Origin of the sequence: Undibacterium sp. WLHG33 (assembly GCF_049544815.1) — a bacterium.
GTDB lineage: Bacteria > Pseudomonadota > Gammaproteobacteria > Burkholderiales > Burkholderiaceae_D > Undibacterium.
On record NZ_CP186697.1, the window covers coordinates 400,127 to 457,797 of the forward strand.

Here is a 57,671-nt window from a genome sequence, read left to right on the forward strand (position 1 = left end):
TGCCTTTTCACACTGTGTCGGAAGAATATGAACTGGAATACGGCAGCGCAACCGTCGAGCTGCATGCCGACGCCTGCAAAAAAGGTGAGCGCGTGGTGCTGATCGACGATCTGATCGCGACGGGTGGCACCATGATGGCAGGTAAAAAATTGCTGGAGCGTCTCGGTGCGATCGTGGTCGAGGGCGCGGTGATCGTTGATCTGCCTGAACTGGGCGGCTCTAAGCTGATTAAAGACAGTGGCTTGCCGCTGTTTACCGTGTGTAATTTCGACGGACATTAATGCCGGAAAATTGATTCGCTGCTGAACGCTGTGCTGAATTGATGGCGTGATGACCGCGTTAAAAAATATATGAAAAGAAGAACTGACTGGTTCTTCTGGCTCTGAAAAAGCTGATACGCTGATTGCGATCAGCTTTTTTTATGCCGAAATTGTGGGGATAAAGTATGCGTGTTTTAGAAATGCAGGGCGCTGCGCTGCCGGCGTATGCGGCGCAGTTGAATCAGCTGTTACGGCAATGTGTTGCCGCTGGTGCCAGCATCGGTTTTATTGCGCCGCTCAGCGACGATAAAGCGGCGGCTTTCTGGGCAAATATTCATCAGTCCGTACAGTCTGGCGAACGCCGCATGGCGCTGGCGCTTGATGACGACGGCCGGGTGCTCGGCACTGTGCAGCTTGTGCTGGATATGCCGCAAAACGGCCAGCATCGTGCGGAAATCGCCAAACTGATGGTGACACCGGACGCACGGCGGCGTGGTATTGCGCGCAGCTTAATGCAGTGGGCTGAAGATGTCTGCCGCGCGGAACAGCGCAGTCTGATCGTGCTCGATACCCGAACCGGTGATGCCGCAGAACCTTTGTATTTGTCGCTGGGTTTTCAGTTGGCGGGGATCATTCCCGCTTATGCCATGTCCGATGCGGGAACGCTGGACAGCACCAGTATTATGTTTAAACAATTGTTACGCGGCTGACAGCGAAGAGGGCGGGCAACCTCAGTATTTGCCAGCGCTGACGCCGTCTTGTTGTGCATTGGCCGCGGATACTGAGGCGCTTTTTTCTTTCAGAAGCGTTTTTTGTATCAAAATATACCGGGGGGAGTATATAAAATCCCCCTTTATTTTATTGTGACAATAAGCTGATTTTTTAACATACTCCCCATTTTTTCAATTTTCCGGGATTATTTCTATGTGGGGAATGGTTTTCTCCGTGCAGCCGGAAGTCCTCGCTTGTTTCGTCGCCAGGTGCTGACGAGCACCTGATTTTGTCAGGAAAAAAATGGTAGCGTCCGAATTGGCGCGGCAAGTTTACATCGGCAAAAATTAAGCTTCTGCGTTATACTTCAGGTCTTCCAAGGAGCGCTGCGACAAGATCTTGCTATCTTGCCAGGCTTGGAATCCACACAACCGCGCTCACGTTACTTTTTTCAATCAGAAAGGAGGGCGTGATGAACGCCACTGTAACTTCCGCACCATCCAAGACAACTCAGGATTTTCTCATTGCCGATATCAGTCTCGCAGACTGGGGTCGTAAAGAAATTAAAATCGCTGAAACAGAAATGCCGGGCCTGATGGCGATCCGCGAAGAATTCGCTGCCAGCCAGCCGTTAAAAGGCGCGCGTATCACCGGTTCGCTGCACATGACAATTCAGACAGCCGTTCTGATCGAAACTCTGATCGCACTCGGTGCGCAGGTCCGCTGGGCATCCTGCAATATCTATTCAACTCAGGATCATGCTGCGGCAGCAATCGCCGCCGGCGGCACACCAGTCTTTGCATTCAAAGGCGAAAACCTGGATGAATACTGGGAATTCACGCACCGTATTTTTGAATGGACCGACGGTGGTTATTCCAACATGATTCTGGATGATGGTGGCGATGCGACTTTGTTGCTGCATCTCGGTACCCGCGCAGAGAAAGATATTTCTGTGCTGGCTAATCCAGGTTCAGAAGAAGAAATCTGCCTGTTCAACGCAATCAAATCGCATCTGAAAACAGAACCAGACTGGTATTCCAAACGTCTGGCCGCGATCAAAGGCGTGACCGAAGAAACGACGACAGGCGTACATCGTCTGTACCAGATGCACAAAGAAGGCAAACTCGCTTTCCCTGCGATCAACGTTAATGATTCCGTAACGAAATCCAAGTTCGATAATCTATACGGCTGCCGCGAATCTTTGGTGGACGGTATCAAACGTGCGACTGACGTGATGATCGCCGGTAAAGTTGCCGTGATCGTCGGTTATGGTGACGTCGGCAAAGGCTGCGCACAAGCGATGCGTGCATTATCCGCTCAGGTCTGGGTGACAGAGATTGATCCTATCTGTGCATTGCAGGCGGCGATGGAAGGCTTCCGCGTGGTAACGATGGAATACGCCGCAGAACATGGTGATATTTTCGTGACGACCACTGGCAACTACCACGTCATCAATCACGCACACATGCTGAAGATGAAAGATCAGGCAATCGTGTGCAACATCGGTCACTTCGACAATGAAATTGATGTCGCCTCACTCAAGCAATACACCTGGGAAAACATTAAACCGCAAGTCGATCATGTGATTTTCCCTGACGGCAAACGTATTATCTTGTTGGCTGAAGGCCGTCTGGTGAATCTGGGTTGCGGTACTGGCCATCCTTCGTATGTGATGAGTTCTTCGTTTGCGAATCAGACGATTGCACAAATTGAACTGTTCCAGAACAATGATCAGTATCCGGTTGGCGTTTATACCTTGCCTAAGCATCTGGATGAAAAAGTCGCCCGTCTGCAATTGAAAAAACTCAATGCGCAACTGAGCGAGCTGACTGATGAACAAGCTGCGTATATAGGCGTGAAAAAAGAAGGTCCTTACAAGCCTGAACACTACCGTTATTAATCACGACTGACTCCCCGTCTGACTGTGTCAGCGGGGAGTTTTTCTTATCCGTCGAAACAGGAGTCCGTATGCGTCTGCTTGCTATCTGGCTGATTAACGCCCTCGCTTTGCTCGCCATTCCTTATCTGATGCACTCTGTTGCCATTGATAGTTTCGGCACAGCCCTGCTGGTAGCACTGGTACTGGGATTGGTCAATACCATTCTGCGTCCGGTGTTGCTGGTGCTGACCTTGCCGGTAACGATGCTGACCATGGGCTTATTCATTTTTGTCATCAACGGCTTGTTGTTCTGGGCTGTGGCGAACGTGGTTGATGGCTTTCATGTCGCCGGATTCTGGGCCGCAGTCGGCGGTGCTTTGTTGTACAGCGTGATCTCCTGGACACTGTCGACTTTACTCTTCCAACAACGATGAAGACGCATAATTTCAGCATAGAATTTTTCCCGCCAAAGACGGCGGAAGGCACTGAGAAATTACGTGCAACCAGAGCAAAATTGGCTGAGTTGCAGCCTAAATATTTTTCCGTGACATTTGGTGCCGGTGGTACGACGCAGCAGGGAACGCTGGATACCGTTCTGGAGATCCGCAAAGAAGGCTATGATGCCGCGCCGCATTTGTCTTGTGTCGGCGGCAGCCGTGAATCGATACGCGACATTCTGCAGCAATATCAGGCCAACGATATCCGCCGGTTGGTGGCGTTGCGTGGTGATTTGCCGAGTGGCTATGGCATGGGCGGCGAATTCCGTCACGCCAGTGATCTGGTTGAATTTATCCGTGCCGAAACCGGTAACTGGTTTCATATCGAAGTGGCTGCTTATCCGGAAATGCATCCGCAGGCACGCTCACCGCAAGACGATTTACAAAATTTTGTCCGTAAGATGAACGCCGGAGCCAATGCCGCCATCACGCAATATTTTTACAATGCGGACGCATATTTCCGTTTTGTTGAAGAGGCGCAGAAAGCAGGTGTGACCGCACCTATCGTGGCCGGCATTATGCCGATTACCAACAGCAGTCAGTTGTTGCGTTTCTCTGAAATGTGCGGTGCAGAGATCCCACGCTGGGTACGCCTGAAGCTGGCGAGTTTTGGCGACGACACTGCGTCGATCAAAGCGTTTGGACTCGACGTGGTGTCATCTATGTGCGAACGTTTGCTGGCAGGCGGCGCACCAGGGCTGCATTTCTATTCATTGAATCAGGCCGCCGCAACAACGGCGATCTGGCAACGCCTGGTGTAATCGTTCGTTTTAATCGTCCATTTTTTCAAAAGCGTGCTGATGGCAATGTCAGCACGCTTTTTTTGCTTGTGAAAAAGGAGCGGTTTGTCAGGCGGCTGAACTCATTCTGCGTTTTTAAGCACAAATTCTTGTCTTTAAGAAAATATTTATTTTGATTCAAGTCAAGAATACAGGCCTTTTTCTGCATTACAATAATTCGTTATATTTAATTTTTCATATTTAAATAACCTTGCCACCGGGAGCAAAATTGGCTATTGAACTTTACAATGACGGCAAACACATCTGCGTGATGTTTAACGATCTGGTGAAAGATGCCGGGGATCATGCCGTTCAGGCTAATCAGTTCCTTGTCGTTTCCGATGGTGAGGGTGCGCTGATTGATCCGTCCGGCCATCTGACTTACAACTCGCTGGTGTTGGCAATGCACAAGTACATGCCTAAGCAGCAGGTGAAGTATCTGTTTGCCTCGCATCAAGATCCCGATATTATCGGCGCACTGGATAAGTGGCTCTTCAGTACAGAGTGCAATCTGTTTGTGTCTAAACTCTGGTCACGTTTCGTACCGCATTTCTGTAATCTGAACCGTGCTGACGGTCGTATTATCGGGATTCCGGATGAAGGCATGCCTGTACCTATGCGTGATACCGTTATCCACGCTGTGCCTGCGCATTTTCTCCATGCAGAAGGTAACTTCCAGTTTTACGATTCCAAATCAAAAATCCTGTTTTCCGGTGATATGGGAGCGTCGATGGTGGATGCGGGCGATATCGTTAATCCGATGAGAACCAAAGAAGATTTCCTTGCAGAGCTGCACACCATGAGTGGTTTCCATAAGCGTTATATGGTGTCAAACAAGGTCTGCCGTCTGTGGGCAAATATGGTGCGGCAAATGGATATCGAGATGATGGTACCTCAGCATGGCCGTTATTTTGTCGGTAAGGAAGCGATACACGCGTTCCTCGACTGGATAGAAAACCTGCAATGCGGTATTGATCTGTTTACTCAGGAACATTACCGCTTCCGTGGCTGATCAGCTAGCTTTCAGCGGTTTCACTACCGCATAGTCGAGAGGCAATGCGGTAGTACTCTTAATCACTTCCATCACAAAACTGGAGCTGACGTCCTGTAAGTCGGCGACTTTCACCAGTTTTTTATAGACCAGATCAAAGCCCGCCATATCCGGCACATGGACCTTCAACAGATAGTCGATGTCGCCGCTCATGCGCAGTATCTCTACGATTTCACTGATATCTTTGACTCCCGCGATAAACTTCTGCATCCATTTCTCGTTATGCTGAGCTGCCTTGAGCGCCACCATCACGGTTAAACCGAGATTCAGTTTGCCCGGATCGCATAACACAACCTGACTGCGGATGACGCCATCTTCCTGCAGTTTCTGTACCCGCCGCCAGCAAGGCGTGACGGAAAGATGCACCGCCTGCGCCAGATCGGCCAGCGCAATCGAGGCGTCTTTCTGCAGGAAACTCAGTATTTCAAGATCTTTTTTATCCATAATCATATATTTTTAGGAAATTTTTCTAAAAATAACATGAATGTTTAAAAAAATGAGTAAAAATTTCCGGCTGATGATTGTTACGATGTCGGCTGTACCGTCGCCTGAACGCGATATCTGAAAATTCTGTCTGTCTCTGGAGAACGCCATGCACCAACCCGCATCTGAATTGCAAACGGCAACGCGCCTGACTCACGCCGGGCGCAAAGGAAAAGAGCATCATGGCCCTGTCAATCCGCCTGTGGTTCGTGCATCGACGATGTTGTTTCCCGATTGTGCGGCTTTACAGGATGCCAATGGTACCCGTCGCTCGTATGCGCGCCATGCGACCGAAACCACGCTGGCGCTGGAGCAGGCATTGTGCGCAGCGGAGGGCGCTGCTGCCTGCATGCTGACCTCGTCGGGTTTGTCGGCGATTACAACGACCTTGCTGGCTTTACTGAAACCGGGCGATCATCTGCTGATGGTCGATACTGCTTATGATCCTACACGCCAGTTCTGTGATGGCTTGCTGAAGCAGATCGGCGTTAACACGACGTATTACGACCCGCTGATTGGTGCGGGTATTGCGGCGTTAATGCAGCCAGAGACCAAAGTAATTTTTGTCGAATCACCCGGCTCGCTGACATTTGAAGTGCAGGACGTACCGGCGATTGCGGCGGTCGCGCATGCGGCTGGTGCGGTCGTAGTGGCTGACAGCACATGGGCCACACCGATAGGCTGGGATTCTTTTGCTCTGGGGATTGACGTCTCTATACACGCGGCGACCAAGTATATCGTCGGTCACTCTGACGCATTGATGGGGGCGATTCTGACAAATGAAGCGCTGCATCTGCGTATCCGCAATACGTATAAACAACTGGGTATGTCTGTCGGCGGTGATGATGCAGCATTGGCATTGCGTGGTCTGCGTACCATGGCTGCGCGTCTGGCAGTGCATCGCGACAGTGCGCAGGTCGTCGCGAAATGGTTACAGGCTCAGCCTGAAGTGGCAGAAGTGCTGTATCCACCGCTGGCAGGTGCAGCCGGACATACATTATGGAAGCGTGACTTCCGCGCAGAATACGCATGCGGACTGATGGGAGCCGTTTTTCATTCCGGCGTGACGGAGGCGCAGGTCGCAGCCCTGATCGATCGTACTGCTTTATTCGGCATAGGTTACAGCTGGGGTGGATACGAGAGCCTGATTCTGCCGACACGCCCGGCGGGATACCGGACGATCAATGCGGAAAAATGGAATGCGCCGATGATACGTCTGCATGTCGGTCTCGAAGCCGTGGAGGATTTAATCACCGATCTTGATGCAGGATTTTCCGCATTAAGAGCATCTGCCTGCACTGCCAGAGCAGCATAAGCTGGAAGTAGTGAATGCCAGACGACAGTTTCCAGTATTGTCATCAGGATGTCACTCACCTTGTTTAAGATGCGTACGTCCTACTGCTTTAACTCCAAAGGTCAGGATATTTGCCCGCAGATTTTTCTGCGGGTTTTTTTATGGTGGTGAACTGATCGCCTCATCCATATCCAGTGTTTTTACTCCTCCACCATTCAGAAATTCCACGTACATCCAGTCTCCTTCGGCATTGCTGACGCCATCCGGCACGTTTCGCTGAACTTCTGCTTTACCGGCGAGACTTGCCCGCATACTGTCTATCCAGATTGGTAAAGCCAGAGTCGCACCAAATTCTCTGCCACCCAGCGATTTAGGATCGTCGTAACCCATCCAGGCAACCGCGACCACATTCCCTGCGTAGCCAGCAAACCAGCCGTCAACCGCATCACTGGTGGTCCCTGTTTTTCCGGCCAGATCATGGCGCCCCAGACGTGCGCTGGCTGTTGCACCCGTACCACTGCGGGTGACTTCACTTAACAAGCTATGCATCACAAAGGCATTCCTGCCATCAATCACACGGGCATCTTCCTGCGCAATGACCGGGGCTTTATTTTCGCTCAGCACCTTGCCTTTGGCGTCAACGACCTTGCTGATCAGCCACGGTGTGATCTGATAACCACCGTTCGCAAACACGGCATATCCGGCTGCCAGTTGTACTGGTGTGACAGCACCGGTGCCGAGAGCCATGGTCAGGTCATCCGGATGCTTTTCTTTGTTAAAACCAAAACGCGGCAACCAGTTATGCGCAGTATCGACACCGATGGCTTTGAGTATGCGCACAGAGACCACGTTTTTCGATTGTGCCAGCGCGGTACGCATGCTGATGGGACCATCATATTTACCATCGTCATTGCGTGGGTCCCAGCGCAGCAAAGTACCTGTCGTGGCGGAGAGCTGCACGTCATTGATCAGCGTTGCCGGAGAAAAGCCTTTTTCCAGGGCCGCAGAATAAATGAAGGGTTTGATGCTGGAACCAGGCTGACGCCAGGCGCTGGTGACATGGTTGAATTTTTTACGGTTGAAATCGAATCCGCCTACCAGTGCACGATAGGCACCGGTTTCCGCATTCAGCGCAACGTAGGCACCTTCGACTTCAGGCAACTGGCTGATACTCCAGCGCTTCTTCGTATCCTGTATCACGCGGATCACCGCACCAGGTACGATTTTCAGACTGGATTTCGCTTTCGCTTGTAAGGCGTTTGCCGCAAATTTTAAACCGTCACCATCAATCACTGCGGTGTCGCCGTTGGCAAGTTCTGCCTTGATGATTTTGCTGCTGACTTCGGTCACGACTGCGGCCTGCAATTTGTCGCTGGAAGGATGTTTGCGCAGTACCTCATCAATCGCATCATCACGTTCATCTTCGTCCGCGGGCAGTTGGATAAAGGCTTCGGGGCCGCGATAGCCGTGGCGCAGGTCATACGCCATGACATTATTGCGCACGGCTTCATAAGCCGCTTCCTGATCCGCTTTCAGCAGCGTGGTATAGACTTTGATACCGCTGGTGTAGGCTTGTTCTTTGTATTCATCAACAATTTTCTGGCGCACCATCTCAGCAACATAGTCGGCATGGGTATCGTAAATCTGTTTTCCGGTGACGGTGATTCTTTCATGCAGAGCCTGATCGTATTGTGCTTCAGTAATCACGCCACGATTGAGCATGAGTTTGAGCACCACTTCCTGCCTTTGCTTGGCCTTTTGGAAGTTGCTGACAGGATTGTGCCGCACCGGATTTTTCGGTATTCCGACCAGCATTGCAGCTTCCGCCAGACTCAGTTCATTCAGTGATTTATTGAAGTAAGTCCGCGCTGCGCCAGCGAAGCCATGGGTGCGCTGCCCCAGATAAATCTGATTCATGTACAGCTCCAGAATCTGGTCTTTGCTGAGCGCGGCTTCGATGCGGGTGGTGAGTAGTAATTCTTTGAGTTTGCGATTCACGGTTTTTTCCTGTGACAGGAAAAAATTTCTGGCGACCTGCATCGTGATGGTCGAAGCACCCTGATGAAATCCACCGCGCAGATCGGCCAGTACGGCACGACCAGCTCCGATAAAGTCGATACCGCTGTGTTCGTAAAAGCGCGCATCCTCGGTAGAGAGTAGTGCCGTTTTCAGTTTTTCGGGAATCTCTTTGATGGGTACAAATTCGCGGTGTTCTTCGCCAAATTCACCGATCAGTGCGTTATCGGCAGTATAGATACGCAGCGGTATCTTTGGACGGTAATCGGTCACCGCGTCGAGTGGCGGCAGGTTGGGCGCAAGTACCAGAAACACGTAGGCGAGAACGCCCGCAGCAATGATGCCCAGAGATGCCATGATGGCAGCAATCCATTTCATGTTGGTTTAGTCCTCTAAAGTTTGCAGCAGATACAGTTTTTGATAAATGCCCTGATCTATCTGCATTAATTCCTGATGCTGACCTTGCTCAGCGATTTTGCCGTGATTCAGAACGATGATGCTGTCTGCATCTCTGATGGTGGAAAGGCGATGCGCAATGGCGATGATGGTGACTTTGCCGCGTAATTCATTCAGCGCAACTTGCACGATCTGTTCGGTTTCACTATCAATATGAGAAGTCGCCTCGTCTAGGAATAGGATGCGTGGCTGACCCGCCAGTGCGCGGGCAATCGCAATCAGTTGCTTTTGCCCGGTGGAGAGTCTGGCGCCGCCTTCGCCGAGTGGTGTGTCATAGCCATGTTCCAGTTGCAGAATAAACTCATGTACGTGCGCTGCTTTCGCTGCGTTGATGATGTCCGCCTCGCTGAGGCTGCGCCCCATCGCGATATTTTCACGCGCGCTGGCGGCAAGCAAAAAGGGTTCTTGCGGAACGAGGCCGACGCTGGCACGGAAATGCTCATCTGAGAAAGTGGCAATGTCATGACCGTCAATTCTGATGCTGCCGGATTGCGCGGCATAAAAGCGCAGCAGTAAACTCATCAGCGTCGATTTGCCGCTGCCGGTATGACCGACCACACCAAAAAAACTGCCGGCTGGTACGTGTAAATTCACGTCCTGCAATACCGGATGTCCGGCGTTGTAGGCAAAGCTCAGATGCGCTATGTTCACGTCGCCTGACAGCATTTGCGCATCGGTACTGGTATTCCTTATCTGCTGTTCGTGTAACAAGGTGTTGACCCGTGCAGCCGAGACGACGGCTTGCTGAATTTGCCCGAATTGCAGCGTAATCTGAATCAGCGGATCTACAACTCGCGCGATATAACTGACAAATGCATACAGAATCCCGACTTCGACACCCGAAAAACTGCGTTGCCCAAAGCTGTAAATCACGACCACCAACAGCACGGAATTAAGTAAATCCAGCGCTGGTCGCAGTAACCAGGCGTTCGCGCGCAGTTCATCAAGACGGGCGACGTAATGTAATTGGTTGGTGTTGGCAAATCGCTGACCGAAACGTTGTTCGGCATTGCTGGCCTGCAGGGCGCTCATGCCACTGATACTCTCGGCAACCTGCGCGTTAATGTCGCTACGCAACTGCCGTGCACGGCTGACGGCGGGGGCACTCCAGCGCTGATAAAACCAGACAATAATCACGACGGCCGGAATTAAGGTGATGACGATCAGCATCAATCGCCAGTCCAGCCATGCCATGGCCACCAGCGCGCCGAGCACGACGATGGAGCTGTCCAGCATCACAAACAATACCTGCACATACAGATTTTTGACTGACTCGGTATCGTTGGTGACGCGGCTGACGAGCTGACCGGTAATCGCCTTATCGAAGAAGGCCATAGGCAAACGCAGGACATGCCCATACACCTGTTCGCGTAAGCGCCGCACTGAACGCATTGCAACGCCTGCAAGCCGGGTCAGCTGCATGTAACGTAACCAGGTTGCGCCCCAGCCTGTCAAAACATATGCGACCAGTAAGGCAATAACCGCAGGCCAGTCCATTAAGTGCGGCAGCAGATAACGGTCGATAAACGCTTTGCCGAGTAAGGGGCCGATGGCTTCCAGTCCGGCAGCAATCAATAAAAAAAATATGCCCCAGACGACATGTTTTTTTTCTGGCTGAGCCGCTTGTACCAATAACTGTACGGCTAATTTTTTCTCTGATTTCACGGAGGCTTTTTCTGTCGTATTCATATCATGCGGCATGTAAGCTTGCCTCCAGTTGCTGATAGCGCCATTGCGATGCATACCATTGATTGGCGTCCAGCAGTTGTTGATGCGTTCCTTGTTCTGTGATTTTTCCATCCCGCAAAACAAGGATGTGATCAGCGTCGACCACTGCACTCAGGCGGTGACTGATGATGATCGCACTGCGTTCGTTTTGTTTTTGGCGTAATTCGGCAAGATGCTGCAGGATGCGGGTTTCGGTATCCGTATCGACGGCGGAAAGCGCGTCGTCCAGTATCAACAGCGGACTGGATGTCAGCAGTGCGCGGGCGATTGCAACGCGCTGACGCTGGCCACCTGAAAGTGTGACCCCGCGTTCACCGACGGGCGTGTCGTAGCCTTGTGGGAAACGCAGAATGTCGTCATGCACTGCCGCTAAAGTGGCAGCATGAATAACCTGTTCCCGGCCCGCTTCCGGATTAGCAAGAGCAATGTTTTCGGCAATTGAGGCCGAAAATAAAAATGGTTCTTGCGCGACCCAGTTGATAGCAGTTCGTAAGCTGTGCAGCGGATATTCTGCAATCAGATGTTCGCCCCAGCGCACCTGCCCATGCGGTGTTTCTATCTGCCGCAACAGCAATTTAACAATACTGGATTTACCGGCACCGGTTGGCCCGACGATCCCCAGCGTTTGTCCAGGTGTGATGGACACTGAAATATCGGTCAGTGCATTTCTGCTTTGGCCGGGATACGCAAAACTGATGTGATCGAAATGTATCTTGCCAGATGGCTGGCTGCTCAGAGTACCTTTATCCTGTATCGACAGTTCTTGCGACAGCACAGGTTCCAGCCTGCCCCAGGCCGCTTTGCCTCGCTCCATCAGAGACAACACCCAGCCCGCAGCGAACATGGGCCAGATCAGTTGTCCCAGATACATAGTAAAGCTGGTGAGTGCGCCGATTGTCATTTCTCCGTGCCACACCAGATAACCGCCGACGGCCAGTGTCAGCGCGCCAGCTGCTGTCAGCGTGATGCCGACCGCAGGCTCATAAGCCGCTTCCCAGCTTTGCGCCGAGAGGCTGGCGCTGGCTGCGTTTTCAGCGAGTTCGGCAAACTGCGCAGCACTGCGCTGTTCCAGACCTAAAGCGCGCAGAGTACGTACGCCGGCAAGGGTTTCCTGCACCTGATCGTTGAGTTTGCTGAAGCGTTCCAGCGAATCGCGCGAGGCTTCATGTACCTGATGGGTGATATGCCGGAACGCCCACGCCATCAGGGGAAATGGCAATAACGCCGCCACCGCAAGACGCCAGTCCACGCCCAGTAACATCATGCCGATGACCAGGGCAAATGTCATCGAACCATCAAAACCTGCCAGCGCTGCTTCACCGGCCGCAAGTTCTATCGCATCGGCATCATTGGTGCCGAGTGCCATCAGGTCGCCAGTACGTTGTTGCTGAAAAAAATTCTGTCCCTGCAAACTCAGGCGCTGATATAAACGGGTACGAAGTTCAACACCAAGCTGATACGAGGCTGTGAACAGTTGCATGCGCCAGCCGACACGCAGGAAATAAATGGCAATGCCCATCAATAACAGCCACGCGAGTTCGGTCAGCATACCGCGTTGATCAAGCTGCCCACTGACCAGTCCATCAATCACGGCACCAACGCGACGCGGTATCAATACGGTCATCAGGGCGACGGCGAACAGCATACTGGCCGCTGCACAATAGCGCTGCCAATGGCGGCGGATAAATGTTTTCAGTAGTTGGAACAGTGTCATGCAAATTCTTAAATAGGACTTACCTGACAGCGCCCCGGAGGTACGATGGCTCTTGACTGCTATGCCTGCTGTCTTGGTTGTCGTGTCTTGCCGGAATAACTATCCGTCAGTCCTGTTAAATAAAAAATCCGTTATCCCTCAACAGGATAACGGATTGTAAACGCATTAAACAGATTGTGATTGGATCACAGGTGGATTCGACTATCGACGTCGAATCAGCGCCTGCCAAATTTGTGGCAGTTTGCCGTCATCAGTGAATTGCATTTGCCTCGTTGTCGCGCTTTAACATATTCCACAAAAAGCTGTAGGTAATTGCACTCATATCGGCTCTTTGTTCATTATTTGCCGCGCCACCATGTCCGCCTTCGATGTTTTCGTAGTACCAGACATTTTTATGACCCTGATCCAGCATTTTTGCCGCCATTTTGCGGGCATGGCCGGGGTGGACGCGATCATCACGGGTAGAGGTGATGAACAGAACGTTAGGATAACGAACGCCTGCTTTGACGTTGTGGTAAGGTGAGTAACGCTGGATGTATGCCCATTCTTGCGGCACATCAGGATTCCCATATTCGCCCATCCACGAAGCCCCGGCCAGCAGTTGGTTGTAGCGCTGCATATCCAGCAGTGGCACCTGACTGACAACGGCGTTGAACAGTTCCGGATGCTGAGTCAGAGCCACCCCTGCCAGCAGACCGCCGTTACTGCCGCCCATGGCACCGAGATGACGGGGGCTGGTGATTTTGCTTGCGATCAGACTGTTTGCTACTGCCGCAAAGTCGTCGTAAGCGCGTTGACGATTTTCTTTCAATGCTGCCTGATGCCAGCGCGGACCGAATTCGCCGCCGCCACGAATATTCGCAACAACATAGACGCCGCCTTTTTCCAGCCAGGTTTTACCTAAGGCGCCAGAATAGGATGGTGTCATAGAAATCTGGAAACCGCCGTAACCGTAAAGCAGGGTAGGATTGTTGCCATCGTATTTGATATCTTTGCGTTTGATGACGAAATAAGGAACTTGCGTACCATCGGCCGAGGCCGCAAATTGCTGAACGGTCTCATAAGGGGATGCATCAAAAAATGCGGGTGCTGATTTCAATTGTTCACGCGTGTCGCTGCCGGCATGTGCGAGCAGATAGACATTGGGCGTCAGATAATCGGAATAGCTGAGGAAGTAATCATCATTGCCTTCAACGTCAACAGCACTGATGCCCACAGCCCCCATGGTTGGTAACTGCACCTGGCGGGACACCCACTTTCCATCTGCGAATTTCCATTCCTGCAAATGGCTTTTAACATTGTTGAGCGACTGTACCAGCAGGTAGTTTTTTGTTGCGGTGAGGCCCGTGAAAGACGTACTGTCTGTAGGCTCAAACAGCGTAGTGAATTGGCGATCACCATTTTCAAAAGAGTTGAAATCAATCGCGAGAACGCTGCCGCTGGCATAGGTCTTTTCAGCGATTTTCCAGGCTTCTCTTGGTGTCACGATCATTTGTGTGCTGAAGAAGGCAACGCCGGATTTTTCCGGAATATCAAGCTTCTTCAACTGGTCACCCTCCAGTAAAAAATTTTCTGCGGTGTAAAACGTGATCTGACGATGAACCAGATTGTGTTGAATTCCGCCATGCTGCGTACTTTGTGCTGAGACAGCCATGTCGGTTTTTTTACCCTCCAGAATAGTTTTAGCAGCGCTGATCGGCGTGCCTCGTTTCCATAATTTGACGATACGGGCGTAGCCGGAATCGGTGAGTGAGCCGGTGCCAAAGTCGGTGGCGACAAACAAGCTGTCTTTATCGCGCCAGTCGAGCGACATTTTTGCTTCCGGCAGCGAGAAGCCATCTTTCACAAATGTTTTGGTGTTCAGATCGAATTCGCGCATGGTGACGGCATCGGCGCCGCCACGGGAGAGTTCGATCAGGCAGCGGTCAAATGCGGGTTCGCGGCAATTACTGTTTTTGAATACCCAGTTTTCGTTTTCTGCTGCCGCCAGCGCACCGATATCAAGGACAGTTTCCCATTTCGGTTGAGGCTTACGATATTCCTCGAGCGAAGTTTTGCGCCAGATGCCGCGCGGATGTTCAGCGTCGGTCCAGAAGTTATAGACGGCATCGCCCATTTTTCGTATGCCGGGGATGCGGTCTTTGGAATTCAGGATGACTTGCAAATCACTGCGTAATTGTTTAAAACCAGCGTCGTTATCGAGCTTGCTACGGGTGATCTGGTTTTGTGCTTTGACCCAGCTGAGTGCTTTTTCTCCGCTGACATCTTCCAGCCATTGGTGAGCATCCGTCGTTTGTGCCGCCGCGATGCTGGTGACGCCCAGCATGCAAAGAGTGGTGAGCAGTGTTAACTGTGGTTTCATTTTTTGATAGATCTCCGCTATGTGATTTTGCTGTATGTATTATGGCGCTGGTCACCATAATTATTTTCAAGGCGTTTATACATCGACAAAGTATTGGCTGAGTAGTTCCATCTACATGTTTATTTCTCGCCTTTGGTATTTTTTCTGATTGTCTGTATGCAGTAAGTCAGTCTGAATCGTCTGTGAAATTCAACAAGTATGTTCGGATCTCAGGTTTTCCTCTGCTGGACATGAAAAATCCCGCTCCAGACGTTGCATCAGAGCGGGATTTTTTAACACCTGCGGTCAGGAATGACTGACCACTTTTTTAACTACGGTTATTGGTAATTAGCCACCAGCGTTGTACTGTTGACGGCTGCATAGGCGCTGACCAGAACATAGTATGTCGTAGCTGACGGTGATGCAATCGTCACAGTTTCGGTATTTGTGGAACCGGTTGATTTTGCTGTGTACGATGTCGTTGTCGGTGCTGTCGATGCTTTGACATAAAGATCGCCATCACCTGTACCGCCTGACAGTTTAAATGTCAGATTCGTGGCACCCGCAGGAACAACGATGGAATACAGTTTCGTCGCACCTTTGGCCAGTGTGATGCCGCTGACAGTCACGCCTTTCGTCAGAGGTGTTGCAGTCGGTGTTGTGCTTGCACAGCTGACGCCGACGCTGGCGAAAGCAGCAGTCACATCGGCAACGACATAGCCACGGTTAGTCGCTGCTTTTTCAACACCGCAGGCACCTTGATTAAATGTGCTGCTGGATGTCCAGTACAAACGGTTTGCATCCGCCATGACTTCAAATGCCTTGCGGGTATTCCAGCCGGCTGTGGTTGCCAGCAGGTAGAACGCTTTGTTATACACACCGCTTGAATAGTGAACGTCAAGGCTGCTCGTGTAGTTGCTCGCATTGGCAATCGAGCTGCCATCCAGTGGCGGATTGTACATGTAGCGCAATGCACCAGTCGCTTTGAAAATATCAGTACCGACTTTGAAGTCGTTTGTACCTTTCACAAAGTATTCAACGGCTTCACCAGCCATATCGGAGAACGCTTCGTTCATACCGCCGGACATACCGGAATACACCAGACCGGAGTTTTGCTCGGTAAAGCCGTGGCTGACTTCATGTCCGGTCACGTCGAGCGCTGTCAATGGATAGAAAGTGGATGCGCCATCGCCAAAGCTCATTGTGCTTCCATCCCAGAATGCATTTTCGTAGCTGGAACCGTAATGTACCTTCATCACCAGTTTCTGGCTGATGGGGCGCACGCCGAGATAAGTCTGGTACATGTTGAAGACCTGATTGCCGAAGTAATGCGCATCATTCATCGGCGAATAGCCACCGTTGACAGTCTTCACGGTATTTCTTGGGCAGGTGAACGAGTGCAAAGTACCAGAACCCGAAGTGGCATTGTTCATATTGTAGGTCGCAACATTGGTGCTGTTGAGCGTACAAGTGGAACCGCTGACCGTCACATCGAGGAAGCCATATCCTGCAGTTGTGCCATATTCATATTGCCCGGTTTTCGCATTGCCGCCAGGCCCTGTGCCTGATGTGACGTGAGTCAGACCTTCCCATTTTTCGACAACAACGCCTGTGTTCGCATCGATGATGAAGTGCGGACGACTGGGTTTGGCCGGATTGGTCGTATCAAGAAATGACACCAGGTAGACCAGCTTACCGACGTTATTCTCGTCAAGTTTCACAAACAGTTTTGCCTGTTCATTTTCAGTGCTGGATGCGCGGGCCTGGGTTTTTGCCAGAGTGACCGCCTGTGTTGTCGAATAGAACGGCTTTGCATTGGGAACGTCTTTAGCCAGATTGCTGATCAGATAGCCAGACAGGGAAGATTGCGCTGCCCCTGCATTGACATGCTCAACCACTGCTTCACCCCAGACCGGTACACCTTGATGAAATTGCTGGTAACGAGTAACAACGCGACCATTGGCATAAGTTTGGCTGCGTGCGGCTTGCAGTTCGCTCGTTGTTAAACCCAGTGTGCTATGGATACTCGGAGCACCTGTGCTTGCTTTCGATGTGACTGAGGACGATCTGCTGGCAGCAGATTGCGCAGTTGCCGAAGGAGTGAATTGCTCAAGATTGATTCTGTCTGCGGCGGAGGCACTCCATGCACAGGCGAGCAATGCTGCCATCATGGTTGGCCGGAACACTAAGCTGGTATTGAATTTACGTGTCATTTTTGTTTATCCCTAAATTGTTGTTGATGTTATTGAATCTGCTGCCTGGGGCGGCAGCTGAGAGTGGAACTTAAACAAACCAGATCAAAGCGGGAAAGCCAAGGTTTATGGCTTATCGCCCAGCGAAAACACTGTGATACATGCTAGCTATCTGACAATCTATTGCCCGAATAGCTATAAACAGTTAATCAGATAATTTGTGAAGGGAAAATGACAGTGTTGCGTATTTTCAATTATTTAAAAAAGTAAATTTTTTACCAACAGAAGAAAATTTCTTTTCAATTAATAATTATCAAACTTGCTTCAGTGAACTGAGGGCTGTACTAAGTAAATAGACATATCACATAAGAAATAGTTAAAAATATTTTTACTAAATATTATGTAATGAGAGGAGTGGGGATGGAGGAGGACTTGACAGAAAAGCCAATATGTTTAAATAACTTATACTGGAAGCGGGCGTGTTGATTCCGATCAGTAAAACCTCAGATTCGCCATATTTAAAAAAATTCCCCATGTTCAGAAAAAAATAACAAATATTTTTTCTGCATTGTGTTCGGTCATCATGCGTAAGTTGAGGATTCAGGCATGCTCGCCGCTATAACGATTTTGGTGCATGAAAATGCTACCGTCCTGTTTTGCAACGGAATTCTGAAAATACTTTTACTTAAGGATTGCGTGCGGTACGCACTGGTGCTGCAATATTCTGACGTATCCATTTCTGCATGTCCTGCCAGATCCGTTGTACCTCGGCTTCTGGTGGCATTTGCGTTGCATGAGGTAATTCTATGGTGACGACTGGAATGTCTTTATGCAGACCGCTGTAGTTTCCCAGTGACCCGGGATAAACGCCGACACGGTTATAAATCAGTCTGCCGAAGCGATTCGGTGGCATACTCGGACCATCAAAATCAAGTACACCATACGGCGCGTGAACAGAAATGATCACATCCGGTTTGTATTTTTCGATGGTGTCATACACCCAGCGACTTTCCGGTTCTGAGATTGGTGCTTTACCCGGATAGCGACGCGGGTCTTTTCTTGTTACGCGAGCCCAGTAGGCAGGCGCTTCTTTTTCCCATTCCGGGGTCGGGAAGTTCCGGTTCAGATCAATACCACGCGCGTTGACCCGGCGCGGCTTTGCAGCGAGCAAGCCATCAGGATTCACGACCGGCGCGATTTTCCAATGAAACTCGGTCACTTCATTTTTCTGGATATTCTCGAGCCACTTAAACACGATGGCCGATGCAGTCTGTTCGTCACCATGAATACCGCCAAGCATTAAGATTTTGATCGCGTGCGGATATTTGGTATCTGCACGTAAGTCACGCGACAGTAAGGGAAAACCATTGAGTGAATTTGCACCAGCCGGTATTAACTTACTCTTGAGGCAGTCATTAACATTGATCCCCGGTAATCTGAGTGCCAGCGGCGTGCACCAGTCTGTCGCAGTTTTTGTCTTGGGGATGGGCATCGCAAACGCAGAATGCAGAAGCAGAGCGGGTATCAGCATCGAACAGAGTTGTGCCGATTTTTTGCCGGGCGATGCAATGACTTTACTTTTCCATAAAAACCATTGCATCGCTACTTCAACTCCTGCTACAAAAATTACAGCCCTGCTGCAGCCCGCAAAATAGCTGCTTTATCAGTACGTTCCCAGGTGAACTCTGGCTCTTCGCGGCCGAAGTGACCGTAAGCCGCGGTCTTAGAATAAATCGGGCGTAGTAAATCCAGCATCTGGATAATGCCTTTCGGGCGCAGGTCGAAATGCTCATTGACCAGCGCGGCGATTTTTTCGTCAGGAATAACACCAGTACCTTCGGTATAGACCGTGACGTTCATCGGACGCGCAACACCGATCGCATACGCAACCTGAATCTGGCATTGACGCGCCAGACCAGCGGCAACTACGTTTTTCGCCACATAACGTGCAGCGTAAGCCGCAGAGCGGTCCACTTTTGTAGGATCTTTACCGGAGAATGCGCCGCCACCGTGCGGGCAAGCACCGCCATAGGTATCCACGATGATCTTACGACCGGTCAGACCACAATCGCCTTGCGGGCCACCGATTACGAAGCGACCGGTAGGATTGATCAGGTACTTGGTATCTTGCAGCCATTCTTTAGGCAGTACCGGTTTGATGATTTCTTCAATCACTGCATCGATGAAGGATTGCTTCATCTTAGTCGGTGTTTCACTTTGATCCGGGCTGTGCTGGGTCGAGAGCACGACTGTATCTATACTGTGTGGTTTGCCATCGACATAACGCATGGTGACCTGGGATTTCGCATCCGGACGCAGGAACGGCAGACGACCGTCTTTACGCAACTGTGCCTGACGTTCCACCAGACGATGTGCATAATAAATCGGCGCTGGCATGAGTTCAGGTGTTTCATCGCAAGCGTAGCCGAACATCAGACCCTGATCACCCGCACCGATATTCAGATAGTCATCGCTGGCGCGATCCACACCTTGTGCAATATCGTTACTTTGCTTGTCATAGGCGACCAGGACTGCGCAACCTTTGTAGTCGATACCATATTCGGTATTGTCATAGCCGATACGTTTGATCGTGTCGCGCGCCACCTGAATGTAGTCAATGTTGGCTTGCGTTGTAATTTCTCCGGCGAGAACAACTAAGCCTGTGTTCGTCAGCGTTTCAGCCGCAACGCGTGAGTATGGGTCCTGCTCGAGAATAGCGTCAAGAATTGCATCGGAAATCTGATCCGCGACTTTATCGGGATGTCCTTCAGAGACCGATTCTGAGGTAAAAAGAAAATCATTTGCCATCGCAGGCTCCTGTAAAAATGACCGTAAAAATTGTGCCGCAGTCGAAAAGAGATCCTGCGACGCTTTAGCGAATTTTATAAACCGCCTCGCAAGTTGTCTGTTAACTCGGCGGTAGCCTGCTGTCAGAACCTCAACAGCCAGCCAATGTGTGATATTTTACGCTCTCTATTCGATTTCTGTCGAATACCCCTCTTTTTTTTACCTATTCTTGAGCAGCGTCATGCTTGTCATTCTTTTCCGATTTTTGTCGATTTTCCCGCTTTCTGTACTGCATCTGATTGGCGCAGTATTGGGACGTATCGTGTATTTGTTGTCAGGTTCTTATCGTCGCCGTTTGCGGGAAAATCTGGAGCGCGCGGGATTTTCGGCGCATTTAAGCGATGCAGTCAAAGAGGCCGGAAAAAATATACTCGAGTTACCTTTTATCTGGTGCGCGCGACCTGACCGTGTTTTGCGTACTGCCCGTCTGGAAAACTGGGAATTGGTGCAACAGGCACTGGATGCGAAAAAAGGTGTGATTTTTCTGACCCCGCATTTAGGCTGTTTTGAAATTGTCGCGCAATCAATTGCAGTGCGCACCCGTTTGACAGTGATGTATCGACCACCACGTAAAGAGGCGTTGAAGCCTTTGATCGAAGGCGCCCGCGCGCGTGAGAATTTATTATTGGCCCCTGCCAATTTATCCGGCGTGCGGATCATGGCAAAAGCCCTAAAAAAAGGCGAAGCGATTGGTTTATTGCCGGACCAGGTACCGCAGGAAGGTGAGGGCGTGTGGGCAAGGTTTTTCGGCAAACCTGCTTACACGATGACTTTGTCAGCCAAGCTACACAGCATGAACGGTGCACCGATTATTCTGACGTATGCTGAACGTTTGCCACACGGTCGTGGCTATATCGTACGTTTTACGGCTTTTGAGGAAGAGCTGGGAAGCGATCCGGTACAACAGGCAGAAGCGATTAATCGCAGTATGGAAAAATTAATTGCACGCTCACCGGCGCAGTATTTCTGGAGTTATAACCGCTACAAAAAGCCGGATGGCGTCAGTGGTCCCGATGCTGATGTAACCGAGGGGCAGGCATGAGAGCAGTATTGCTGATGATGTGGTTATTGCATTGGTTACCGCTGCCAGTTCTGGGACGGTTGGGTGAAGGCGTAGGTAACATATTGTTTTCCCTGATACGCAAACGCCGCCATATTACCCTGACCAATTTGCGACTCTGTTTGCCACATCTGAGTGAGGCAGAAAGAGCGCATATCGCCCGCCAGCATTTTCAGATGTATGCACGAAGTGTTCTTGAGCGCGGTATTCTCTGGTGGGCGTCAGAACGTCGCCTGAAGCGTTTGATTCAGATTGAACCAGCCGTTCCATTGGATGTGATTCAACAGGGGCCGACGATACTGATGTGTCCGCATTTTGTCTGTCTGGATGTTGCTGGTGTTGCTGTGATGCTGGAGTCATCTTTATGCTCGATTTATACCGAGCAGAGAAATAAAGTGTTTGATCTCGCTTTGCGTCGCGGCCGTTCGCGGTTTCGTCCGGTGAAGTTATTTTCACGCGCCGATGGAGTGAAGCCGATTATCCGTGCGATGCATGAAGGGCTGCCTTATTTCATGTTGCCTGATATGGATTTTGGCAAAAAAAATGCCGAGTTCGTGCCTTTCTTCGGTGTGCCTGCCGCAACGCTGACGGCATTGCCCCGCCTTGCTGCATCGACCGGTGCAAAAGTGGTGCCGGTGATCGCGACCATGCTGCCAGATTACCGCGGATGGAAAGTCACTTTCCACGCACCGTGGGAGAATTATCCCGGTGAGGATATGATCGCAGCAACGCGTCAGATGAATGCCTTCATTGAACAGGAAATCCTGAAAGCGCCGGCTGAATATTTCTGGGCACACAAACGCTTTAAGACACGGCCGGAAGGTGGTGCCGGCGTGTATTGATGTTTTTTCTTATAGATTTCTTATGCTTATATAAACTTGGGAAAAAGCGGGTTGGCGCGTGCTGATTTACCTGGCACTAATATCTTGTGCGCCGGCCAAGGCGGAGCAGACGTTTGAACTACACCGCGAGCAAAATACGATATTTTTTAAAGGCAAAATTGAAAATGCGTCTGCGCGGGCTTTGATAGACCAAATTCATAGCGGTATCTCATCAATTGTTATCAGCTCTGAGGGGGGAAGCGTCAAAGATGCACTGGAAGTAGCCAGTGCAATTCGTAATCATCAGGTTACGTTACAGGTACAGGTACAGGTACAGGTACAGGTACAGGTACAGGATTATTGCTTATCTAACTGTGCCAATTATTTGTTTGTAGCAGCAGCGCAGAAAAAGCTCATGCCTGGCGCTGTGCTTGGTTTTCATGGCGGTGCACCAGATCCTGCGGAAAACCAGCTTCAGGCTGAGAGCGCGAAGAAAGGGCAGTTAGGATCTGAAATAGATAAGCTGGCAAATGATCAAGAGTTATTTTACCGATCAGTTGGTTTTGACCCGAGGTTGATACATATATCCGCTTTATTGACTATTGCGACTAGCTCACTCATTTATGAGTTAGAGTTTGATGATGATAAGCAAGTGCATACATTTACCAGCAAGGATGAATTGGCACGCTTTCTTAAGAAATCAATGGCGAATAGAAAATTTCAGCTCAAAGTTGTTCGACCTACGTCAAAAGTTTATTTTCCCAACGAGAGCATGCTGACGAAATATGGCGTTAAGGGCATCACAGATTATCCTTATCCGGCAGATCAGGCTGCGCTTGATGCGTTGGGTGAAGCACTGGGAATCGAGCTGATTGGTGATTTTGTTAAGTAAGAAACAGTCTGATTGACAATCGCTTTAGCCTGACTTTACAATCGCGGCACAGGTGCCAAGGGGCGCCTTCCCGCACAAGAGGCTCTCACCCTTTATCTTTGCAGCCATAGTATTAGTGTCGTTATTGACGATGCTGTTGCTGCCATCTTTTGATGTGATAAGCGAAATTCGTTTGACGTAGCGGGTCGTCAGATAACGAATCGGAGCTCATCATGTTGACCTTGTATATTTCTGCACTATTTCCTTTTACTGTCTGCCTTACTCAGGGAGCGCGGACATGAATGCTTTAATCAACGAACTAAAAACTCGCGCCCGTCTGTGGTTAACACTGCTACAAAACGACAATGCTAATGCGCACAAGCGTGCGCAGGTTCTTTGCCGCCAGCGGCGCTGGGATGTTCCTGACGGCTGGCAACTGCGCCATTGTTTTAATCTGGCCGCGGCGGATATTGGCTTTTCTCATTGGGAGCATGCACGCCACGTGCTGTCTGGTCAGGCGCAAGCGGGTGACGATATGGGGGATTTCTGGCATGGCCCGGAAGTTGCTGGTTTGAGTAACCTCTGGTATACCAATTACGCCGATGCAGAGATGCAACTGCAGTCCGATCCGCATCTCTGTTTGCTTCCTTACCGGCGGCAGTTTTTGCTGGTTAGTGCGTATTATCTGGAAGCACTGCAACTGGATCTGGATGCGGGTTTGTGGCATGGTCTGCAAAGAAATCTAATGCTGACGTATGCCAGTCCTGCGTGGCAAGCGCTGGCATTACAACGTTTACAAAGCAGTCGTGTTGACCGTTTTGCGCAATAGCGGAGTTGAACGTCAACCGCGTTAACAGGTGTTGAAAAATTTTATCCAGGTTTGAAAAATGGAAAATATTCAGCGATCCACATAAAAAAACGCCGGGGAATTACTCTCCGGCGTTCGTGCTTCGCAGACTTTGTAAACACAAAGGATTTACACTAAAAGTTCTTTTTCGTCAGGCAACAAGGTATTGGCTGGTAACGCCTGACCTTGTTTCAGTTGTTCGTAGTACGGTGCAAAATCTGTCGCAGTACCCTCAAATAATTCCTGAAAGCTATCGATGACAAAGTAGGTTTCCTGATATGTATCGATTTTATATAAGGTATTCAGACACCGTTGTATGTTCAGATGGATATGCCGCGAACTCGTGCCCGGTGTCAGGCAATATTCGACTTCACCACCGGAAGATAAAATACCTGCACCGTAAATACGTAAGCCTTGCGGGGTGTTGATCAGGCCAAATTCCACGGTGTACCAATACAGACGCGCCAGTTGTTCAAGACCACCCAGCTGCATCGCTTTTAAACCGCCTTTACCATACAACTGCATGTAATCGGCAAATACCGGATTGAACAACATGGGCACATGTCCGAAGAAATCGTGGAATACATCGGGTTCAACGATGTAATTGAATTCTTCGGGTTTGCGCAGCCAGACGGTGACCGGAAAGCGGCGATTGGCAAGGTGTTCAAAGAAGGTCAGTTCAGGAATCAGGCCGGGAACGGCGACGATAGTCCAGCCAGTTGCTGCAAATAATGCACGCGATGTTTTTTCAAATTCAGGAATGCCATCGGCTGCATTCATTTTATGTAAGGCATCAAGAAATTCGTCGCATGCGCGTCCCGGTAACAGCGACATCTGTCGTTGATATAAGGCGCGCCAGAGATCGTGTTCTGCCTCGGTATAAGCCTGCCAATGTTGTTTGACGACATAGTGCGAATCGGCATGTTCATAGTCACCGCGCAGTGCTGCTCCATGAGATTTTTCAGCGACAGTTGCCAGAAATTCTTCATTACTGACGGTCATATTGTTTGTGTTGATGTTGTCCATAGCTTGTCTCTCTTTGACAAAAGGCTGACCAGAAACCGGTCAGCCTTTTGAGGTCATTCACATCACATCCGTACAGAAATTTTATGCTGTCGCTTTGTCGTCTTTCAGTACTCCTCGACGGATCTGATCAAGCTCAATCGATTCAAACAATGCGCGGAAGTTACCCTCTCCGAAACCCTGATCGCCTTTACGCTGAATGATTTCAAAGAAGATAGGGCCGATTACTGTAGTCGTGAAAATCTGCAGTAATAATTCACGCGATGTTTCCGTGCTCTTGCCATCGATCAGAATCCGTAACTTGCGCAAGGCTTCCAGATTTTCGCCGTGGCCGGGCAGGCGACGATCAACCAGATCGTAGTAAGTGTCTATCGTGTCCTGGAATGCAACACCACTGGCTTTCATGCCGCTGACGGTTGCATAAACATCGTCTGTACCCATGGCAATATGCTGCACGCCTTCGCCCTGATACAGGTCGAGATATTCGGCAATTTGTGATTTGTCATCCGACGATTCATTGATAGGAATGCGGATTTTTCCGCAAGGGGATGTCATCGCTTTTGACTTGAGACCTGTGTGTTTGCCGGCGATATCGAAGTAGCGGATTTCGCGGAAATTAAACAGCGTTTCGTAGAAATCTGCCCATTCTTTCATGCGGCCTCGATGCACGTTGTGGGTCAGGTGATCGATGTAGGTGAGACCCAGTCCAACCGGATTGGAATCAACGCCCGGAATCGCAACGAAATCAGCATCATAGATACTGATATTGCCTATCGCGCCGGGTTGCGCGCCATCTTTACCGTGCCAGCGATCGACGAAGTAAATCAATGAATCACCGATGCCTTTGATCGCAGGAATGTTTAATTCCATCGGGCCGGTTTTATTATCAAAACCCCAGGCGCCTAATTCCAGCGCGCGTTTGTAGGCGGCATTAGCATCTTTGACGCGGAATGCGAAAGCGCATACCGACGGACCATGCTTGCGCGCAAATTTTTGAGCAAAAGAGTCTTTTTCAGCGTTGATAATGAAATTCACATCGCCCTGACGGTACAGCGTGACATCTTTGGTACGATGTTTTGCGATGGCGGTGAAACCCATCGTGACAAATAATTCGCCGAGTGCTTTCGGGTCTGGTGCCGCGTATTCGATGAATTCGAAACCATCTGTCCCCATCGGGTTTTCCCAAGTCTGGAAAGTCATGCATGTCTCCTGTATTAATTTGTCCGGGTCTGCATCAGCACGTCGTGACGCGTGTTTTGATGTAGGTCAAACCAGCAGTATAGTCGGGCAAATGCGCCATTAAATTTCAAAACAACCCAAGATATTTCCAATTTGAGCAATAATATGCCTTATTAAATTTTAATGTTGGCAGATAATGGCTGAAATTCCACTCGATAAAATTGACCGCAAAATTCTGGCGATCTTGCAGGCCGATGGTCGGCTCACGAATCAGGAGGTCGCAGAACGCGTCAATCTCTCGCCTTCACCTTGTTTGCGTCGGATCAGGCGACTTGAAGAGAGCGGGGTGATACGCAAATATGTGGCGTTGCTGGAGCCAGCAAAGATTGGTCTGGGTCTGCTGGCCTATGTGAATGTACGTCTGGAAAAACACAATGATCTGCCCGGGAAAAGCGGCTCACGCTCGCCGCGGGACGATTTTTCCGCCTCGGTGGGACAGTGGCCGGAAGTGGTGGCGTGTTACGCGATGACCGGGGAAATGGACTATTTATTGCGCGTCCATGTCGAAGACATGAATCATTTTTCACGCTTCATGATGGAAACCTTGTTACGCCATCCGGCAGTGCTGGATGTGAAATCCAGCTTTGCATTACAGCAGATTAAAGAGACGACGGCCATGCCCGTACTGGGCGTGGCCTGAAGCTGAATCAGCGTGTGCAAGAGGGAATAGTGATGTTATTTTTTTTCAGGATGGCCGTTCATACCCGGCAAGTGTCTGAGCCATTTCACAGCCGCGCGGGTATTGGCTTTGATGGAATAATCAATCGCTGCAACCTGTTCCTGCACGGCTTCTTTCAGCACACTGACAGCATCGGCTGGCAATAATTTCAGATAGGCGTCAGCCTCGCCGTATTCGCGCTGAATTTCCATGCCAGCTTTTTTTGCGATATGGATCATGGTCTGATTTGACGACAGGCAGTGCATATACAAAGTGTCTACATCAGCATTGCGGCAATGAATCGCGCCGCGTTCAAACAGTTTGGCGCCGACGCCTTTGCCGCGCGCTGATTTCGATACCGACACGCCGAATTCCGCGACCGTGTCTTTATCGGTAGCCTCATCTTTTTCACTGCGTGGCGCAAATGCCAGATGCCCGACGCCTACCAGACGGAAGTTATGGCTCAGTACGCCAAACACTTTATCCCGCGAAAAATCGATGCCGTTCACATATTTTTCTATCATGGCATCCGGCAGATAGGTACCGAAACGTAGTAAACGATCACTCTCTTCCAGTGCCAGAAAATGTTTCAGGATACGATGCCGGTCTTTTTCCGACAGCTCTTTGACATGAATCGTTGGCTTGCTGCTGCCGGAATGTTCACTGAAATTTATAGGAAAAATATCGGTAGGATTCATGATATGTCCTTACTGCAAAAGGAATTTGTGCAGCGCACAACGCATTGTAGGTGATCTGACCTGATTATTCCAGAAAACATTGTCAATGTGAGAGGGGAGATTCTTTTTTAATTTGTTGCACTGCCGCAATTCTGGCCTCGCGCATGGCGTCGGGAATGCGTTTGGGCTGATCTTTACATAGCTGTGCGATTTCACCGCCATTCACTTGCTGCGCTGCATTCAGCACTTGTTCTAAAAAGGCAGTTTGTGGAAATTCTTTATTTTCAAAACCTTGGCGACCAAAGCAATCACATTCGGCTGCGCGCAGCATCTCGATAAAACGTTGCGGTTTGCGGAAGGCATCGTTACGGGTCAGAAAATCGACGATAGTCGATGCACGCATTTCGAAAGCACGCCCGACATTGCCGTGATCACGTGCCGTCATATATGCCAGATCGCGGCAATCTGACGGTACTTTCAGGCGTTGGCAGACAATATCGACCAGCTTTGCACTGCGTTCCTCGTGACCGTGGTGTTTTGGCCAGAGTTCAGGCGGAGTCGTGCCTTTACCCAGATCATGCATCAGAGCAGCAAACCGGATAGGTAACGAATAACCCTGTTGTGCGGCGTAATCGACAACCAGCATGACATGCACACCGGTATCAATTTCAGGATGATGTTTTTCCGGTTGCGGCACGCCCCACAGCGCATCCAGCTCGGGCAGTAATCGTTTGAGAGCACCACAGGCGCGCAAGACTTCAAACATACGCGATGGTTTGACCTCCATCAGACCGCGCGCCAGCTCTTGCCAGACGCGTTCCGGCACCAGCGCATCGACTTCACCCGCTGCCACCATTTTTTGCATCAGGGCATTGGTTTCTTCCGCGACAGTAAAGTTGTGCGGCGGCAAGGCAAAGCGCGCCGCAAAGCGGGCAACCCGCAGTATGCGTACCGGGTCTTCTTCGAACGCGGCAGAAACATGGCGGAATACACGTCGCTGCAAATCCTGCTGACCACCATACGGATCGATGATATGACCATCGGCACCTTGCGCCATGGCGTTGATCGTCAGATCACGACGGATTAAATCCTGTTCCAGTGTGACGTTGGCATCGGTATGAAAAACAAAGCCTTTGTAGCCTGCGGCTGTTTTGCGTTCGGTGCGCGCGAGCGCATATTCTTCGTGGGTTTTCGGATGCAGAAACACCGGAAAATCTTTACCCACCGCCTGAAAACCATCCCGGATCATTTCTTCCGGCGTACTGCCGACGACGACATAATCCCGGTCCTGCACTGGCAGTCCCAGCAGGGAATCACGTACCGCGCCACCGACGATATAGGTTTGCTTTGCAGTCATTGCGTCGGGCGGGCATCGTGCCAGGGAGCTGATTCTGTTTCGGCGTTGGCTTCGCGTATCCATTGCGCGACTGCCGGGTGGGCGCAGACCCGGTCGGCATAGGCCTGCAGCGCAGGCGCGAGGGAGACGCCGTAGGTTTTAAAGCGCATCACAACCGGAGCAAAATACGCGTCGGCGATGGAGAAGTTGCCGAACAAAAATTCATGCGCGCCAAAGCGTGCAAGGCAATCTTCCCAGATTTCGCAAATCCTGCCTATGTCTGCCTGTGCACCGGGAGTATGGCCTTTGCCATGCAGCTCTGCGCGGATATTCATCGGCATGTCAAAGCGCAGCGAAGAAAATCCTGCATGCATTTCAGCGCAGATGCTGCGTGCAAATGCACGCGCTGCAGTGTCTTCGGGCCATAAATTCAGCAGCGTGAACTGTTCGGCTAAAAACTCGCAGATTGCCATTGAGTCCCAGACCGTAATATCGTTGGCAATCAGTACCGGTACTTTTCCGGCCGCCGAATATTCGGCAATTTTTGCCGTGGTATCGGGCTGATCGAGAGGAATACGGATTTCTTCAAACGGAATGCCAAAGGCTTTCATGGTCACCCAGGGGCGCATGGACCATGATGAATAATTTTTATTTCCTATCACCAGCACCATGCGGGAACGGCGTTCATCCATCAGCGCAGCCAGCGCGGGAAGCATTTCAGTATCTTGCATTATTTGTTGACTCATCAGGTATTTCGGCATCATTGGCAGACATGCCTTTAGGCACGACGATGCCGAGACGGGCTTTCAGTGATTGTGGTTTTTTTTCAAGCAAGGCCGCGTAATAAGTGGCATTGGACAGGACATTTTTGACGTAGCCACGGGTTTCCGCAAACGGAATGGTTTCAGCAAAAATGGCGCCTTCTACCGGTCGCGTCAGTTTTGCCCGCCATGCACGCGGACGCCCGGGACCGGCGTTATAGGCTGCAGACGCCAGTGCCTGTGAACCACCCAGATCGGTCAGCACCATATTCAGATAATTGGTGCCGAGCGCAATATTGGTGTCGATATCATTGACCTGTTCGGGGACAAAATTACCCAGGCCAATTTTTTTCGCAACATATCGTGCGGTCGCTGGCATGATCTGCATCAGCCCTGACGCGCCGACATGGGATTTTGCATGCATGACGAACCGCGATTCCTGACGAATCAGTCCATACACCCATGCCATATCGAGTCCGAGCGCCTGCGTGGTTTTATACATGCTGTCATTGAACGGAGTCGGGTAACGCTGGCTGAAATCGAATTCGCCCCGGGTGCGGTCGGAGGTATTGACCATGCGATCGAGCATATTATTTTTACGCGCCAGTTCTGCTGCAGCCAGATGCTGCCGCTCTGTCATTTTGCGTAATTCCCAGTTCCATTCCCGTGTGCCTTCGAGTCGCAGATTCATGGAATAAAATTTCAGCGCACGTTGTAAATTCGGATTGCGTTCCACCGCCGCCAGCTCCTCTGCCGTGACCGGTCTGGAAGTCAGGGGCACGCCGACTTTCTGACCGTTTTCTTCGAGCGCGAGTTGGCCATAGAAATGAATCTGATCGGCGATGCTGGCAAATAACTGCCGCGCTTCTTCATTTTTGCCTTCGGCTTTCAGCGCACGTCCCAGCCAGTAAATCCACGCTGGTTCATTTTTCAGCGCGGCAGGCATGAGTGCGATTGTTGTCTTAACGATTTTCCAGTCGCCTTCACGCAAGGCAGTACGCACCCGCCATTGGTAGGCTTCCTGTGACAAGGTGGCACCGTCCGCGCGCACCCAGTAGACCAGCGCTTCCGGTTCTAATTTCAGTGCCGACTGCAAGGCAATCTGTGCCCATGCGTTTGCTCTCTCTGTGTCATTGAGTTTGGCGCTGAAACGCGACAATTTTTCTGCGGCGTCTTCGGGATCAGATTTTGCTGCGCGACCCAGCGCGATGACGAATAATTCTCTGGAGATCCGGTTATTATCCGGCCCGGTTTTTAACAGACTCGCCGGTTTCTCCAGTGCCGCGCTGAGTTTTTTTTCCGGCAAATCCAGCAGTTTCCCCAGTCGCTGTGCCAGTGCTACGGCACCGTTTTCTGCTGCCATGCGTATCTGTGTCCATAAATCTGCCTGACTCAGCTGGCCGTTTGCCACCAGATAACTGACCAGACTGTGGCAGCCTTCGCCGTAATCACGCGGTGCATTCAGCAAGGCTTTAGCTTCGCTGGCGACTTTCTGCTGTTTATATGCTCTCGATAACAGCGCATAGCAACGTAACTGATTATCGTCAGCCACGACGAACTGCGGATATTGCTGATCAAAAATTTCCCACTCACCACGTTTGCCCAGCAGCAGCAGCCAGTCATTGCGCAAGCGGTCTGCGATCGCGCTGCCTTCGTATTTACTGAGGAATTCGCGGAATTCTGCATTGGACGCGCGCTGCAGATGTGAACGCAGGCGGTAGTAATCGACATACGACGGAATATCATATTGCGCGAGTGCCGGCGCATGTTGTTCGGCGCTTGCCGCATCTTCGTGCAAGCCCGCATCGCGTAAGGCCATAAAGCGGTCATCATCATTGATGAAACTCTTTTTGGGAGAGGCTGCATACGCACAGGGCAAAACACTTAAACCTGCTAAGATCACGAGGCTACACAGAGCTAATTTATTTTTCACAGACATCTTTGCATCGCTATCAAAATCTATTTCTGACAGTATGACACAGCCACCTCAGAGCGGACACACCAGCCTCGCAGAACTTCACCAGAATCGCAGCGCCTTGCGACGATATTTATTAGATTATCGTCGTCAGCTTGATGCAGCTGTGCGCCAGCAATGGGATGCGCAGATTGCGGATCATTTACTGGCGTGGTGCCGTCAGGAAAAACCCGCCAGTCTGGCCGTTTACTGGCCGATACAGGCCGAGCCTGATCTGCGGTTTTGCTACGCTGCAATAGCCGCAATGGGGATACAACTCGCATTGCCCTGGGTCAGCGCGAAAGACACGCCTTTGCGCTTTCTCACCTGGCGTGAAGGGGATGCGATGCTGACGGATGATTACGGCATTCCTTTACCGGCGCAACGTAATCATCTGTTGACGCCGGCTGCACTGCTGATTCCCTGCGTTGGTTTTAATACCGCCCGCTATCGTCTTGGTTATGGCGGTGGGTATTACGACAGAACACTGCCCGGTCTGCCAGATGCGGTCAGCCTCGGCATCGCCTACCAGTGCGCCTGCGCCGACTTTGCGCCGGGTGAACACGACATTCCTATGACGCATATCATGACCGAAGCCGGATGTTTTGCCTGAGTGATTTCGATCAGCATGACTATTCCGGCGTTTTAGATGCTTTATATACTCCCGGGGAGTATATATTTACCCCCTTATTTTTCGCTGACAAGAGCGTGATTTTGATAAAAAAGAGGGGGAGTATGCTAAAAAATTGGTGTTTTGATGATGCGGGAGAGTTGATTCCGCACCTAAACAGGGAAGGCGAGGGTGCAACAATCAGCTGTATTGATGCGCCCCGCGATGCGATCAGCAATGCCGCATTTTAAAACCCTAATGCCTTGCCGTCAGGATTGCGTGAATCAGAAAAACCGTAAAACACGCCATCGCGGATCTGTATGGTCTGAGTTTTTCCTATGACTGGTGCTTGTTTCAGATTCTGGCCTTTGTCGCTCAGAATTTTCAAGGTATCAGCGCTGATGCCTTTTTCAAAATACAGCTGATCCGGCATCCATTGCTGATGGATACGCGGCGCGATCGTTGCCTCAGCGACGTTCATGCCGTGGTCGATCACATTTAAAATCGTTTGCAGCGTGGTGGTAATGATGCGGCTGCCACCGGGGCTGCCGGTAACCAGAAACGGTTTGCCATCTTTTAACACTATCGTCGGTGACATCGAACTCAGCGGGCGCTTACCAGCCTGTATCGCGTTGGCAGCGCCGCCGATGAGTCCGAATGCATTCGGTACGCCGGCTTTGACGGAAAAATCATCCATCTCGTCATTCAGTACGATGCCAGTGCCGCTGGCGACGATGCCGCTGCCGAAATTCAGATTCAGGGTGTAGGTCGTTGCGACGACGTTGCCGAATTTGTCGGCCACGCTGTAGTGCGTGGTCTGATCGCTTTCATAAGCTTGTGGCTGGCCTGGTTTGATTTCTGCGGACGGTGTGGCGCGCTCGGGATGAATTTTTTTGACGAGTTCATCGGCGTAGATGCGCGCAGTCAGACCCTTTTGCGGAACTTTGTAGAAATCCGGGTCGCCCAGATATTCTGAACGGTCGGCATAAGCGAGCTTCATCACTTCACTGAGCTGATGCAGAGTCTGTGCGCTGTTGGCACCTTGCTCTCTGAGCGGATAGTGTTCCAGCATATTCAGCATCTGGATAATGTGCACACCGCCAGAACTGGGCGGCGGCATGGAAACGACCTCGTAGCCGCGATAATTGCCTTTGACTGGCTGGCGCTCTATCGCCTTGTAATTTTTCAGATCGCTGGCGCTGATAAAACCCTGATGCTGCTGCACTTCTGCGACGATTTTCTTTGCAATCTCGCCTTCGTAAAATGCTTTGGAACCTTGTGATGCTATCAGTCGCAGCGAATGTGCAAGGTCTTTTTGAACCAGCTTTTCACCTGCCTGCAATGGTCGTCCGTCTTTGAAAAAAATCGCCCGGCTGGACGGCCATTTTCCAAGATGATCACGTTCGGCCTGCAACAATGTGGCCAGATAAGGCGTGACGCTGAATCCTTGCTCCGCCAGGCGGATCGCAGGTGCGATGACATCTTTCAGTTTCATACTGCCGTATTTGCTGAGTGCAAGCTCCAGACCAGCGACGGTGCCGGGCACGCCTATCGCCAGATGGCTGTGGGTGGAACTGCCGGGAATCACGTTGCAGCTGGCATCGAGATACATGTCTTTGTGGGCTTTTGCCGGCGCGCTTTCACGGAAATCGAGAGCGATCTGTTTTCCTGAACGTGTATCGTGAATCAGCATGAAGCCGCCGCCGCCAATGTTACCGGCATTCGGCAGCACGACTGCGAGAGCGAATCCGGTGGCGACTGCGGCATCGACAGCGTTGCCGCCTTGCGCGAGTATCTGTGCACCGACTTCACTGGCCAGCGCCTGTTCAGTTGCAACCATTCCATGACGACTGCTGACCGGGCTGATGATGGGGAAATTGGTGTCGTATCGAATGTTCGCCGCAATCTGCGCATGCGCCGGGAGCGTGGCGGCGAGGCCGACAGCGCTGATGCTGGCAGCAAAGAATAGTGACAGTCCCAATTTTTTCTGTAATAACACGCAAATTCTCCGTGATGTCATGTCTGGTGTGAGTGGCATAACGCCCGGACAATAGTGTATCTGCTTAGCCCGAGGGGGACTATATTTCTATCGCATATCGATAGACACTTTTTACACGGCGGCATGCGATCTTGCCGGCATGCGTGAAAGGGCAGGGGACTGAGTCCAAATTGCTGTGAAAATAAAAAAGCCACCTCGTAAGGTGGCTTTTACAGCGTTAAAACGAGAGCAATTTGTGAGAATTACTTCGCTTCAGCATCGCCTTCTGCTTCAGCAGCTACGGCACCTGCAGGTACAGTCGCGATAGCGATAGTGATATCACCACCGTGTACAACTGCTGTGACGCCTTTTGGCAGTTTCAGACCAGATGCGTGGATAGACTGACCAGCTTCCAGTTTGGACAGGTCCACTTCAACGAATTCTGGCAGGTTTGCTGGCAGGCAGGATACATCCAGCTCAACTGCTACGTGGCTGATGACTGCGCCAGAAGTTTTTACTGCTGGGGATACGTCAGCGTTCACGAAGTGCAGAGGCACTTTAACGTGGATTTCTTTATTTGGATCAACGCGTTGGAAATCAGCGTGCAATACCAATTGTTTGTATGCGTGGACTTGGAAGTCGCGCAACAGAACTTTTTCTACTTTACCGTCAACTTCCAGATCCAGAATGGAGGAGTGGAATACTTCTTTTTTCAATGCATGGTACAGGGCATTGTGATCCAGCGTGATAGCGACTGGTGCTTCAGTGCCGCCGTAGATGATGCCAGGTGTTTGGCCAGCATTGCGCAGGCGGCGGCTCGCTCCGGTCCCCTGTTCTTTGCGTGCAAATGCGATAACTTTCATGGTGTTACTCCAAAAAATGCAAAACGGTTTGTCGTTTTGCGATAAAGAATCCCCGCGACCAGGGATTCATAAAAAAGCGCCGTCAGATAAACGACAGCGCCGAAACCGGTAAAAATTAATCCGTGAACAGGGAGATAACTGATTCGCCTTTGGTAATACGGCGGAAAGTCTCTGCCAGCAAGCTGTCGCAAGACAGTTGACGGATTTTCGGGCAGGCGCGTGCTGCCTCGGATAATGGAATCGTGTCCGTCACCACCAGCTCATCGAGCGGTGATTGGGTAATGCGCTGGATGGCCGGGCCGGATAATACCGGATGCGTACAATACGCCAGCACTTTCTTGGCGCCACGTTCTTTCAATACTTCTGCTGCTTTGGTCAGCGTACCGGCGGTATCAACCATGTCATCCATGATCACGCAGTTACGGCCTTCGACTTCACCAATGATGTTCATGACTTCGGACACATTGGCTTTCGGACGGCGTTTATCGATAATCGCCAGATCACAGCCGAGGCGTTTTGCCAGAGCGCGGGCACGTACTACACCGCCGACGTCAGGGGAAACAACCAGCAGGTTGTCATAGTTTTTCGAGACCAGATCGCCCAGCAAAATTGGCGACGCGTAGATGTTATCGACCGGAATGTCGAAGAAACCCTGAATCTGATCGGCATGCAAATCCATGATCATGATGCGGTCAACGCCGGCTTCTTCCAGCATGTTCGCCACCACTTTGGCAGAAATCGCGACACGCGCTGAGCGTGGGCGGCGATCCTGACGGGCGTAACCGAAGTAAGGAATGGCTGCAGTAATGCGACCAGCAGAAGCACGTTTGAGTGCATCGACCATCAACATGATTTCCATCAGGTTGTCGTTGGTTGGAGCACAGGTGGATTGTAAAACGAAGACATCTTTACCACGGACATTTTCATTAATCTCGACCATCACTTCACCGTCAGAGAATTTTGAAACATCTGCTTTACCGAGAGGAATGCCCAGTTGTTTGACGACTCCAGCTGCTAATGCCGGATTGGCATTGCCAGTGAAGACCATCATGTTGTCATTTACGCGCGCGTTTGCCATGGCGGGACCTATTGGCTGAATTTTTGAGGACCTGATCTTTTTGCATAGACTTTTTGCAAAAAAACCAAAAGTAAAAACTAAAAAAGCCGCCGCAGAATCTATGCGGCGGCTTTAATTTTAATGGCAGGGGAAGAAGGATTCGAACCTTCGCATGCCGGAATCAAAATCCGGTGCCTTAACCAGCTTGGCGACTCCCCTACTCAACCGTTTGTCTGTCGTCCAGAATAGACCGCTATTTTAGCGTTAATTCGACGTCAGACCAAATCTTTTTTACTTCTGCTTCAAGTCATCCATCGGATGGCGATTCAGTGCTTTTGCTTTCCAAGATGTCCAGCGTTCAGGTATCTGCTCTATTACTTTGTCTGCTGCCGCTTCATCGGCAAAAGCACAAAAAACACAAGCTCCTGATCCTGTCATCTTCGCGTTTCCGAATTGTGACAGCCATTTAACCGCTTCGTCAACCTCGGGAAACATTGCGCAGGCAACTGTTTGCAGATCGTTTTTCCAGAACATTTCTGCATTGCTGGAAAAGTCCGCTATTCTGACGATCTTAGTGTCTCTTGTCAACTCTTTTGCCGAAAAAATTGCAGGTGTCGGTACTTGTATGCCGGGTTCGATGACGACAAACCAGCGTTCCGGTGTCTGAATTGCCTGCAATTCTTCACCGACGCCCTCAGCAAAAGCATTTTCGCCGAAGATGAAAAACGGTACGTCAGCACCGAGCTGCAAACCCAGCGACATCAGTTCAGTTTTGCTCAGACCGGTGCGCCATAAATGGTTCAGTGCCATCAGTGTGGTAGCCGCATCCGAGGAGCCGCCACCCAGTCCGCCACCCATAGGCAGAATTTTATGCAGTGTCAGATTGGCGCCGAGTGGGCATCCGGTTTTTTCTTGCAACAGGCGCGCGGCACGCACGATCAGATCGGAGTCTGCCGGCACGCCGGGAATGTCATTAGTGCGGATGATCTGACCATCGTTGCGAACTTCAAAGTCCAGCGTATCGCAGCGGTTTATCAGTTGAAATGCAGTTTGCAGCAAGTGGTAGCCATCGGCGCGCCGGCCGGTCACATGCAGAAATAAATTCAGTTTGGCGGGCGCCGGGCAGGCGAGAAGTTGTTGTGTCATGGATTTTGCGGCGCTTCAATAAAAATGTTCAGAGTGACTTCGCCGGCATTGGTGGTGTAGCGATTCAAATCAATGCGTTTGGGGGAGTTCGTCGTTTCGTGCCAGCTGGCGTAGCGGATATTCCAGCCGTCGCTGCTGATGGTCTGATCGCTGGCTGTCAGCGCGGTTCTGCTGCCATCAGGCTGACGGATAAAGCCTTGCAGCCAGTCGCGCATCCCGGACACCGGCAGCGGCCAGCGCAAGGCGTCGGACAGCAGCTGATCCAGATTGTCAGCTTCTTGTGGCATTTTGCCTTCCTGTTCGAGTCGCGCACCGTGCCCATTCTGGGTGATTCTGGCGATCGTTTGCCCGACTGGCGAGAATAATGTGATTTGCAAACTGTTGCTGGTCTGTTCCCACTCAAAACTGCCGGGCAGATTTTGCGGTTTGTTGTTGTGCTCGTAACGCACCGAGATTTTACCGTTCAGGTGAATGTTTTCCTGGTAGTTGCGGGTTGCCCTGGGAGCTTGTTCTGTGCTACTGACATTAGCGTTAGGAAGGCTGCTGCAGGCACTGCTGAGCAGCGCGCCGGATAAGCTTGTCAGAAGCATGAAAATTCGGGAGTATCTGTGCATGATGCTCTGGAGCCCTTTATTTTATTGGACTTTATTAAAAATAATGCATATACCCCACCGGAGTATATGCATTATCAGAAAACTTTTACGAAGAAATTACAGCTTCACATTCAGGCGTTCCAGCGTGTTTTTCAGGGAGGTGTTTTTCGGGTCTTTAGTGCGACCTTCACGCCAGATTTTGCGTGCCGCGTCTTTCTGCCCCTGGGTCCATAACAACTCGCCGAGATGCGCCGCGATGTCGGTGTCAGGGCGCAATTCATAAGCGCGGCGCAGGGCTTTTTCTGCTTCCTCAAGCTGACCAAGACGGAATTTCACCCAGCCCACGCTATCGAGGATGAAAGGGTCGTCCGGTGACAATTCATTCGCCTTTTCTATGAGTATCAGTGCTTCATTCAGGCGGATATTTCTGTCTGCGAAAGAGTAACCTAGCGCATTGTAGGCATGCTGATTTTTTGGATCAACACTGATGACGCGGCGCAAAGCCTGTTCCATTTCTGCGAACTTCGATTGCGATTCCAGCAGCATTGCGTAGTCATACAACAGATCGGCATTATCGGGATGCGCTTTGAGGCCATTTTGCAAAACCTGGGCGGCTTCTGCTACCAGGCCGTTATCACGCAATATCTGTGCTTCGGTCTGTATCAGCTGCATTTGTTCAGACGTATTGGACGGCTTAAGTTCTTTCAGTAAGGCCCTTGCATTTTCAAGTTTGCCGTCTCTGGAATACAAACTCGCGCGACGCATCTGCACGTTAAACCACGCAGAGTTGCGGCCGTCGAACGATTCGACTTTACTTAGCCATTCCTGCGCTGCTTTGTAGTCTTTGCGTTCAAACGCGATTCTCGACAGATTCAGCAACACCGGCGTGGTATTGCGCTCTTCGCCTTTTGCTTCGATGATCTTCAGATAGCGCGTCAAATATTCTTCTGCCTGCTGTGACTGTTTCTTTTCCATCGCCAGCAAACCCAGCGTGTAAATTGCACTCAGATCATCCGGTTTGTCGCGCAGAATATGTTCGAATTCAACGCTGGCTTTATCCAGCTGTTTTAAGTCGATCAGGATACTGGCATAGGCCAGACGGACATCGCGCGCATCCGGATTTTTTGCCAGAAATCCCGCCATCGCTTTTGCCGCGTCCTTTTGCGAGGATGCCTGTGCGATGGTGAGTATCGCCAGTTGCGAATCGGTTTTGGTTTTCAGAACCAGCTGCGCTTCTTCGACGGCACGCTTGTTGTCGCCCTTGCTGTAAGCGCCTTGCGCCAGTGCCAGATGCGCTTCCGGTAGTGATTTGTAGGGGGCAAGGGTTTCTTCCAGAACGTCAAATGCGGCATTTTTATCGCGAGCCCGTGCCAGCAAACGCTGGGTTTGCAACATAATGACGCCGTATTGTTTCGGATCAGCTTCTCTGAGTTTTTCAGAAAAAACTTTCTGAATTTCGGCCAGATTATTGTTCATCACCATGAAGCCCAGATAATACTGGGTCGCTTCATTCGAGCCCGGTGCCAGCTCGCGCCACAGACGGATTGCTGCCAGTGCCTCTCCGGGCTGTTTTGCACTCAGGGCGATTTCCGCTGAACGTTTTGCCAGACGCGGGTCACTCGTTTGCTGTGCGGTGCTCATCAGGGTAATGTACGCTGCCTGCCAGTTGCCACGTTGATAGGCGATCTCTGCAGTCAGGATTTTGTACAGCAATTCATCTGTCAGTGCGACCGCAGGCAGTTTATCTTTGTTTTCGACGATCGCCGGGCTGGCACCGTTGAGATCTTTATCTGCAGACAGTGCAGCTTTCGCCGCATCGCTGACATGATGGGTGTCTTCGGATTTGAGGTTGTGTAATCCGCCAATCCCGGCACAGGCAGACAGCAGCGCAGCGCAGCTGAGGTAAGCCGCCGGACGAAGTACGGATACAATAGATGTGGTGACAAATGCTGAGATAGTTTTCAAGACGAACCCGAAATGAACTGTGGATAGCTGATTTTACGCCGAACTAGCCAGCGCGTGGGAGCTGACACGTCTGACCCTGTTTCAAATTGTATATAACGATGACTCATGTTCACGCACATGAATGCCGCCGTACTTTCTGAACTCTGCAAAATTAGAAACTTCATTGATATAAAAGTTCCGGACTATGCCTGAATTACCTGAGGTTGAAGTGACACGCCGCGGCGTCGCACCCCATTTGACGGGGCAGCGCGTGAGCGCTGTGATCATGCGACGCGCTGGCTTACGCTGGCCTTTTCCTGCAGATTTGCCTGCCTTGCTGCAAGACCATACCATCGTGGCGACCGGTCGGCGCGGCAAATACCTGTTACTCCATTTTCAGCATGGTACGCTGCTGATTCATCTTGGAATGTCGGGACATTTAAGTATCCTGCCAGCGACAACTCCGGCAGGGAAACACGATCATATTGATATCATTGTCGGCGAGAATGCATTGCGTATGACCGATCCGCGTCGTTTTGGCGCGGTGCTCTGGCATGCTGTGACCGATGGTGATCTCGATCATCATGTTTTGCTGAAAAATCTGGGTGTTGAACCGCTGGAAGATCAGTTCGATGCGGAATTATTGTTTCGCCAGACCCGGCAGCGCAGCGCTGCTGTCAAACAGGTATTGCTGGCGGGCGATATCGTGGTCGGCGTAGGCAATATTTATGCGTCAGAAAGTCTGTTTAAAGCGAAAATTAATCCGAAGACGCCGGCAAAACGTATCAGCCTTGCGCGTTACCGTCTTCTTGTAGAGGCGATACGCGAAACGCTGGCGGCGGCGATACAACAAGGCGGCAGTACTCTCAAAGATTTTGTCGGGGTGGATGGGCAAAGCGGTTATTTTCAGCAGCATTATTTCGTCTATGATCGTGCGGGCGAAGATTGCCGCCTTTGCGGTCATACTGTGCGCAAAATTGTACAAGGTCAACGCAGCAGCTTTTATTGTCCGCATTGTCAGAAATAAATCGCATTTATGCTTTGAATTGTCAGCGTAAGCTTGTTTTACGGGTATTTTTTCGTTCACCCATATATACTTGAATGAATAAGAAATTAACCGAGGGAAACATGAGTAATCTGGTCCAGAAATTCCAAGAATACAGTGAGTGGCGCAAGGGAGTTGTGCGGGCGCTTGAACAGTATCGTGCCTGGACGAATGGATCGGAAATGGCCGATACGGCGACAGATCAGCGTCTTGCACGTCTGATGGAGCGTCTGGTTGACGATAAATTGTCGATTGCTTTTGTCGCAGAATTTTCGCGCGGTAAATCGGAACTGATTAACGCGATATTCTTCGCTGATTACGGTCAGCGTATCCTGCCTTCGTCTGCTGGCCGTACGACGATGTGTCCGACAGAATTACTGTATGACGACACGATTCCGCCATGTATTCGTCTGTTGCCGATAGAGACTCGCGCAGAGGCGCAGTCCACCAGCGAATATAAAGGCCAGAACCACGTCTGGAAAGTGTTGCCGCTGAACATCGGTTCCGGCGACGGTATGCTGGAAGCATTCAAGCAAGTCAGTCTGACTAAAAAAGTCAGCGTCGAGATGGCCAAGCAATATGGTTTGTTTGATGAAGATGATCCGGATGCGGCGCTGGAAGTTGACGAAAACGGTATGGTCGAGATTTCCCAGTGGCGTCATGCGATCGTGAATTTCCCTCATCCTTTGTTGAAAGAAGGCCTGATCATCGTTGATACGCCGGGTCTGAATGCGATTGGTACCGAGCCTGAACTGACGTTGAACCTGATCCCGAATGCGCATGCCGTCTTGTTTATACTGGCTGCCGATACCGGTGTGACCAAGAGCGATATCGATGTCTGGCGTAACCACATCGGTGGCGGGCCGGGACGCATGGTCGTACTGAATAAGATCGACAGTATGTGGGACGAGTTGCGTACACCGGAAGAAATTGAGAAGCAACTGGCGCGTCAGGTCGCAACCGTCGCGCACACGCTGGGGATTGAAGAAAAACAGATTTTCCCGGTTTCCGCGCAAAAAGGACTGGTCGCCAAGATCAACAAGGATGCACCTTTACTGGCAAAAACCCGTTTACCAGTGCTGGAATATGCGTTATCGAAAGAGTTAATCCCGGCAAAACAAGACATCATCCGCGCTCAACTCGAATCCGACATTCACGAAATCGCTGCTGCACAACAGGCCGTCATTTCATCGCGCAGCCGTAATGTGGTGGAACAGATGCTGGAGCTCAAGGGGCTGCGCGGTAAAAATATGAATGTCATTGAACACATGATGAAACGTGTCGATGCCGAGAAAAAAGAGTTTGACGCCAGTCTGATCCGCATGCAGGGAACGCGCTCGGTATTCACGCGTTTGTCGACTGAGGTTTACACGAATCTGGGCATGGATATTCTGCGCGAAGAAATACGTAAGACGCGCGAAGCGATGGAGAAAAGCTATTTGTCGCTGGGCCTGCGCGATTCGATCAAACACTTTTTTGCACAGGTTCGTCTGAATCTAATTGAGTCCAATAAGAAGACGGATGAAATCTCGGAAATGATGGTCGTGATGTATCGTAAATTTTCGACTGAGCATGGTCTGGCTTTATCTGCACCGATGCCGTTTTCTCTGGATAAGTACATCAAGGAACTCGATGCGATTGAAGTCGTGTATCAGAAACAATTTAATGCGACGTCCATGCTGACGAATACCCGTGTTGCCCTGATGCGCAAATTTTTCGATTCTGTTGCGGCACGTGTCAAACAAAATTTTTTACAGGCAAATAAAGACGTGGAAGCCTGGCAGAAAGTAGTGATGGCACCGTTGGAAGCGCAGATCCGTGAGCATAAAAGCCAGCTGAAAAACCGCATGCAGTCGATACAACGTATTCACGTCGCGACGGACAGTCTGGAAGACAGGATTGCGTCATTTGAAGCCCTGCAGGCAGAAATTGAGGCACAGAAGCAGGGCTTGCAACAGATGCAGGACAATTTGCAAGCAGCATTGAACGCCGACCTGAAAAACATCAAGGTCGCGGCATAAGTCGAGAATTAATGAAACGTCGTATTCCGGCGGCTGCGGCCGCCAATTTTATTCATCCCGAATTTGTTGATCCCGATTTTTCTGCAACGGTGATCCGGTGGCAGAAACAGCATGGCAGACATGGATTACCCTGGCAGCAAAGCCGCGACGCCTACCGCGTCTGGTTATCCGAAATCATGTTGCAGCAGACGCAGGTCAGTGCAGTGATTCCGTATTACCAGAAATTTCTGCAAAGCTTCCCCACCGTATCTGATCTCGCCGCCGCACCAGCCGAGGCTGTGATGGCGCACTGGAGCGGACTCGGCTATTACACCCGCGCCCGCAATCTGCATCAGTGCGCAAAGCAGGTGGTGGAAAAATATCAGGGACAATTTCCCGCAGACCAGACTTTGCTCGAACAATTGCCGGGCATAGGTCGCTCTACTGCCGCTGCGATTACAGCATTTTCGTATGGTACGGTGGCGGCCATCCTCGACGGTAATGTTAAACGCGTGTTTGCAAGGGTATTCGGTATTGCCGGTTACCCCGGCAGTAAAGTCATCGAGGACAGTATGTGGCAACGTGCGCTCGCGCTGTTGCCGGACGAGGGTATTGAATCCTACACGCAAGGTCTGATGGATCTCGGCGCCACCTTGTGTACCCGCAGCAGCCCTGCTTGCGGACGTTGTCCTTTGCAGGCGCGCTGTGTCGCCTTTGCGGAAGGCCGTACTGCCGAATTGCCGACCCGCAAACCGAAAAAACTGGCGAAAGAAAAGCGCGCTGTGATGCTGCTGTTGCTGGATCAGAACCGGGTTTTATTAGAGCGGCGGCCCGATAGCGGTATATGGGGCGGCTTGTTGTCCTTACCGGAGGTTGACGGCATGCAGCCATACGTCCGGACGGAGGAGGATACCGGCGATACCGCTGCGGTATTCTCGGTGGTGACACCCGCCTTGCTGGCGCTGACTGCGCGTTTTGGTAAAGTTGAAATCCGTCGTGAATTGCCAGTGATTGAGCATGTCTTCACGCATTTCAGATTGCATATTCATACGGTGCTTGCTGAACTGTCGCAGCATGCGCCGCAAGTGGCTGAGAACAGTTACGTGTGGCTGGATTTACAGCAGGCCGCTGAGGCCGGTGTGCCAGCCCCGATCAAGACTCTATTGCAGTCTTTAGCACAGGCGGAATTGCAACTCTGATTTATCTTGTTGCCTTGCCATTGCTGACTCATCGCCGTTTCCACGGTTTTCGTCGCTGATTTCGTTGTTTTATCGCAAGACGGACTTTTTATATATTGTTCGCTTTACACTACCCTCCTCGAAATTGTTTATTCAGGAGAACTCCTTGCGAAAACATATTTTTCTTGCCGTGATCGGTTTGTTGTCGGCAGCGGCTTCGTTCGCCGCTGATACCGTCACCAGTCCCTGCCGCTTACCTGAATTTCCGCAGGAATTACGATGTGGAAAAGTGCAACGGCCTTTGAATCCTGCTGAGCCGGAAGGCAAAAAAATCGATGTGCATTACGTCGTGTTGCCTTCGCAGGATAAAAATAAACTGCCTGATGCGGTGTTTCTGCTGGCCGGTGGTCCGGGGCAGAGTGCAATCAGCGTTGCCGGTTTTGGTCAGGCGATGTTGAGTCGTTTAAATAAACGGCGTGATCTGGTGTTTGTCGATCAGCGTGGAACAGGGCGCAGCGCGTCGCTTGCTTGTCCTGAAATGGAAAATTCCGCCGAGGTTGTCGATGATGCGCAAATGCAAAAGCATTCAGACGCCTGCCTTGCGCGTTTAAAAACCTTGCCGTACGGTGATCTTCGCTATTACAGCACCAGCATAGCGGTGCAGGATATCGAAGCGGTACGTAAGCAACAGGCGTACGACAGAATTAATCTGGTCGGTGCTTCGTATGGCACCCGCGTAGGTCTTGAATTCGCCAGACAATTTCCGCTTTCAGTGAAACGCATGGTGCTCGATGGCGTTGTGCCGCCGGACATGAGTCTGCCTGCCGCAGATGCACAGGTCGCATTGGACGGTGTTTTTCAGGATTGTGCCCGGCATGCATCGTGCAACGCAGCTTATCCGGCGTTGGCACAGCAATGGAAAAGTTTAATCACGCGCATGCCGCAATCAGTCAGTGTCACGCATCCGCGGCTCGGCACTCCGTTGAAATTCACCATGACGCATGACATTCTTTTGAGTCTGGTGCATAAGACCTTGTATGCACCGACAACCGTCGCTGGTTTGCCGTATGCGCTGACCCAGGCGGCGCAGGGAAACTATCAGCCGCTGGTGACCTTGAGTGGTGCAACGAACCTGCCGGGACCGGCGGGAATCAATTACGGGATGCATTTTTCGGTCTGGTGTTCCGAGATGTTCGCTCGTCCCCTGGCAGCACCTAAAGATGAGTTTGAAAAGCTGATGACGGATATGTATCAGCGCACATGTAAAAACTGGCCGCGTGCCAGTATTCCGGCGGAATTTTTCTCGATCCCTGCTGCACAGTCGCCGGTATTGCTGCTGAGTGGCGGTATTGATCCGGTCACGCCGATACGTCATGGTGCCGCTGTGGCGAAAGCACTGGGCTCCCAGGCCGTGCATATCACGATAGAAAATGCTGGTCATGGTTTGCTGGCGCAAGGCTGCGTGCGCGATGTGGTTTATCGTTTTCTGAACGCCAAAGAAAATACCGAAGCGCTGAAAGTTGATAGTAGTTGTGTACGTCAGATTCCACGACCGCTGGCGTGGCAACCCCTGCAAGCCAGAAAGGAAGTGCAGCCATGATTATCGTCAACGATTTACATAAGACCTTCGTCAGACAAGGAAAAGTCAGCACAAAAAATATCACCGATATTGCGCGTTTGCTGGGGCTGATGAAGAAAAAAAATGAAGTAGTGAATGCCGTCAATGGTGTCAGCTTTACAGCGCAGGACGGCGCGATTACTGGCCTGCTTGGCGCAAACGGTGCCGGTAAAACGACCACCTTACGCATGGTCGCCGCCTTACTGAATCCTGATCGCGGCGAGATCACGGTCGATGGCATTAAGGTGCAGGCGGGCGTGTCATCAACGCAATCGCAGATGGGCGTGTTATCCGATGCGCGCGGCTTGTATCCGCGACTGACGGCTCGCGAGAATATTCACTACTACGGTCTGTTGCATGGCATGTCGGCAGAGCAGGCGGAACAGCGTACTGAGCAGTTATCGCACTGGCTGGAAATGGGGGCCTTGCTGGACAGACGTACCGATGGTTTCAGTCAGGGCGAACGTATGAAAACGGCGCTGGCGCGGGCATTGGTGCACGATCCCAAAAATATCATTCTTGATGAACCAACCAATGGCCTGGATGTCGTGGCGACGCGCGCCTTGCGTGAATTTTTGCGCTGGCTACGTTCTGCTGAAGGTGGTGGCAAATGCATTATTTTTTCCACCCACATCATGCAGGAGGTGGAACGCCTGTGTGACGATGTCGTCATCGTGGCGCAGGGAAAAAATGTGGCACGCGGCACCGTTGCCGGCTTGTTACAACAGGCGGAAGAAAATAATTTTGAAGATGCCTTCGTGAAGCTGGCATTTTTGCAGACTGCTAATGTGACGAATAACGTGATGAATAATGTGACGATGGGAGCGCGCGGATGAAAGCGATGTTAACGATTTTTCGCAAAGAAATAAAAGATGCTTTGCGCGACCGCCGTACCTTGATGACGGCCTTGCTGAGTTCCCTGCTTGGCGTTCCTCTGATGCTGTTTATTTTCTCGACGGTGTTATCGCAGGTCGAGTCACAGGAAGAGAAACGCACAGTGCTGGCGGTGGGTATCGAATATGCGCCGCAACTGGAAAATTTCATTTTGCGGCAGGGATATCAGGTCAAAACTGCTCCGGTGGATTATGAGGCCAAATCACGTAGTAAAGAGCTGGATCAGCCGGTGTTACTGGTGCCGCAGGATTTTGAAAAGAAACTGATGACGGGTGATAAAGCCATCCTTGAGGTCGCGTATGACAGTAATAACCGTCAGGCCGAATTCGGCTTGCGGCCACTCAAGCGTTTGCTGGAAGCCTACACCCAGGAAACCACGCTGATGGGCTTGACGATGCGCGGCATCTCGACGGAATTGTTGCAGCGGATCGAGGTCAGAGAGCGTCGTTTGCAAAAGCCGGAAGAACGCAAAGCATCGGTCACGGAAATGCTGCCGATGATGGTATTGATGGCGATTATTATCGGTGGCATGTACGCCGCGATTGATACTACGGCGGGTGAACGTGAGCGCGGCTCGCTTGAACCGCTGATGATGAATCCGGTCAGCGGCTGGCAACTGGCGATAGGCAAATGGGGCGCGGTGGCAGCGGTGGGAATGGGCGTGGTGGTATTGACGATCTTCAGCTTTTTTCCGTCGCAGTGGCTGATTAAAAATGATACTTTGCGCGCCGAGTTTCAATTCGGTATCAAGGATGCGATTGGTTTTCTGATGGTGCTGTTGCCGTTGGCGGCGAGCATGGCGGCGTTACAGATCGCGATTGCGCTCGATTGTAAAAGCTACAAAGAGGCGCAGGTTCGCAATCAGATCGTGACCATGTTCATTCCGTTCGTCAGCTTGATTCCGATTTTGTTCCCGGGGCGTGAACCGGCGTGGTTCAAATGGGTGCCGGTGCTGGCGCAGAATCAGATGATGAATCAGGTGTTAAAAGGCGAGGTGCTGCACCCGCTGACGGTTGGTATGGCGCTTGCCACCTGCGTTCTGATCAGCGTGATTTGTCTGATGTATATTGCGCAGAAAATGCGCAAGGTCGTCATGGTGTAAAGCGTATTTCAGCGATACTCCCCCCTCTTTTTAAGAAAACCCCGTTGATGTCCTTATAAACAAACGGGGTTTTTAGATACCCGGGGGAGTATATTTATTACTCACAATAGCCCGCGAGGCCAGTGCGGTCAGTGCAGCCTGCGGTGTCTGACCAGCACCTGCTCTGACTGCTGGAAGTGGCGGCTCAGTTTTTCTACCATGTACACCGAGCGATGCTGACCGCCGGTACAACCGATCGCAATGGTCAGGTAACTGCGATTGTCGTCTTTGAACGACGGTATCCATTTCGTCAGGAAAGCCAGAATATCTGCATACATATCCTGCGCCATGGCCTGATTGTCCAGATAGTCAACAACAGGCGCATCGCGCCCGGTCAGTGGCCGCAGTGCCAGATCATAATGAGGATTCGGCAGCATCCTGACGTCGAAAACGTAATCAGCATCAAGCGGCACGCCGCGTTTAAATGCAAAGGATTCAAACATCAGCGTCAATGGCGCATGCGGCATGTCTATCATGTTCTTGACCCAGCTACGCAACTGATTGGCGCTGAGGTCGGTGGTGTCGATGACATGGGCTAAGGCCTGAATTTCTGCCAGAATTTCGCGTTCTTCCTCTATACACTCCATCAGACTCAGTCTTTCGATGGAAGAGTTTTCCCGCCCCAGCCGGTGTGAGAGGGGGTGACTACGCCGTGTTTCGGAAAAGCGGGCGACCAGAGAATCGGTGCTGGCCGTGAGAAACAGCATTCTGACTTCGTGCCCGGCGTTGGTTAATACCTGCTTTGTATCCAGAACGCCGGTCAGCTGACTGGCGCTGCGCGAATCAATTGCCACGGCTACCAGCGGTTCATTCGATAAAGTTCTGATCAGCTCAGGCAACAAGCTGGGCGGTAAATTATCGACGCAGTAATAGCCGGCGTCTTCCAGCACATTCAAAGCAACCGATTTTCCTGAGCCGGAAATACCTGAGATCAGCAGGATTTGCATGTCAGTCTCCCGCCTCCATCGCGCGGCGCTGGCGTTCCATGAAGTCTTCCAGCGTATTAATACCGCGCAATTGCAATATCGTATTGCGTACCGCTGCTTCCAGCAAAACGGCGATATTTCGACCTGCTGCAACCGGAATCACGACTTTGCGTATAGGCAGTCCCAGCACTTCTTCGGTTTGCGAATCGATAGGCAGTCGTTCGTAATTATCTTCGAGTGTGCTGCGGCGAACCAGATGCACGATCAGTTTCAGACGCATTTTGCGGCGTACGGCGGTTTCACCGAATATCGTTTTGATATCGAGCAGACCCAGACCGCGGACTTCCAGCAGATTTTGTAATAGTTCCGGACAGCGGCCTTCTATCATGTTCGGCGCGATACGTGAAAATTCAACCGCATCGTCCGCCACCAGCCCGTGGCTGCGGGAAATCAGCTCCAGCCCGAGTTCACTTTTACCCAGACCAGATTCGCCGGTGATCAGTACACCCACGCCCAGTACGTCCATGAAGACGCCATGCATGGTGATTTTCTGTGCCAGCTTTTTCGACAGATACACACGCAGATAATCAATCACCTGCGCCGACGGATAAGGTGTGGAAAACAGGGCGATATTGTTATCGTCACAGGCAGTCAGAAATTCCGGTGGCGAATCCAGTCCCTGAGCGACGATCAGCGCCGGTGGTTCACCTGCCACCAGTTCGCGGAAAAGGTTGGCGCGGGATGCACTCGATAAACGTTCAAAGTAGGCTAATTCCTGCGGTCCGAGCACCTGAATACGACCAGGGTGAATCAGATTCAGATGTCCGACCTGATCGGCAGAGGAGGCGGCATCACCGATGATTTGTTTGTCGGCACCTGCAAAGCCGGCGAACCAGCCGAGCTGCATGATGTCGCGGTTGTCATCGTAAATTTTTTGTATCGTTAATTCAGTGAGTAAGGGCATGGATAAGCAATAAAAAAATCAGACGACAACAATCTGAGGCGTCAGGAGACGGTAGAGACGTCCGGACGCCAGGCGAGGATTTTTTCGTGTACGACGCTGGCACTGGCTTCGGTATTTAATTCGTTACGGAAGCTTTCATTCGACAGCATCTCGGCAATTTCGGACAGTATTTCCAGATGTTGCTGCGTCACATTGTCGGGCATTAACAGGAAAATCAGCAATGTGACCACCTGCCCATCCGGCGATTCAAACGGAATCCCGTCTTTCAGCCGGACCAATGCTGCAATCGGTGCTTTCAGCCCCTTGATACGTCCATGTGGAATAGCCACGCCATGACCAAGTCCGGTAGAGCCCAGACGCTCGCGTGCAAACAGATTATCGGAAACGGTGGAACGGGCGATGCCGCAATTGTTTTCAAATAACAGTCCTGCTTGCTCGAATGCACGTTTTTTACTGGAAATTTCCAGGTCCAGCAGTACGTTGGCGAGGGGAAGAATTTTGGCGATATTCGTCATAGTGCAAGATCGGATTACAGCAGAGAGTTTCGTGTGCAAAGGCGAAGCAGATGCGATCCGAATTATAGGCTGCTTTGGAGGGGGCGGCAAATCAGCGCAACTTCACTGCTGCCGGTTGTTCCGCAACAGTTTTTCAAATTGCTCTACGGGTAAGGGCTTACTGAAATAATACCCCTGCATTTCCTGACACCCGGAATCGGTCAGGAAAAACATTTGCTCTGCATTTTCCACCCCTTCGGCCGTAATACTCATACCGAGGGCGTTGGCCATCGCGATAATCGCGTGTGTCAGAACGACGGAATCCTGATTTTCCGGTATTTTGTTGATAAATGAACGGTCAATTTTCAGGTTGTCGATAGGGAAGCGTTGCAGATACGATAAGGAAGAAAAGCCGGTACCAAAATCATCGAGTGAGATACTCACGCCCAGCGCTTTAATCGTATGAAACATAGGTAAAAGGCGATCGATTTCACCCATCAGCAGACCTTCGGTGATTTCCAGTTGCAAAGCAGCAGGCGGTAAACCAGTTTTTTGTAAAGTTGCTGCAATAAAATCGCACAGCGTTGCATCCTGAAACTGACGCGGGGAAATATTCACGCTGACCACCAGATCCGGCACAAGATGTTCCCGCCAGTATTTCGTCTGCTGGCAGACTTGTTCCAGCACCCAGCGTCCCAGCGGCAGAATAAGACCAATCTCTTCAGAAATCGGTATGAATTCATCAGGCGGGATCAGCCCCTGACCAGGCATCTGCCAGCGTATCAGTGCTTCTGCACCGACGATACGCGATGTTTGCAGAGAAATTTTGGGCTGATAATAAACGAGGAATTCCTGTTCGGTCAGGGCACGTCGCAGATTCGTTTCCAGCGTGTAGCGGTGCTGGGCGCGGACATTGAGTTCCGTTGTGAAAAACTGATAGTTATTCCGGCCCAGTTCTTTAGCGTGATACATCGCAGAATCGGCGCACAGCATCAGAGTCGAGGCATCCTGTCCGTCATGCGGCGAGATGCTGATACCGATGGAGGTGCCGAGATAATACTCATTGCCGTCGATGATGAAGGGGTCGCGCATTCTGGCCAGCACACGCTCACTGAGATCACGCAGATATTGCGCATCTTCGACATTTTCGGCGACGATCACAAATTCATCGCCACCCAAGCGGGCCAGCAGATCGGTGGTACGTATGCATGAACTCAGACGTTTTGCGACGTCGCGCAGCAAGCTGTCTCCGGCGGCGTGTCCGGCCGTGTCATTGACGTATTTGAAGCGATCGAGATCCAGAAATAACAAAGCCACACTTTGATTTTTTTGCTGCGAATCTGCGAGGGCTCTGGTTAGTCGTAAATTGAGCTGATGGCGGTTAGGCAAACCGGTCAGTGCATCAAACGATGCCATAAATTTTAACTGTTGCTGCGTCTCGCGGACTTCGGTTGTGTCGGTAAAAGACAGTAACACTGCAGAAACAGACGTGCTGCGTTTTTTAAAAATCGGGAAGCAATTCACCAGCAGCCAGACGACCGAGCCATCAATTAATTCCAGACTGATGGATAGATTCAGTATTGGCTTGCCGGTACGCACAACAGAAGATGCGGGATCATTTCCCAGCCGTATAGTTGTTCCGTCTTCATTCATCAGCCGCTTGAAGTAACGCCGGTGACGACTGATTTTATTCATATCGTCTATCTTCAGGATTCTGAGCGCGCTTGGGTTGCTGGTCAGGATTTCTCCGCCTGGCGCAACCACCATAATACCTTCGGAAAGATTGGTGACGACGGAACGATAGCGCTCTTCGCTTTCTTCCAGCGTCTGCTCCATGTTCTTTTTGTCGATCGCCAGACCGATCAGGTCGCAGGCATCGATGATCATTGCCTGCTCATCTTCACCCGGACTATGTTTGTGCCGGTAATAGACATCGACCGTGCCCAGTACACTGTTAAACGCGGTACTGATAGGATAAGACCAGCATGCCATTAAGCCGTGTTCAAGGGCGCTGATTTTGAACTTTTCCCACAAAGGACTATGAGCAATATCCTGAACAATGGTCAGCCGGTTGTAATGGATTGCCGCCGCAGCCGTGCAACTATCTGTACCGACTTCGATATTGTTGAGCAGCGAAGAGAAGGTCTCAGGCAGTGAAGGTGCTGCACCGATCGTGATTTGCCTGCTGGTCTGATCGAACAGACTGATGGCGCAGAGGGCATCGTTGTCCAGCAGGCGTTCCATGCGGTCACAGACATCTTCCAGTATGTGCGCTAAGGGTTTGTCCAGCGCAATCATTTCGAGAATTTCTTTCTCGTGATGCAGTGCTTCGTGAATTCTGCTGGCTTTCTCGTCTACCGCGTCATTTCCATGACGGCTGAACACCTGCAGACCATGTCTGTGCGTTTCGCGGGCACTCAGCAGCGTTGCTGGCTGCCCCTGATAGTCAAAGCTGACAATGCGGACCTCGATTTCCAGCTGTTGCCCATCGAGCGCGATACATTGATAAAACTGCAGTCCGTCATGATTGCCGGGGTTCTGTATGCGCTCGATGCCGGGAGGTCTGGCAACTAAGAAGGCTTCCGGCTTCAGACCCAGCACCTGTACTAGATCGGCTGCCTTCATCAAGGCCAGAGCAGCAGGATTTGCATACGCAATACGATCATCGATCAATACATAGACCGCATCCGGATGCTGCTCCAGCAATGTTGCGTGCCATTCGTCATCCAGGATGTACGCAGGAATGTTGCTGCTCAGGAGTGGGGGAGGCAATTTCACGACAACAATTCTGGAATCTGTTCAATCTTTCGTTATTGTGCTATGGCAATTTATGTCATCAATCATGACAAACTCTTAGCCGCTTCGTCAATTGTTTAGTTCAGATCCAGACGCACAAATAACAACAGAACGTCACCATTTCCTTTATTTTGTGAGATGCGGGGAACATAGGACGCCATTAATTTACTTTTGCGGGTACCTATGGATGCGATCGGCAATACTGCCGGAAACGGCACGCCAGAGAAGTAATCAGCGCGGCTGATTAACAAGGCAGTGGCACCGACGCCGACTTCCAGTTTTTCAGATAAAGGTTTCATCCATTGGTAGGCATAACCTGCCATGGGTTGCGGTTTGAAATGAGAGTCTGAAATCATCATTGCATACAGCAATTCTTCATTATCTTTTTCATTCCGGATTGTTTTTGCAAAGCCTAACCCCCATGCGCGCTCATTGAGTTCGGCCAGGCGCTCACGGGTGTAAGTGTTGCGACCGTGATGGGCGTAGCCGGATAGCAGTATCGATAAGTCGCCTTTGTCGAGGATGTTTTGCGCTTTTGCTTTGCTGCTGTCCCACCAGCTTTCATCTTCTTTTTGTTTCGCCTGTACAGTACCGCCGAAAGCCAGCAACAGAGCTGAGAGACAAAAGAAACGATATAAAAATGAGATCTTGGAAATAGACATAATCAATTCAGAAAAATAAAAAAATGGGCGGCCCGTTCGATCTGATATCTAACGCTTACTGTCGTGCATTCCGTTCATTGCCGGGTTTTTTTCCTGTCGAAAAATTACTGCGCCAGGGATTGATATCGAGTCCACCGCGCCGGGTATAACGTGCATACACGGATAATTTCTGCGGCTTGCAGTGGCGCATAATATCAACAAAAATACGTTCGACACACTGTTCGTGAAATTCATTGTGATTGCGAAAACCAATCAGATAGCGCAACAGGCTTTCCTGATCAATCTGTGCGCCGACATAGTGTATCTGCACGCTGCCCCAGTCAGGCTGACCAGTGACGAGACAGTTGGATTTCAGTAAATGAGAAATCAGTGTTTCTTCAACGATCGCTTCTGCGTGATTGGCGTGTAGCAATTCCGGTGCCGGCGTATACGAATTCACTTCGATATCAAGTCTGTCGAGCAACGTGCCTTCGAGTTCTGCCATCGTCAGTGAGCCGAAATTGTCAGACAGCGTCAGTTGTACATGCACTGGTGCTCCGGCAGCCGCCGACAAATCCGCTTGCAGCAAGCTGACTAACGCGTCGCTGCCAGCCAGTTTTGTCTGGTTAAACGAATTCAGGTACAGCTTGAATGACTTGGATTCGATGATGTTTGGCGAATCAGCCGGCACCGTGATGGTCGCTATCGCGACTTGCGGTTTGCCGCGCAAATTCAGCCACGACACCTCGTACGCATTCCATATATCGACACCGAAGAACGGCAGGGTAGCACCGACGCCTATCTCTTCGCGCTTGCCCGAACGGGGAATCGGAAACAACAGCGAAGGGTCGTATTCTGCTTTGTAGGTGGCGGCTTTGCCGAGCAGGGATTGCTCGGGCAGATTGCCGGATGTTGATTCAGTCATTGCAAAGTCAGTTTGGCTGTTGGCCTAAAAATAATTGATAGACAGGATTATTGCTTTCATCCCAGTATTGATAGCCGAGTGTCGATAAAAATTCCCGGAAAACTTTCATTTCTTTTTTCGGTACCTGCAATCCCACCAGAATCCGCGCGTAATCCGCGCCATGATTACGATAGTGGAACAGGCTGATATTCCAGTTCGGCGCCATGCTGTTCAGGAAGCGGGTCAGGGCACCGGGACGTTCCGGGAACTCAAAGCGGTACAGTAATTCGTTTTCTGCCAGCGCACTTTTACCGCCGACCAGATGGCGGATATGCATTTTTGCCAGTTCGTCGTCGCTCAGGTCTAAGGTCGGAAAACCATGTTTTTCAAAATTTCTGGCGATCTTGCCGGATTCTGGGCGACCGTTGACCTGGATGCCGACGAAGATATGCGCGTTCTTTTCATCATTGATGCGGTAATTGAATTCGGTGACATTACGGTCGCCGACCAGTTCACAAAAACGCCGGAAACTACCGCGTTCTTCTGGAATAGTGACGGCAAACACGGCTTCACGTGCTTCACCGACTTCCGCGCGTTCAGCAACGAAGCGCAGGCGGTCGAAGTTCATATTCGCGCCGCAGGCTATGGTCACCAGAGTTTCATTTTTCAGTGGCTTTTTATTTGCTTTGGCGCGTTCGATATACGCCTTACAACCGGCAACCGCCAGCGCGCCGGCAGGCTCAAGAATGCTGCGTGTATCCTGAAATACATCCTTGATCGCCGCACAGACGGCATCGGTATCCACGGTGATGATGTCATCGACATACATTTTTGCGAGCCTGAAGGTTTCTTCACCAACCAGCTTGACCGCGGTACCGTCAGAGAACAAGCCGACATCGCTCAACGCCACGCGTTTGCCGGCTTTCAGGCTACGTGCCATCGCATCCGAGTCAACGGTCTGTACGCCGATAATTTTGATTTCCGGACGTATCGCTTTGACGTATGCCGCGACGCCTGAAATCAGACCGCCGCCGCCAATAGCGACAAAAATTGCGTGGATAGGTGCAGAATGCTGACGCAAAATTTCCATGCCGATGGTGCCTTGTCCTGCGATCACGTCAGGATCGTCAAAAGGATGCACGAAAGTGAGTTTGCGTTTCTTTTCCAGTTCAGAGGCATAGGCTGCAGCGTCTGAATACGAATCACCGAACAGGACGATTTCAACGTTATCACCACCATGCGCACGAACCGCATCAATTTTGACCGGTGGAGTGGTGGTCGGCATCACGATGACCGCTTTACAACCGACGCGGCGCGCACTCAGTGCAACCCCCTGCGCGTGATTGCCGGCGGAGGCGCAGATAACGCCGCGTTTGAGTTGTGCCGGAGTCAGATGTGCGATCTTGTTGTAGGCACCCCGCAACTTGAAGCTGAAGACACTCTGCATATCTTCACGCTTGAACATAATTCGATTATCCATCCGCGCTGACAGGCTGGGAGCGAATTCCAGCGGTGTTTCAAATGCCACGTCATAGACGCGAGCAGTCAGGATTTTTTTAAGATAATCGGTGCTCATATGCTTGAGAAAGTGAGTGAAATGGTAGGCGACAAGGCTCCTATTATAATGGATGTCATTTCAGCTTACCTTCGGAATGACATGATAGAAGCAGGTGTGCACTGGTTGTTTGGCGTATTGGCGCTGCCCGAAGTTGGGCTCAGCTCGGTATTTATTATCAGTTTTATTTCTGCCACGCTGATCCCTATGGGCTCAGAACCCGCGGTATTTGCGGTGATCAAAGCGAATCCGGAATTGTTCTGGCCCGCCATGCTGGTGGCGACGCTGGGTAACACGCTGGGCGGTGTGGTTGATTACGCGATGGGTTATGCCGCCAACCGGGCCTTTCATCATGAGCGGCAGAGCTTCTGGTTTTCATGGTTGCAGCAGTTCGGCGCCAAAACCATGCTGCTGTCCTGGCTTCCGGTCATCGGCGATCCTATCTGTACGCTGGCAGGGTGGCTGAAACTTCCCTTCTGGCCCAGCGTCGCGTATATGGCGCTTGGAAAGTTTCTGCGTTACCTGACGGTGAGTTTTTTGCTGCTCAGTGTACCGGATGGTTTCTGGCACAGTGTTGCCAAGTTCATTTTCTGATCTGTCCGGTTTTCATCTCGTTTCATTTACAACAGAAATTTCCTTGTCATTGAGGGAAAGACAGATTTTTATCTGAAAATTTTTCCATTTTACGAGCCTGTCACAATTGTTGCCTATGATCCTTAGCCTGCAGCGTAAAACGATGTTTTTTGCTGACTGGTTGCCAGGTGCATTCCCTGGCATTGCGACAGACATGCTCAACACAAGGAAATTAAATGCAAGACAGAGAATCGATCAGCAAGCAACCACGCCGGGGATTTTTGCAAGGTCTGGTCGCTACAGCGGCGGGTGCCGCACTGGCGACGCCAGCGATGGCAAAACCAGCGACAGTGGCGAATGTGTATCTGGATGCCGCAAAATGGGCGCCGCGTAACCGTGAAATGGTGAGTGCACTGATCGCCAAACACGGTATCAGCAGCAAGACTTATAACCCGAAACGTAAGCCCTATGCGGTGTTCGACTGGGATAACACCAGCATCATGAACGACTGCGAAGAAGCTTTGCTGATGTACCAGATCAACCATCTGGCCTTCAAACTGAGCCCGACAGAATTCTCTGCGATCATTCGTCAGAATGTCCCTGCCGGGAACTTTGCGCCTGATTATAAAAATGCGTCAGGCAAAGTAGTGGATCTTGCAAGTATCTGTGCCGACCTCGACAGTGACTATGCATTCCTGCACGCAAATTACAAAGGTATGGCCGGAAACCGCACGCTGGAAGAGATCAGCGAAACACCGCAATTCCAAGATTTCCGCGCCAAGCTGTATTTTCTGTATGAGGCCGTCAATGACACGCATGGCGTCAACGTCGGATATCCGTGGGTGATCTACTTCTTTGCGAATATGACTGTGCCTGAAGTCAGCGCGCTGACAGAGGCATCGAATGACGCCAATCTCGGCATGAGCCTGACTAAGACTAAGTACACCAGTCCGGCTTCCTTACCCGGTGTGGCGGGTGTCGTCACCACCACACATTTCCACGGTATACGTTTATGCACGGAAATCGCGACACTGATGGATACCTTCCGCCACCATGGTTTCGACGTCTATGTCAGTACGGCTTCTCTGGAAGACGTGGTTGCTGTATTTGCGACCAATCCTAAGTATGGTTATCACGTCAAACGCGAGAATGTGCTGGGTTTGCGCCTCGAACAAAACGGCGATGTCTATAAAAATGCTTACCGCAAAGACTGGCCTTTGAATTGGGGACCAGGTAAAACCGCGGTGATCAAACGT

At 51.0% G+C, this 57,671-nt stretch carries 48 protein-coding genes, 1 tRNA gene and 1 riboswitch (2 of these 50 running past the window's edge); of the genes, 21 read left to right on the top strand and 28 right to left on the bottom strand.

Translation table 11 applies throughout. The annotated features are described in order from the left end of the window. The 6 genes from ACOTSW_RS01880 to ACOTSW_RS01905 all read left to right on the top strand — a co-directional run. On the top strand, positions 1–281 hold the 3' portion of the coding sequence (locus tag ACOTSW_RS01880) for an adenine phosphoribosyltransferase (protein WP_423680696.1). 262 nt of this gene lie to the left of the window's left edge; 281 of the gene's 543 nt are visible here — the last part of the coding sequence; the start codon falls outside the window, past its left edge; the stop codon is at positions 279–281. Between the two features lie 164 nt (positions 282–445). Continuing rightward, positions 446–970 (top strand): GNAT family N-acetyltransferase, encoded by a 525-nt coding sequence (locus ACOTSW_RS01885; protein ID WP_423680697.1) that lies wholly within the window; start codon positions 446–448, stop codon positions 968–970. 373 nt (positions 971–1,343) lie between these two features. After that, positions 1,344–1,417: riboswitch (S-adenosyl-L-homocysteine riboswitch) on the top strand. Between the two features lie 26 nt (positions 1,418–1,443). Continuing rightward, entirely contained in the window at positions 1,444–2,871 is a 1,428-nt protein-coding gene (ahcY, locus tag ACOTSW_RS01890; protein ID WP_423680698.1) for an adenosylhomocysteinase, read from the top strand. Between the two features lie 68 nt (positions 2,872–2,939). Further along, positions 2,940–3,284 carry a phage holin family protein gene (locus tag ACOTSW_RS01895; protein ID WP_190477187.1) on the top strand — a complete coding sequence of 115 codons (345 nt, stop codon included), beginning with the start codon at positions 2,940–2,942 and terminating at the stop codon, positions 3,282–3,284. Beyond that, on the top strand, positions 3,281–4,108 hold the full coding sequence (gene metF, locus ACOTSW_RS01900) for a methylenetetrahydrofolate reductase [NAD(P)H] (protein ID WP_423680700.1): 828 nt from the start codon (positions 3,281–3,283) through the stop codon (positions 4,106–4,108). The genes ACOTSW_RS01895 and metF overlap by 4 nt, the downstream gene beginning before the upstream one ends. A gap of 247 nt (positions 4,109–4,355) precedes the next feature. Continuing rightward, complete coding sequence (locus ACOTSW_RS01905; protein ID WP_423680701.1) at positions 4,356–5,138, top strand: MBL fold metallo-hydrolase; 783 nt, start codon at positions 4,356–4,358, stop codon at positions 5,136–5,138. On the opposite strand, the gene ACOTSW_RS01910 is transcribed toward ACOTSW_RS01905, so the two are convergent. After that, positions 5,139–5,621: an Lrp/AsnC family transcriptional regulator gene (locus tag ACOTSW_RS01910; RefSeq protein WP_423680702.1), complete on the bottom strand. Its 483-nt coding sequence runs from the start codon at positions 5,619–5,621 to the stop codon at positions 5,139–5,141. A 148-nt stretch (positions 5,622–5,769) separates the two neighbouring features. On the opposite strand from ACOTSW_RS01910, the gene metC reads away from it, so the two are divergent. Beyond that, positions 5,770–6,975 (top strand): cystathionine beta-lyase, encoded by a 1,206-nt coding sequence (gene metC, locus ACOTSW_RS01915; protein ID WP_423680703.1) that lies wholly within the window; start codon positions 5,770–5,772, stop codon positions 6,973–6,975. 138 nt (positions 6,976–7,113) lie between these two features. Here metC and ACOTSW_RS01920 read toward each other — a convergent pair whose 3' ends face one another. The 7 genes from ACOTSW_RS01920 to metK form a co-directional block, all read right to left on the bottom strand. Further along, positions 7,114–9,348, bottom strand: coding sequence for a penicillin-binding protein 1A (locus tag ACOTSW_RS01920; protein ID WP_423680704.1), 2,235 nt, complete (start codon positions 9,346–9,348; stop codon positions 7,114–7,116). 6 nt (positions 9,349–9,354) lie between these two features. Continuing rightward, entirely contained in the window at positions 9,355–11,115 is a 1,761-nt protein-coding gene (locus tag ACOTSW_RS01925; RefSeq protein ID WP_423680705.1) for an ABC transporter ATP-binding protein, read from the bottom strand. Position 11,116: 1 nt separating this feature from the next. After that, positions 11,117–12,868 carry an ABC transporter ATP-binding protein gene (locus ACOTSW_RS01930; RefSeq protein WP_423680707.1) on the bottom strand — a complete coding sequence of 584 codons (1,752 nt, stop codon included), beginning with the start codon at positions 12,866–12,868 and terminating at the stop codon, positions 11,117–11,119. Between the two features lie 250 nt (positions 12,869–13,118). Beyond that, complete coding sequence (locus ACOTSW_RS01935) at positions 13,119–15,230, bottom strand: prolyl oligopeptidase family serine peptidase (protein WP_423680708.1); 2,112 nt, start codon at positions 15,228–15,230, stop codon at positions 13,119–13,121. A 317-nt stretch (positions 15,231–15,547) separates the two neighbouring features. After that, positions 15,548–17,422: a M4 family metallopeptidase gene (locus tag ACOTSW_RS01940; RefSeq protein WP_423680709.1), complete on the bottom strand. Its 1,875-nt coding sequence runs from the start codon at positions 17,420–17,422 to the stop codon at positions 15,548–15,550. 664 nt (positions 17,423–18,086) lie between these two features. After that, positions 18,087–19,001: a M14 family zinc carboxypeptidase gene (locus ACOTSW_RS01945; protein ID WP_423680710.1), complete on the bottom strand. Its 915-nt coding sequence runs from the start codon at positions 18,999–19,001 to the stop codon at positions 18,087–18,089. Positions 19,002–19,027: 26 nt separating this feature from the next. Further along, positions 19,028–20,209, bottom strand: coding sequence for a methionine adenosyltransferase (metK, locus tag ACOTSW_RS01950; RefSeq protein WP_423680711.1), 1,182 nt, complete (start codon positions 20,207–20,209; stop codon positions 19,028–19,030). A gap of 220 nt (positions 20,210–20,429) precedes the next feature. Between metK and ACOTSW_RS01955 the strand changes: the two genes are divergently transcribed. From ACOTSW_RS01955 to ACOTSW_RS01970, 4 genes are all read left to right on the top strand, one after another. Further along, complete coding sequence (locus tag ACOTSW_RS01955; protein ID WP_423680712.1) at positions 20,430–21,290, top strand: lysophospholipid acyltransferase family protein; 861 nt, start codon at positions 20,430–20,432, stop codon at positions 21,288–21,290. After that, complete coding sequence (locus tag ACOTSW_RS01960) at positions 21,287–22,150, top strand: lipid A biosynthesis acyltransferase (RefSeq protein WP_423680713.1); 864 nt, start codon at positions 21,287–21,289, stop codon at positions 22,148–22,150. The genes ACOTSW_RS01955 and ACOTSW_RS01960 overlap by 4 nt, the downstream gene beginning before the upstream one ends. A gap of 58 nt (positions 22,151–22,208) precedes the next feature. Continuing rightward, positions 22,209–23,021, top strand: a complete 813-nt coding sequence (locus tag ACOTSW_RS01965) for a hypothetical protein (protein ID WP_423680714.1) — start codon at positions 22,209–22,211, stop codon at positions 23,019–23,021. A 277-nt stretch (positions 23,022–23,298) separates the two neighbouring features. Continuing rightward, positions 23,299–23,829, top strand: a complete 531-nt coding sequence (locus ACOTSW_RS01970; RefSeq protein ID WP_423680715.1) for a hypothetical protein — start codon at positions 23,299–23,301, stop codon at positions 23,827–23,829. Between the two features lie 147 nt (positions 23,830–23,976). On the opposite strand, the gene phhA is transcribed toward ACOTSW_RS01970, so the two are convergent. Both phhA and hppD read right to left on the bottom strand, forming a co-directional pair. Continuing rightward, positions 23,977–24,873 (bottom strand): phenylalanine 4-monooxygenase, encoded by an 897-nt coding sequence (phhA, locus tag ACOTSW_RS01975; protein WP_423680716.1) that lies wholly within the window; start codon positions 24,871–24,873, stop codon positions 23,977–23,979. Positions 24,874–24,954: 81 nt separating this feature from the next. After that, a complete protein-coding gene (hppD, locus tag ACOTSW_RS01980) occupies positions 24,955–26,070 on the bottom strand; it encodes a 4-hydroxyphenylpyruvate dioxygenase (protein ID WP_423680717.1) in 1,116 nt (371 codons plus the stop codon). Between the two features lie 175 nt (positions 26,071–26,245). On the opposite strand from hppD, the gene ACOTSW_RS01985 reads away from it, so the two are divergent. Next, the gene (locus ACOTSW_RS01985; protein ID WP_423680719.1) at positions 26,246–26,749 is read left to right on the top strand and encodes an Lrp/AsnC family transcriptional regulator; all 504 of its coding nucleotides are present in this window, start codon (positions 26,246–26,248) and stop codon (positions 26,747–26,749) included. A 35-nt stretch (positions 26,750–26,784) separates the two neighbouring features. On the opposite strand, the gene ACOTSW_RS01990 is transcribed toward ACOTSW_RS01985, so the two are convergent. The 4 genes from ACOTSW_RS01990 to ACOTSW_RS02005 form a co-directional block, all read right to left on the bottom strand. Continuing rightward, positions 26,785–27,465 carry a GNAT family N-acetyltransferase gene (locus ACOTSW_RS01990; RefSeq protein ID WP_423680720.1) on the bottom strand — a complete coding sequence of 227 codons (681 nt, stop codon included), beginning with the start codon at positions 27,463–27,465 and terminating at the stop codon, positions 26,785–26,787. 82 nt (positions 27,466–27,547) lie between these two features. Beyond that, positions 27,548–28,801 (bottom strand): multifunctional CCA addition/repair protein, encoded by a 1,254-nt coding sequence (locus tag ACOTSW_RS01995; protein WP_423680721.1) that lies wholly within the window; start codon positions 28,799–28,801, stop codon positions 27,548–27,550. Next, on the bottom strand, positions 28,798–29,511 hold the full coding sequence (locus ACOTSW_RS02000; protein WP_423682229.1) for a glutathione S-transferase family protein: 714 nt from the start codon (positions 29,509–29,511) through the stop codon (positions 28,798–28,800). Before ACOTSW_RS02000 ends, ACOTSW_RS01995 begins: the two co-directional genes overlap by 4 nt. Then, positions 29,498–31,480: a transglycosylase SLT domain-containing protein gene (locus ACOTSW_RS02005; RefSeq protein WP_423680723.1), complete on the bottom strand. Its 1,983-nt coding sequence runs from the start codon at positions 31,478–31,480 to the stop codon at positions 29,498–29,500. The genes ACOTSW_RS02000 and ACOTSW_RS02005 overlap by 14 nt, the downstream gene beginning before the upstream one ends. A 34-nt stretch (positions 31,481–31,514) precedes the next feature. On the opposite strand from ACOTSW_RS02005, the gene ACOTSW_RS02010 reads away from it, so the two are divergent. Beyond that, positions 31,515–32,108 (top strand): 5-formyltetrahydrofolate cyclo-ligase, encoded by a 594-nt coding sequence (locus tag ACOTSW_RS02010; RefSeq protein WP_423680724.1) that lies wholly within the window; start codon positions 31,515–31,517, stop codon positions 32,106–32,108. A gap of 244 nt (positions 32,109–32,352) precedes the next feature. Here the strand turns inward: ACOTSW_RS02010 and ggt are convergent, their stop codons facing one another. From ggt to ACOTSW_RS02045, 7 genes are all read right to left on the bottom strand, one after another. Continuing rightward, positions 32,353–34,125: a gamma-glutamyltransferase gene (gene ggt / locus ACOTSW_RS02015; protein WP_423682230.1), complete on the bottom strand. Its 1,773-nt coding sequence runs from the start codon at positions 34,123–34,125 to the stop codon at positions 32,353–32,355. 221 nt (positions 34,126–34,346) lie between these two features. Continuing rightward, positions 34,347–34,946, bottom strand: a complete 600-nt coding sequence (locus ACOTSW_RS02020; protein WP_423680725.1) for a 50S ribosomal protein L25/general stress protein Ctc — start codon at positions 34,944–34,946, stop codon at positions 34,347–34,349. Positions 34,947–35,061: 115 nt separating this feature from the next. Continuing rightward, entirely contained in the window at positions 35,062–36,024 is a 963-nt protein-coding gene (locus tag ACOTSW_RS02025) for a ribose-phosphate pyrophosphokinase (RefSeq protein WP_423680726.1), read from the bottom strand. A gap of 121 nt (positions 36,025–36,145) precedes the next feature. After that, positions 36,146–36,222 (bottom strand) — tRNA-Gln (locus ACOTSW_RS02030). 72 nt (positions 36,223–36,294) lie between these two features. Then, a complete protein-coding gene (gene ispE / locus ACOTSW_RS02035; RefSeq protein WP_423680727.1) occupies positions 36,295–37,149 on the bottom strand; it encodes a 4-(cytidine 5'-diphospho)-2-C-methyl-D-erythritol kinase in 855 nt (284 codons plus the stop codon). Next, positions 37,146–37,739, bottom strand: coding sequence for a lipoprotein insertase outer membrane protein LolB (gene lolB, locus ACOTSW_RS02040; RefSeq protein ID WP_423680728.1), 594 nt, complete (start codon positions 37,737–37,739; stop codon positions 37,146–37,148). The genes ispE and lolB overlap by 4 nt, the downstream gene beginning before the upstream one ends. 120 nt (positions 37,740–37,859) lie before the next feature. Continuing rightward, positions 37,860–39,707 carry a tetratricopeptide repeat protein gene (locus tag ACOTSW_RS02045; protein ID WP_423680729.1) on the bottom strand — a complete coding sequence of 616 codons (1,848 nt, stop codon included), beginning with the start codon at positions 39,705–39,707 and terminating at the stop codon, positions 37,860–37,862. Between the two features lie 184 nt (positions 39,708–39,891). Here ACOTSW_RS02045 and mutM point away from each other — a divergent pair, with 184 nt between their 5' ends. The 6 genes from mutM to ACOTSW_RS02075 all read left to right on the top strand — a co-directional run bounded on the left by mutM (position 39,892) and on the right by ACOTSW_RS02075 (position 47,523). Next, complete coding sequence (mutM, locus tag ACOTSW_RS02050) at positions 39,892–40,713, top strand: bifunctional DNA-formamidopyrimidine glycosylase/DNA-(apurinic or apyrimidinic site) lyase (RefSeq protein ID WP_423680730.1); 822 nt, start codon at positions 39,892–39,894, stop codon at positions 40,711–40,713. Positions 40,714–40,814: 101 nt separating this feature from the next. Then, the gene (locus ACOTSW_RS02055; RefSeq protein WP_423680731.1) at positions 40,815–42,752 is read left to right on the top strand and encodes a dynamin family protein; all 1,938 of its coding nucleotides are present in this window, start codon (positions 40,815–40,817) and stop codon (positions 42,750–42,752) included. Between the two features lie 11 nt (positions 42,753–42,763). Then, entirely contained in the window at positions 42,764–43,930 is a 1,167-nt protein-coding gene (mutY, locus tag ACOTSW_RS02060) for an A/G-specific adenine glycosylase (protein WP_423680732.1), read from the top strand. A gap of 145 nt (positions 43,931–44,075) precedes the next feature. Continuing rightward, positions 44,076–45,509 carry an alpha/beta hydrolase gene (locus ACOTSW_RS02065; protein ID WP_423680733.1) on the top strand — a complete coding sequence of 478 codons (1,434 nt, stop codon included), beginning with the start codon at positions 44,076–44,078 and terminating at the stop codon, positions 45,507–45,509. Then, positions 45,506–46,363 (top strand): ATP-binding cassette domain-containing protein, encoded by an 858-nt coding sequence (locus ACOTSW_RS02070; RefSeq protein WP_423680734.1) that lies wholly within the window; start codon positions 45,506–45,508, stop codon positions 46,361–46,363. The genes ACOTSW_RS02065 and ACOTSW_RS02070 overlap by 4 nt, the downstream gene beginning before the upstream one ends. A gap of 5 nt (positions 46,364–46,368) precedes the next feature. Then, positions 46,369–47,523 (top strand): ABC transporter permease, encoded by a 1,155-nt coding sequence (locus tag ACOTSW_RS02075; protein WP_423680735.1) that lies wholly within the window; start codon positions 46,369–46,371, stop codon positions 47,521–47,523. 128 nt (positions 47,524–47,651) lie between these two features. Here ACOTSW_RS02075 and rapZ read toward each other — a convergent pair whose 3' ends face one another. The 7 genes from rapZ to ilvA form a co-directional block, all read right to left on the bottom strand. After that, a complete protein-coding gene (gene rapZ / locus ACOTSW_RS02080) occupies positions 47,652–48,509 on the bottom strand; it encodes an RNase adapter RapZ (protein WP_423680736.1) in 858 nt (285 codons plus the stop codon). 1 nt (position 48,510) lies between these two features. Continuing rightward, a complete protein-coding gene (gene hprK / locus ACOTSW_RS02085; RefSeq protein WP_423680737.1) occupies positions 48,511–49,452 on the bottom strand; it encodes an HPr(Ser) kinase/phosphatase in 942 nt (313 codons plus the stop codon). Between the two features lie 41 nt (positions 49,453–49,493). Beyond that, positions 49,494–49,967 (bottom strand): PTS sugar transporter subunit IIA, encoded by a 474-nt coding sequence (locus tag ACOTSW_RS02090; protein ID WP_423680738.1) that lies wholly within the window; start codon positions 49,965–49,967, stop codon positions 49,494–49,496. Positions 49,968–50,069: 102 nt separating this feature from the next. After that, the gene (locus tag ACOTSW_RS02095; RefSeq protein ID WP_423680739.1) at positions 50,070–52,724 is read right to left on the bottom strand and encodes a sensor domain-containing phosphodiesterase; all 2,655 of its coding nucleotides are present in this window, start codon (positions 52,722–52,724) and stop codon (positions 50,070–50,072) included. 95 nt (positions 52,725–52,819) lie between these two features. After that, positions 52,820–53,404 carry a hypothetical protein gene (locus ACOTSW_RS02100; protein ID WP_423680740.1) on the bottom strand — a complete coding sequence of 195 codons (585 nt, stop codon included), beginning with the start codon at positions 53,402–53,404 and terminating at the stop codon, positions 52,820–52,822. 55 nt (positions 53,405–53,459) lie between these two features. Beyond that, positions 53,460–54,308 carry an NADPH-dependent 7-cyano-7-deazaguanine reductase QueF gene (gene queF / locus ACOTSW_RS02105; RefSeq protein ID WP_423680742.1) on the bottom strand — a complete coding sequence of 283 codons (849 nt, stop codon included), beginning with the start codon at positions 54,306–54,308 and terminating at the stop codon, positions 53,460–53,462. Between the two features lie 7 nt (positions 54,309–54,315). After that, positions 54,316–55,863, bottom strand: a complete 1,548-nt coding sequence (gene ilvA, locus ACOTSW_RS02110; protein ID WP_423680743.1) for a threonine ammonia-lyase, biosynthetic — start codon at positions 55,861–55,863, stop codon at positions 54,316–54,318. A gap of 81 nt (positions 55,864–55,944) precedes the next feature. Here ilvA and ACOTSW_RS02115 point away from each other — a divergent pair, with 81 nt between their 5' ends. Beyond that, positions 55,945–56,436 carry a YqaA family protein gene (locus ACOTSW_RS02115; RefSeq protein ID WP_423682231.1) on the top strand — a complete coding sequence of 164 codons (492 nt, stop codon included), beginning with the start codon at positions 55,945–55,947 and terminating at the stop codon, positions 56,434–56,436. A 215-nt stretch (positions 56,437–56,651) separates the two neighbouring features. Beyond that, on the top strand, positions 56,652–57,671 hold the 5' portion of the coding sequence (locus ACOTSW_RS02120; RefSeq protein ID WP_423680744.1) for an HAD family hydrolase. Its footprint extends 279 nt past the window's final position; the window shows 1,020 of its 1,299 coding nt (coding positions 1–1,020); its start codon is at positions 56,652–56,654; its stop codon lies off the right edge, out of view.

Bases quoted from the DNA above. Each gene is read 5' to 3' on its own strand.
- ACOTSW_RS01885 (WP_423680697.1), top strand. From the start codon at position 446: ATGCGTGTTTTAGAAATGCAGGGCGCTGCGCTGCCGGCGTATGCGGCG.
- ahcY (WP_423680698.1), top strand. From the start codon at position 1,444: ATGAACGCCACTGTAACTTCCGCACCATCCAAGACAACTCAGGATTTT.
- ACOTSW_RS01895 (WP_190477187.1), top strand. From the start codon at position 2,940: ATGCGTCTGCTTGCTATCTGGCTGATTAACGCCCTCGCTTTGCTCGCC.
- metF (WP_423680700.1), top strand. From the start codon at position 3,281: ATGAAGACGCATAATTTCAGCATAGAATTTTTCCCGCCAAAGACGGCG.
- ACOTSW_RS01910 (WP_423680702.1), bottom strand. From the start codon at position 5,621: ATGGATAAAAAAGATCTTGAAATACTGAGTTTCCTGCAGAAAGACGCC.
- metC (WP_423680703.1), top strand. From the start codon at position 5,770: ATGCACCAACCCGCATCTGAATTGCAAACGGCAACGCGCCTGACTCAC.
- ACOTSW_RS01920 (WP_423680704.1), bottom strand. From the start codon at position 9,348: ATGAAATGGATTGCTGCCATCATGGCATCTCTGGGCATCATTGCTGCG.
- ACOTSW_RS01925 (WP_423680705.1), bottom strand. From the start codon at position 11,115: ATGAATACGACAGAAAAAGCCTCCGTGAAATCAGAGAAAAAATTAGCC.
- ACOTSW_RS01930 (WP_423680707.1), bottom strand. From the start codon at position 12,868: ATGACACTGTTCCAACTACTGAAAACATTTATCCGCCGCCATTGGCAG.
- ACOTSW_RS01935 (WP_423680708.1), bottom strand. From the start codon at position 15,230: ATGAAACCACAGTTAACACTGCTCACCACTCTTTGCATGCTGGGCGTC.
- ACOTSW_RS01940 (WP_423680709.1), bottom strand. From the start codon at position 17,422: ATGACACGTAAATTCAATACCAGCTTAGTGTTCCGGCCAACCATGATG.
- ACOTSW_RS01945 (WP_423680710.1), bottom strand. From the start codon at position 19,001: ATGCAATGGTTTTTATGGAAAAGTAAAGTCATTGCATCGCCCGGCAAA.
- metK (WP_423680711.1), bottom strand. From the start codon at position 20,209: ATGGCAAATGATTTTCTTTTTACCTCAGAATCGGTCTCTGAAGGACAT.
- ACOTSW_RS01955 (WP_423680712.1), top strand. From the start codon at position 20,430: ATGCTTGTCATTCTTTTCCGATTTTTGTCGATTTTCCCGCTTTCTGTA.
- ACOTSW_RS01960 (WP_423680713.1), top strand. From the start codon at position 21,287: ATGAGAGCAGTATTGCTGATGATGTGGTTATTGCATTGGTTACCGCTG.
- ACOTSW_RS01970 (WP_423680715.1), top strand. From the start codon at position 23,299: ATGAATGCTTTAATCAACGAACTAAAAACTCGCGCCCGTCTGTGGTTA.
- phhA (WP_423680716.1), bottom strand. From the start codon at position 24,873: ATGGACAACATCAACACAAACAATATGACCGTCAGTAATGAAGAATTT.
- hppD (WP_423680717.1), bottom strand. From the start codon at position 26,070: ATGACTTTCCAGACTTGGGAAAACCCGATGGGGACAGATGGTTTCGAA.
- ACOTSW_RS01985 (WP_423680719.1), top strand. From the start codon at position 26,246: ATGGCTGAAATTCCACTCGATAAAATTGACCGCAAAATTCTGGCGATC.
- ACOTSW_RS01990 (WP_423680720.1), bottom strand. From the start codon at position 27,465: ATGAATCCTACCGATATTTTTCCTATAAATTTCAGTGAACATTCCGGC.
- ACOTSW_RS01995 (WP_423680721.1), bottom strand. From the start codon at position 28,801: ATGACTGCAAAGCAAACCTATATCGTCGGTGGCGCGGTACGTGATTCC.
- ACOTSW_RS02000 (WP_423682229.1), bottom strand. From the start codon at position 29,511: ATGCAAGATACTGAAATGCTTCCCGCGCTGGCTGCGCTGATGGATGAA.
- ACOTSW_RS02005 (WP_423680723.1), bottom strand. From the start codon at position 31,480: ATGTCTGTGAAAAATAAATTAGCTCTGTGTAGCCTCGTGATCTTAGCA.
- ACOTSW_RS02010 (WP_423680724.1), top strand. From the start codon at position 31,515: ATGACACAGCCACCTCAGAGCGGACACACCAGCCTCGCAGAACTTCAC.
- ggt (WP_423682230.1), bottom strand. From the start codon at position 34,125: ATGACATCACGGAGAATTTGCGTGTTATTACAGAAAAAATTGGGACTG.
- ACOTSW_RS02020 (WP_423680725.1), bottom strand. From the start codon at position 34,946: ATGAAAGTTATCGCATTTGCACGCAAAGAACAGGGGACCGGAGCGAGC.
- ACOTSW_RS02025 (WP_423680726.1), bottom strand. From the start codon at position 36,024: ATGGCAAACGCGCGCGTAAATGACAACATGATGGTCTTCACTGGCAAT.
- ispE (WP_423680727.1), bottom strand. From the start codon at position 37,149: ATGACACAACAACTTCTCGCCTGCCCGGCGCCCGCCAAACTGAATTTA.
- lolB (WP_423680728.1), bottom strand. From the start codon at position 37,739: ATGCTTCTGACAAGCTTATCCGGCGCGCTGCTCAGCAGTGCCTGCAGC.
- mutM (WP_423680730.1), top strand. From the start codon at position 39,892: ATGCCTGAATTACCTGAGGTTGAAGTGACACGCCGCGGCGTCGCACCC.
- ACOTSW_RS02055 (WP_423680731.1), top strand. From the start codon at position 40,815: ATGAGTAATCTGGTCCAGAAATTCCAAGAATACAGTGAGTGGCGCAAG.
- mutY (WP_423680732.1), top strand. From the start codon at position 42,764: ATGAAACGTCGTATTCCGGCGGCTGCGGCCGCCAATTTTATTCATCCC.
- ACOTSW_RS02070 (WP_423680734.1), top strand. From the start codon at position 45,506: ATGATTATCGTCAACGATTTACATAAGACCTTCGTCAGACAAGGAAAA.
- ACOTSW_RS02075 (WP_423680735.1), top strand. From the start codon at position 46,369: ATGTTAACGATTTTTCGCAAAGAAATAAAAGATGCTTTGCGCGACCGC.
- rapZ (WP_423680736.1), bottom strand. From the start codon at position 48,509: ATGCAAATCCTGCTGATCTCAGGTATTTCCGGCTCAGGAAAATCGGTT.
- hprK (WP_423680737.1), bottom strand. From the start codon at position 49,452: ATGCCCTTACTCACTGAATTAACGATACAAAAAATTTACGATGACAAC.
- ACOTSW_RS02090 (WP_423680738.1), bottom strand. From the start codon at position 49,967: ATGACGAATATCGCCAAAATTCTTCCCCTCGCCAACGTACTGCTGGAC.
- ACOTSW_RS02100 (WP_423680740.1), bottom strand. From the start codon at position 53,404: ATGTCTATTTCCAAGATCTCATTTTTATATCGTTTCTTTTGTCTCTCA.
- queF (WP_423680742.1), bottom strand. From the start codon at position 54,308: ATGACTGAATCAACATCCGGCAATCTGCCCGAGCAATCCCTGCTCGGC.
- ilvA (WP_423680743.1), bottom strand. From the start codon at position 55,863: ATGAGCACCGATTATCTTAAAAAAATCCTGACTGCTCGCGTCTATGAC.
- ACOTSW_RS02115 (WP_423682231.1), top strand. From the start codon at position 55,945: ATGATAGAAGCAGGTGTGCACTGGTTGTTTGGCGTATTGGCGCTGCCC.